The organism is Bacillus sp. FSL W8-0920 (assembly GCF_038593215.1).
GTDB lineage: Bacteria > Bacillota > Bacilli > Bacillales > Bacillaceae > Bacillus > Bacillus pumilus.
In genome coordinates this window covers 3,737,450-3,795,120 of sequence record NZ_CP151974.1, presented here as the reverse complement: position 1 = coordinate 3,795,120, position 57,671 = coordinate 3,737,450, and the positions used below count along the sequence as shown (strand labels likewise).

General features: G+C 42.7%; 51 protein-coding genes, 4 tRNA genes and 1 other annotated feature (2 of these 56 running past the window's edge). Of the genes, 36 read left to right on the top strand and 19 right to left on the bottom strand.

All coding sequences use genetic code 11. From position 1 onward, the window contains the following. The 4 genes from opuFB to wrbA all read left to right on the top strand — a co-directional run. A protein-coding gene (gene opuFB, locus NSS78_RS19455) for an osmoprotectant update ABC transporter permease/substrate-binding subunit OpuFB (protein WP_212046505.1) crosses the window boundary here: on the top strand, positions 1-678 show its 3' portion. The gene continues 840 nt to the left of window position 1, outside the view; the window shows 678 of its 1,518 coding nt (coding positions 841-1,518); its start codon lies beyond the left edge, outside the window; the stop codon is at positions 676-678. A gap of 191 nt (positions 679-869) precedes the next feature. Next, complete coding sequence (locus NSS78_RS19450) at positions 870-1,841, top strand: ring-cleaving dioxygenase (RefSeq protein WP_249118366.1); 972 nt, start codon at positions 870-872, stop codon at positions 1,839-1,841. Next, positions 1,838-2,446 carry an alpha/beta hydrolase gene (locus NSS78_RS19445; protein ID WP_034620304.1) on the top strand — a complete coding sequence of 203 codons (609 nt, stop codon included), beginning with the start codon at positions 1,838-1,840 and terminating at the stop codon, positions 2,444-2,446. The genes NSS78_RS19450 and NSS78_RS19445 overlap by 4 nt, the downstream gene beginning before the upstream one ends. Positions 2,447-2,464: 18 nt before the next feature. Continuing rightward, entirely contained in the window at positions 2,465-3,133 is a 669-nt protein-coding gene (wrbA, locus tag NSS78_RS19440; RefSeq protein WP_212046507.1) for an NAD(P)H:quinone oxidoreductase, read from the top strand. A 48-nt stretch (positions 3,134-3,181) separates the two neighbouring features. Here the strand turns inward: wrbA and katX are convergent, their stop codons facing one another. Further along, on the bottom strand, positions 3,182-4,771 hold the full coding sequence (gene katX / locus NSS78_RS19435) for a catalase KatX (RefSeq protein ID WP_268459977.1): 1,590 nt from the start codon (positions 4,769-4,771) through the stop codon (positions 3,182-3,184). Positions 4,772-4,875: 104 nt separating this feature from the next. Between katX and NSS78_RS19430 the strand changes: the two genes are divergently transcribed. From NSS78_RS19430 to NSS78_RS19420, 3 genes are all read left to right on the top strand, one after another. After that, a complete protein-coding gene (locus NSS78_RS19430; protein ID WP_342468255.1) occupies positions 4,876-5,532 on the top strand; it encodes a hypothetical protein in 657 nt (218 codons plus the stop codon). A gap of 148 nt (positions 5,533-5,680) precedes the next feature. Next, a complete protein-coding gene (locus tag NSS78_RS19425; protein ID WP_050944666.1) occupies positions 5,681-6,175 on the top strand; it encodes an RNA polymerase sigma factor in 495 nt (164 codons plus the stop codon). Continuing rightward, entirely contained in the window at positions 6,176-7,033 is an 858-nt protein-coding gene (locus NSS78_RS19420) for a DUF3298 domain-containing protein (protein WP_327840794.1), read from the top strand. It abuts the gene before it with no gap. Positions 7,034-7,077: 44 nt separating this feature from the next. Here the strand turns inward: NSS78_RS19420 and NSS78_RS19415 are convergent, their stop codons facing one another. Beyond that, complete coding sequence (locus tag NSS78_RS19415) at positions 7,078-8,007, bottom strand: manganese-dependent inorganic pyrophosphatase (protein ID WP_327840796.1); 930 nt, start codon at positions 8,005-8,007, stop codon at positions 7,078-7,080. A gap of 302 nt (positions 8,008-8,309) precedes the next feature. Here NSS78_RS19415 and NSS78_RS19410 point away from each other — a divergent pair, with 302 nt between their 5' ends. From NSS78_RS19410 to rplI, 3 genes are read left to right on the top strand one after another with little or no spacing between them, the layout of a single operon-like run. Beyond that, positions 8,310-9,248, top strand: a complete 939-nt coding sequence (locus NSS78_RS19410) for a YybS family protein (RefSeq protein WP_327840798.1) — start codon at positions 8,310-8,312, stop codon at positions 9,246-9,248. A 30-nt stretch (positions 9,249-9,278) separates the two neighbouring features. Continuing rightward, positions 9,279-11,258 (top strand): DHH family phosphoesterase, encoded by a 1,980-nt coding sequence (locus NSS78_RS19405; protein ID WP_003214961.1) that lies wholly within the window; start codon positions 9,279-9,281, stop codon positions 11,256-11,258. Next, positions 11,255-11,704 (top strand): 50S ribosomal protein L9, encoded by a 450-nt coding sequence (rplI, locus tag NSS78_RS19400; RefSeq protein WP_044139055.1) that lies wholly within the window; start codon positions 11,255-11,257, stop codon positions 11,702-11,704. The genes NSS78_RS19405 and rplI overlap by 4 nt, the downstream gene beginning before the upstream one ends. Positions 11,705-11,744: 40 nt before the next feature. Here the strand turns inward: rplI and NSS78_RS19395 are convergent, their stop codons facing one another. The 13 genes from NSS78_RS19395 to NSS78_RS19335 all read right to left on the bottom strand — a co-directional run bounded on the left by NSS78_RS19395 (position 11,745) and on the right by NSS78_RS19335 (position 31,113). Beyond that, positions 11,745-12,959 carry an MFS transporter gene (locus NSS78_RS19395; RefSeq protein WP_309217788.1) on the bottom strand — a complete coding sequence of 405 codons (1,215 nt, stop codon included), beginning with the start codon at positions 12,957-12,959 and terminating at the stop codon, positions 11,745-11,747. A 22-nt stretch (positions 12,960-12,981) separates the two neighbouring features. Continuing rightward, positions 12,982-13,128 carry a YycC family protein gene (locus NSS78_RS19390; protein ID WP_003214589.1) on the bottom strand — a complete coding sequence of 49 codons (147 nt, stop codon included), beginning with the start codon at positions 13,126-13,128 and terminating at the stop codon, positions 12,982-12,984. Positions 13,129-13,200: 72 nt separating this feature from the next. Further along, positions 13,201-13,935 (bottom strand): alpha/beta hydrolase-fold protein, encoded by a 735-nt coding sequence (locus tag NSS78_RS19385; RefSeq protein WP_309217786.1) that lies wholly within the window; start codon positions 13,933-13,935, stop codon positions 13,201-13,203. A gap of 78 nt (positions 13,936-14,013) precedes the next feature. Beyond that, a complete protein-coding gene (locus tag NSS78_RS19380; RefSeq protein ID WP_309217784.1) occupies positions 14,014-14,979 on the bottom strand; it encodes an ABC transporter substrate-binding protein in 966 nt (321 codons plus the stop codon). A gap of 98 nt (positions 14,980-15,077) precedes the next feature. Then, positions 15,078-16,700: a helix-turn-helix domain-containing protein gene (locus NSS78_RS19375; RefSeq protein WP_212046512.1), complete on the bottom strand. Its 1,623-nt coding sequence runs from the start codon at positions 16,698-16,700 to the stop codon at positions 15,078-15,080. Between the two features lie 124 nt (positions 16,701-16,824). Continuing rightward, positions 16,825-17,052 (bottom strand): MbtH family protein, encoded by a 228-nt coding sequence (locus NSS78_RS19370; RefSeq protein WP_003215360.1) that lies wholly within the window; start codon positions 17,050-17,052, stop codon positions 16,825-16,827. A 20-nt stretch (positions 17,053-17,072) separates the two neighbouring features. Beyond that, on the bottom strand, positions 17,073-24,221 hold the full coding sequence (locus NSS78_RS19365) for a non-ribosomal peptide synthetase (RefSeq protein ID WP_327840805.1): 7,149 nt from the start codon (positions 24,219-24,221) through the stop codon (positions 17,073-17,075). Between the two features lie 15 nt (positions 24,222-24,236). After that, positions 24,237-25,145, bottom strand: coding sequence for an isochorismatase family protein (locus NSS78_RS19360; RefSeq protein WP_212046514.1), 909 nt, complete (start codon positions 25,143-25,145; stop codon positions 24,237-24,239). A 19-nt stretch (positions 25,146-25,164) separates the two neighbouring features. Further along, positions 25,165-26,784, bottom strand: a complete 1,620-nt coding sequence (locus NSS78_RS19355; RefSeq protein ID WP_212046515.1) for a (2,3-dihydroxybenzoyl)adenylate synthase — start codon at positions 26,782-26,784, stop codon at positions 25,165-25,167. A 24-nt stretch (positions 26,785-26,808) separates the two neighbouring features. Next, entirely contained in the window at positions 26,809-27,990 is a 1,182-nt protein-coding gene (gene dhbC, locus NSS78_RS19350; protein WP_212046516.1) for an isochorismate synthase DhbC, read from the bottom strand. A 26-nt stretch (positions 27,991-28,016) separates the two neighbouring features. Continuing rightward, positions 28,017-28,802, bottom strand: a complete 786-nt coding sequence (locus NSS78_RS19345) for a 2,3-dihydro-2,3-dihydroxybenzoate dehydrogenase (protein WP_212046517.1) — start codon at positions 28,800-28,802, stop codon at positions 28,017-28,019. A 7-nt stretch (positions 28,803-28,809) separates the two neighbouring features. After that, positions 28,810-29,688, bottom strand: a complete 879-nt coding sequence (locus NSS78_RS19340; protein ID WP_106030145.1) for an alpha/beta hydrolase-fold protein — start codon at positions 29,686-29,688, stop codon at positions 28,810-28,812. 567 nt (positions 29,689-30,255) lie between these two features. Further along, complete coding sequence (locus NSS78_RS19335) at positions 30,256-31,113, bottom strand: hypothetical protein (RefSeq protein WP_137054103.1); 858 nt, start codon at positions 31,111-31,113, stop codon at positions 30,256-30,258. A gap of 108 nt (positions 31,114-31,221) precedes the next feature. Here NSS78_RS19335 and NSS78_RS19330 point away from each other — a divergent pair, with 108 nt between their 5' ends. The 3 genes from NSS78_RS19330 to NSS78_RS19320 all read left to right on the top strand — a co-directional run bounded on the left by NSS78_RS19330 (position 31,222) and on the right by NSS78_RS19320 (position 34,307). Further along, the gene (locus NSS78_RS19330; RefSeq protein WP_058013213.1) at positions 31,222-32,178 is read left to right on the top strand and encodes a DUF4885 family protein; all 957 of its coding nucleotides are present in this window, start codon (positions 31,222-31,224) and stop codon (positions 32,176-32,178) included. A 221-nt stretch (positions 32,179-32,399) separates the two neighbouring features. Continuing rightward, complete coding sequence (dnaB, locus tag NSS78_RS19325) at positions 32,400-33,764, top strand: replicative DNA helicase (RefSeq protein ID WP_003214779.1); 1,365 nt, start codon at positions 32,400-32,402, stop codon at positions 33,762-33,764. Positions 33,765-33,893: 129 nt separating this feature from the next. After that, positions 33,894-34,307 carry a VOC family protein gene (locus tag NSS78_RS19320; protein WP_003214623.1) on the top strand — a complete coding sequence of 138 codons (414 nt, stop codon included), beginning with the start codon at positions 33,894-33,896 and terminating at the stop codon, positions 34,305-34,307. Between the two features lie 32 nt (positions 34,308-34,339). On the opposite strand, the gene NSS78_RS19315 is transcribed toward NSS78_RS19320, so the two are convergent. After that, entirely contained in the window at positions 34,340-35,545 is a 1,206-nt protein-coding gene (locus NSS78_RS19315) for a cytochrome P450 (protein ID WP_212046519.1), read from the bottom strand. A 136-nt stretch (positions 35,546-35,681) separates the two neighbouring features. Here NSS78_RS19315 and NSS78_RS19310 point away from each other — a divergent pair, with 136 nt between their 5' ends. From NSS78_RS19310 to NSS78_RS19295, 4 genes are all read left to right on the top strand, one after another. Continuing rightward, positions 35,682-36,263, top strand: a complete 582-nt coding sequence (locus NSS78_RS19310; protein ID WP_212046522.1) for a TetR/AcrR family transcriptional regulator — start codon at positions 35,682-35,684, stop codon at positions 36,261-36,263. A 216-nt stretch (positions 36,264-36,479) separates the two neighbouring features. Further along, positions 36,480-37,769, top strand: a complete 1,290-nt coding sequence (locus NSS78_RS19305) for an adenylosuccinate synthase (protein ID WP_212046520.1) — start codon at positions 36,480-36,482, stop codon at positions 37,767-37,769. A 136-nt stretch (positions 37,770-37,905) separates the two neighbouring features. Then, a complete protein-coding gene (locus NSS78_RS19300; protein WP_212046521.1) occupies positions 37,906-39,039 on the top strand; it encodes a DUF418 domain-containing protein in 1,134 nt (377 codons plus the stop codon). A gap of 15 nt (positions 39,040-39,054) precedes the next feature. Beyond that, positions 39,055-39,264, top strand: a complete 210-nt coding sequence (locus tag NSS78_RS19295) for a hypothetical protein (RefSeq protein WP_050944649.1) — start codon at positions 39,055-39,057, stop codon at positions 39,262-39,264. Positions 39,265-39,293: 29 nt separating this feature from the next. On the opposite strand, the gene NSS78_RS19290 is transcribed toward NSS78_RS19295, so the two are convergent. Next, on the bottom strand, positions 39,294-39,818 hold the full coding sequence (locus tag NSS78_RS19290) for a peroxiredoxin family protein (protein WP_012011881.1): 525 nt from the start codon (positions 39,816-39,818) through the stop codon (positions 39,294-39,296). A gap of 341 nt (positions 39,819-40,159) precedes the next feature. On the opposite strand from NSS78_RS19290, the gene NSS78_RS19285 reads away from it, so the two are divergent. The 11 genes from NSS78_RS19285 (at position 40,160) to NSS78_RS19235 (ending at position 48,300) form a co-directional block, all read left to right on the top strand. Beyond that, positions 40,160-40,235, top strand: a tRNA-Lys gene (locus NSS78_RS19285). Between the two features lie 6 nt (positions 40,236-40,241). After that, positions 40,242-40,313 (top strand) — tRNA-Glu (locus NSS78_RS19280). Between the two features lie 81 nt (positions 40,314-40,394). After that, positions 40,395-40,471: transfer RNA gene (locus NSS78_RS19275), tRNA-Asp, on the top strand. Positions 40,472-40,498: 27 nt separating this feature from the next. Then, a tRNA-Phe gene (locus NSS78_RS19270) sits at positions 40,499-40,571 on the top strand. Between the two features lie 350 nt (positions 40,572-40,921). Then, complete coding sequence (gene yycF, locus NSS78_RS19265; protein WP_003215017.1) at positions 40,922-41,629, top strand: response regulator YycF; 708 nt, start codon at positions 40,922-40,924, stop codon at positions 41,627-41,629. A 7-nt stretch (positions 41,630-41,636) separates the two neighbouring features. Continuing rightward, the gene (gene walK, locus NSS78_RS19260; protein WP_137054106.1) at positions 41,637-43,475 is read left to right on the top strand and encodes a cell wall metabolism sensor histidine kinase WalK; all 1,839 of its coding nucleotides are present in this window, start codon (positions 41,637-41,639) and stop codon (positions 43,473-43,475) included. Then, positions 43,465-44,844 (top strand): two-component system activity regulator YycH, encoded by a 1,380-nt coding sequence (yycH, locus tag NSS78_RS19255; protein ID WP_212046683.1) that lies wholly within the window; start codon positions 43,465-43,467, stop codon positions 44,842-44,844. Before walK ends, yycH begins: the two co-directional genes overlap by 11 nt. Further along, positions 44,831-45,694, top strand: a complete 864-nt coding sequence (gene yycI, locus NSS78_RS19250) for a two-component system regulatory protein YycI (protein ID WP_137054108.1) — start codon at positions 44,831-44,833, stop codon at positions 45,692-45,694. Before yycH ends, yycI begins: the two co-directional genes overlap by 14 nt. 6 nt (positions 45,695-45,700) lie before the next feature. Next, positions 45,701-46,495 (top strand): MBL fold metallo-hydrolase, encoded by a 795-nt coding sequence (locus NSS78_RS19245; RefSeq protein WP_044139071.1) that lies wholly within the window; start codon positions 45,701-45,703, stop codon positions 46,493-46,495. A gap of 81 nt (positions 46,496-46,576) precedes the next feature. Then, complete coding sequence (locus tag NSS78_RS19240; RefSeq protein ID WP_212046684.1) at positions 46,577-47,764, top strand: S1C family serine protease; 1,188 nt, start codon at positions 46,577-46,579, stop codon at positions 47,762-47,764. A 68-nt stretch (positions 47,765-47,832) separates the two neighbouring features. Continuing rightward, the gene (locus NSS78_RS19235) at positions 47,833-48,300 is read left to right on the top strand and encodes a GNAT family N-acetyltransferase (protein ID WP_137054110.1); all 468 of its coding nucleotides are present in this window, start codon (positions 47,833-47,835) and stop codon (positions 48,298-48,300) included. 36 nt (positions 48,301-48,336) lie between these two features. Here the strand turns inward: NSS78_RS19235 and NSS78_RS19230 are convergent, their stop codons facing one another. Together NSS78_RS19230 and NSS78_RS19225 are read right to left on the bottom strand one after the other, a co-directional pair. Further along, on the bottom strand, positions 48,337-49,218 hold the full coding sequence (locus NSS78_RS19230; RefSeq protein WP_212046685.1) for an ABC transporter ATP-binding protein: 882 nt from the start codon (positions 49,216-49,218) through the stop codon (positions 48,337-48,339). Beyond that, positions 49,219-49,905 (bottom strand): ABC transporter permease subunit, encoded by a 687-nt coding sequence (locus tag NSS78_RS19225; RefSeq protein WP_003215033.1) that lies wholly within the window; start codon positions 49,903-49,905, stop codon positions 49,219-49,221. Positions 49,906-50,097: 192 nt separating this feature from the next. Continuing rightward, positions 50,098-50,368 (top strand) — a binding site (T-box leader). Between the two features lie 110 nt (positions 50,369-50,478). On the opposite strand from NSS78_RS19225, the gene NSS78_RS19220 reads away from it, so the two are divergent. From NSS78_RS19220 to NSS78_RS19185, 8 genes are all read left to right on the top strand, one after another. Continuing rightward, on the top strand, positions 50,479-51,339 hold the full coding sequence (locus NSS78_RS19220; protein ID WP_044139077.1) for an S-adenosyl-l-methionine hydroxide adenosyltransferase family protein: 861 nt from the start codon (positions 50,479-50,481) through the stop codon (positions 51,337-51,339). A 14-nt stretch (positions 51,340-51,353) separates the two neighbouring features. Continuing rightward, positions 51,354-51,911: an ECF-type riboflavin transporter substrate-binding protein gene (locus NSS78_RS19215; RefSeq protein ID WP_342468254.1), complete on the top strand. Its 558-nt coding sequence runs from the start codon at positions 51,354-51,356 to the stop codon at positions 51,909-51,911. Between the two features lie 19 nt (positions 51,912-51,930). Further along, the gene (locus tag NSS78_RS19210) at positions 51,931-53,646 is read left to right on the top strand and encodes an ABC transporter ATP-binding protein (protein WP_212046686.1); all 1,716 of its coding nucleotides are present in this window, start codon (positions 51,931-51,933) and stop codon (positions 53,644-53,646) included. Continuing rightward, complete coding sequence (locus NSS78_RS19205; protein WP_342468253.1) at positions 53,637-54,467, top strand: energy-coupling factor transporter transmembrane component T; 831 nt, start codon at positions 53,637-53,639, stop codon at positions 54,465-54,467. Before NSS78_RS19210 ends, NSS78_RS19205 begins: the two co-directional genes overlap by 10 nt. A gap of 161 nt (positions 54,468-54,628) precedes the next feature. Then, the gene (locus tag NSS78_RS19200) at positions 54,629-54,799 is read left to right on the top strand and encodes a CxxH/CxxC protein (RefSeq protein WP_008360116.1); all 171 of its coding nucleotides are present in this window, start codon (positions 54,629-54,631) and stop codon (positions 54,797-54,799) included. 80 nt (positions 54,800-54,879) lie between these two features. Next, a complete protein-coding gene (rlmH, locus tag NSS78_RS19195; RefSeq protein ID WP_185108194.1) occupies positions 54,880-55,359 on the top strand; it encodes a 23S rRNA (pseudouridine(1915)-N(3))-methyltransferase RlmH in 480 nt (159 codons plus the stop codon). A gap of 140 nt (positions 55,360-55,499) precedes the next feature. Then, a complete protein-coding gene (locus tag NSS78_RS19190) occupies positions 55,500-56,978 on the top strand; it encodes an ATP-binding protein (RefSeq protein ID WP_212046687.1) in 1,479 nt (492 codons plus the stop codon). Then, positions 56,965-57,671, top strand: partial view of a Z1 domain-containing protein gene (locus NSS78_RS19185; RefSeq protein WP_212046688.1) — the 5' end (the start) only. It continues 1,939 nt past the right edge of the window; 707 of the gene's 2,646 nt are visible here — the first part of the coding sequence; its start codon is at positions 56,965-56,967; its stop codon lies beyond the right edge, outside the window. The genes NSS78_RS19190 and NSS78_RS19185 overlap by 14 nt, the downstream gene beginning before the upstream one ends.

Here is a 57,671-nt window from a genome sequence, read left to right as displayed (position 1 = left end):
GCTTTACGTTCTGGTGATATTGACATTTATCCTGAGTTTACGGGTACTGCAATTTCTGAGTTCCTTAAACAAACAGCGAAAAGCACAGATAAAGAAAAAGTGTATGAGCAAGCGCGGCGCGGTTTGGAATCATCCTTTCAGCTTCGCCTTCTTGAGCCGATGGCTTACAACAATACGTATGCTTTAGCCGTGCCTCAGTCGCTAGCTGATCAATATGATGTATCCAATATTTCTGATCTAGCTAAAATCAAGAATCGCATAAAGGCTGGATTCACCTTAGAATTTTCTGATCGACAGGACGGGTATCGAGGTATTCAAAAGACCTATCAATTTTCCTTTGATGATGTAGTGACGATGGAACCGAAGCTTCGGTATCGAGCGATTCAAAAAGGAGATATCAATTTAGTCGATGCGTATTCGACAGACAGTGAATTGAGGCAATACAAATTAAAGGTGCTTGATGATGATCAGCATGTTTTCCCGCCATATCAAGGAGCACCGCTGTTAAGGCAGGAGACATTAACGGAGTACCCTGAGATTGAGGCTTCTCTCAATAAGCTTGGTGGTCAAATCACAGACGATGAGATGAGAGAAATGAATTATGAAGTGAATGTGAAAGGTAAGGATGCATTTCAGGTAGCGAAAGCCTATTTAAAAAAGAAAAAATTACTGCGATAATCATGGAAGAGCAGGTCTGTTATGCAAAAGCAGACCTGCTTTTTTAAAAGGAAAAACAAAAATCGTTGACTTTTATTTAAAAACATCATATCCTTAATTCGAGATAAATATATTTTTTTGTTTTAATATCTCGAATTCGAGATAATATAAAGACGTCAGTAAAGACATAATGAATAGAGGCTTGTTACTTCATGATTAGGAGGTCATTAGAAGTGAAGAAAACAGAAGGAATTCACCATATCACTGCAATTGTAGGGCATCCTCAGGAGAACGTTGATTTTTATGCAGGTGTTTTAGGACTTCGTCTCGTGAAGAAGACCGTGAATTTTGATGATCCAGGTACTTACCATTTATATTTTGGAAATGAAGGAGGATCTCCGGGAACGATTATCACGTTTTTCCCTTGGCCAGGTGCTCAAAAGGGACAAATTGGCGCAGGTCAAGTGGGCGTGACGACATATGTCGTACCGCCAGGCGCTTTCTCTTTCTGGAAGGAACGTCTTGAGCAATTTGATATTTCTTATGAAATGGTTGAACGCTTTGGTGAAGCCTTTCTCTCACTTGAAGATCCACACGGCTTGTTGATTGAGCTTGTAGAGCGTGCGGAAGGGAAACAAAATGATTGGACATTTAACGGAGTCACACCAGATGTTGCGATCAAAGGATTTGGCGGAGCTGTTTTGTTAACATCACAGCCTGAGCAAACGATGCAGCTGCTCGAACAAACAATGGGTTTTGAACGAGTCGGAGCAGAAGAGGACTATGTGAGATTTCGTTCGTTTGGTGAGGTCGGCAATGTCATTGATGTGAACAAGACACCTGTTGCACGCGGACGTATGGGTGTTGGGGTTGTGCATCATATTGCATGGAGAGCGACAGATGATCAGGATCAATTAGATTGGCAAAGACATATTGCGCAAAGCGGGTATCAAGTGACACCTGTGCAAGATCGAAATTACTTCAATGCCATTTATTTTAGAGAGCTTGGCGGCATATTATTTGAAATTGCGACTGATCCTCCAGGGTTTGCACACGATGAATCAGTGGAAACTATGGGTGAAGCATTGAAACTGCCACCGCAATATGAAGCGCAGCGCAGTCAGATTGAACAAATTGTGCTGCCAATAGAAGTGAGAGAGTTGAAAGGGAAAGGAGATTTATGATGAAACATCTTTTTCGAAAAGGAAAGAATGAACAAAGACCTGTTTTGTTATTACTGCATGGTACTGGCGGGACGGAAGAAGATTTATTGCCGCTTGCCGATTTAGTAGATGCTGACGCATCCGTTCTTAGTGTGAGAGGGAATGTGTTGGAAAACGGTATGCCGCGCTTTTTCAGACGTTTAGCAGAGGGTGTTTTCGATGAGCAGGATTTAATTGAGCGGACAGAGGAACTGTATACATTTATCGGAGAAGCAGCAGATGAATATGGGTTCGATCGTCACAATGTCGTCGCTCTCGGATATTCCAATGGGGCGAACATTGCAGGAAGTCTTTTATTCCATTACGAGGATGCGTTAAAAGGAGCGATCCTGCATCATCCAATGGTTCCAAGACGCGGAGTTTCATTGCCTTCATTGGCGGGGAAACAAGTCTTTATCGCAGCTGGTGAAAATGACCCAATGTGCCGTCCAGAGGAATCACAGGAGCTTGAGCAATTGCTGCAAGGCGCAGGCGCTTCGGTCACACTACATTGGGAAAATCGCGGACATCAGCTAACGAGAGAAGAAGTCGATGCTGCGGCATTATGGTATCGTCGTCAATTTTAATGAAGGTAGGGAATATAGATGGGATTTTTACAGAAGCTTTTTGGGCAAACCAAACAAAAGGAGATGGAACAAATGGAAAACGTAAAATTAGCAATTATTTATTATAGTTCAACAGGTACAAACTATCAGATGGCAAAATGGGCAGAGGCTGGAGCGAAAGAAGCTGGCGCTGAAGTGAAAGTATTAAAGGTTGCTGAATTGGCACCAGAAGCAGTTGTAGCATCAAATCCAGCATGGAAAGCACATTTAGACGAAACAAAGGATGTTCCAGAGGTTCAATTAAGTGATTTAGAGTGGGCAGATGCCATCATCTTTAGCATGCCAACACGTTTTGGTAACCTACCGGCTCAAGTGAAGCAATTCTTAGACACAACTGGCGGCTTATGGTTCCAAGGGAAATTGGCAAACAAAGCAGTGAGTGCGATGACCTCTGCACAAAACCCAAATGGTGGGCAGGAGCAGACCATTCTCAGTCTTTACACAACGATGTTCCACTGGGGAGCGATTATTGCCGCTCCTGGATACACAGATGACTCATTATACGGTGCAGGGGGCAACCCTTACGGCGTGAGTGTCACTGTTGATCAAAATGGAAAGATCCAAGAGGACGCAGAAGCTGCTGCAAAACATCAAGCAAAACGTACAGTCAATGTAGCAGAATGGATCAAAAAAGGTCAAAACGCTTAATCAATGAATACAAAAAGAATGCAGCCCAGGCGCTGCATTCTTTTTTATTTAATAAGGATCTGATGGTGTACTGTTGTTGATCGCTTCGTCTACAGCTTGTGCGGCGCCTGTAGATCCTATAGGTCCGCTTGGCTGCTCTTGTTTAAAAGCTTTTAAGCCGTCAGCGACACGCTTTCCGTAATCAGGGTCAGCCTTTGTAAAGTTTTCGATCATTTGCTCTTGAATGTCTGTTTGACAGGTCGCAAGGGTGTTGACTAAGTTCTTAATCAATTCTTCACGTTCCCAATCATTGAAGCGGCGATACGTTTCTCCGGCTTGTCCGAAGTTGTTTGGGCGGTCAATGGCTTCCCGTTTGACGTTACCCTCTACAAAAGGCGTATGATCCTTTCCATCCTGCTTGGCTTCTTTTAATCCGCCGAGGATCGATGGTTCATAATTCACATGGGGATTTTGTCCTTTGCCTTGATCGACCTGGTATTCCATTTGCCCATCTCTTTGATTCGTGGCGACATGCTTTTTCGGTGCATTGATCGGCAGCTGTAAATAGTTCGGTCCCACACGATATCGCTGCGTATCAGAGTAAGAGAAGGTGCGCCCTTGAAGCAACTTATCATCTGAGAAATCCAAACCGTCTACGAGAACGCCAGTCCCAAAGGCAACCTGCTCAACTTCTGCGAAATAATTTTCTGGATTTTTATTTAATACCATCCGTCCGATCGGTTTCCATGGATAGTCATCCTTGTACCAAAGCTTTGTCGGATCAAGCGGATCAAAATCGAGGTGAGGGTGGGCATCATCTTCCATGATCTGCGCATAGACCTCCCATTCAGGATGATCTCCTTGCTCAATGGCTTCATATAAATCCTGTGTGGCATGATTAAAGTTTTCACCTTGTATCGCTTGAGCCTGTTCTTGCGTCAGGTTGCGAATCCCTTGCTTCGGTTCAAAGTGATATTTGACCAGCACTGCTTTTCCTTCATGGTTCACCCATTTGTACGCATGGACACCTGAGCCTTGCATGTGGCGATAGGTTGCTGGGATGCCCCAAGGTGAGAAGAGAAATGTCACCATATGCGTCGCTTCAGGAGATTGCGAAACGAAATCAAAAATACGCTCGCCGTCCTGCCGATTGGTGACAGGATCAGGCTTAAAGGCATGAACCAAATCTGGAAACTTCAAAGCATCTCGGATAAAGAAAATTTTCAGGTTGTTTCCAACGAGGTCCCAGTTGCCTTCTTCTGTATAAAATTTAATCGCAAACCCTCTCGGATCGCGCAACGTTTCTGGCGAATGACCGCCGTGAATGACAGAAGAAAAACGGACGAAAACAGGTGTCTTTTTCCCTTTTTCCTGAAATAACTTTGCTCTTGTATAAGTAGAAATAGGTTCATCACCGAATGTGCCATAGGCTTCAAAATAACCGTGAGCTCCGGCCCCGCGCGCATGGACGACACGTTCAGGAATACGTTCGCGATCAAAATGACTGATTTTCTCTAGGAAATCGTAGTTTTCAAGCGTAGTGGGTCCTCTATTCCCAACGGTTCTCATATTTTGATTGTCTGTTACGGGATGACCTTGACGATTTGTTAAAGTGTCTTCTGACTCTGAAGATGGTTTAGGGTGTTGATCTTCTTTCAATTAAATCCCTCCTTCAATATCTCCCTAACAATATGGTCATCTTTCTCCCTATTTCATACAAGGATTGATATAATGATTGAAAACTTTCACGAGGAGCGAACCTGATGATTCGATTACACTGCCTTCATGCCCATCCGTCTAATCAGTCCTATATAGAAGAGGTGTTTGGTGATACAGATGTTGAGCTGCATCACACGGTCGATTCATCATTTATAGAACGTGCTACACAAGATCCCGATTTTAATCCTCACAAGCAGCAAACCTATGCCATCAACAAATTGATGAAAGAAGATGAAGCCGACATCATTCTGCTCACGTGTACACAATACATTGCCGCCTTGGGTGATCAGCAGTATCTCTTTAAGCAACCGATTGTTCCGATTGATGAACCGTTATTTGAACTGATTTGTCAGAGAAAAGGGCCTCTTCAACTTGTGTTTTCAAACCCGGATACAGTGGATGGGACAATGGAGCGGCTTAAATCATATGCAAAAGAGCACGGCAAACAGATTGATGCAGAGGTTATGGTGATGGAGGATATCTTTCACCTTTGCCTAAACGGTGACATGCATGCTTATGAGGAGCAAATTAAAAAGCAGCTCAGAAGATGTATGAAAAAAAGTGGAGACATTTGCGTGATGCAGCTATCGATGGTTTATGCGGCACAGCAGATGGAAAAGGAGACAGGCATTCCGATCATTCATCCGCTTTCCCCACTTAAACAGTTTGTCCATCAAACAATATCCGCTTTGAAGGAGTGAACCTGTCTGGTTCGCTCTTTTTGTATAGAAACGGAAATGGGATGACATGTTAAAAAATAATCGAGCGCAAACTATTTTCAAAAGGTGCGCGTCTATCCATTGTAAGAAATAACCGATGCGCATTTAAGATAAAGGAGCTCTTTGTAAAATGAAGAAACGAAAAATAGAGGATCAATTTGCTGATTACGTAATGGAGCATAAACACAGTTTTTATCGATTGTCCTATAGTTATGTCAAAAACCCAGAAGATGCGATGGATGTCGTTCAAGAGGCGATTCATAAAGCACTCAAATCTGTTCACCGATTAGAGGATGCGACCAAGATGCATAGCTGGTTTTATAAAATCGTGGTGAATGCTGCCCTAGACTTTTTACGAAAGAAGAAGCGGGTGCAGGTGACAGACGATGACACGCTTGAATTCTTATCACAGGGTGAATCAGATGTATATGAAGATCAAGATGTCAGACGAGCCATAGAGGACTTGCCCGACATGTACCGGGTCATCATTATCTTGAGATTCTTTGAAGATTTAAAACTAGAGGACATCGCCCACATTCTCGAAGAAAACGAAAACACCATCAAAACAAGATTATATAAGGCGTTGCGGCTTTTAAAAGTAGAATTATCGCAGGAGGAAATATAAATGGATAAGTATTTGGAACAGTTAAAAGAGGAATATTTAGAAATCCCTATTCCGCCGGAATATGATGCTATGGTTGAACGGACATTAAAACGAAAAAACAAAAAACCTCATTTTCAGCAATGGACGATCGGACTTGTTGCTGCGGCTGCTCTATTTGTCACGACTGTGAATGTCAGTCCACAGGCGGCAAGAGCGATTTCGGAAATACCTGTCATTGGCGAGCTGGTGAAAGTCGTGACATTCACAGAATTTAAAAAGAGCGATCAAGGAACGAATATTGACCTTAAAACACCACACGTTTCAGGGCTTGGGGACGGAAAATTACAAGACAGCCTGAATCAAAAATATTTAGCTGAAAATAAAAAGCTGTATCAAGATTTTGAGAAGGAAACAAAGGGTTATAAAAATGGTCATTTAAGTGTAGAGAGCGGATATGAAGTGAGAACAAACAATGATCAAATTCTTTCACTAGGTCGATACAAGGTGACGACTCAAGCTTCTGCGGCAGAGGAAATGACGTATGATACGGTGGATAAGAAAAATCATGTACTCATTACATTACCAAGCTTGTTTAAAGATGACCATTATATTGATGTGATTAGTGAAAATATTAAAGACCAAATGAAGAAACAGATGAAAGAGGATTCAAATAAGATTTATTGGATTACCAAGCAAGATACGGTTGATCCGTTTAAGAAGATTCAGCCAGATCAAAGCTTCTATATCAATTCAAAAGGCAAACTGGTGATTTCCTTTAATGAATATGATGTGGCGCCTGGTTACATGGGTGTAGTGGAATTTACGATTCCAACAAGTGTGTTAAAGGATGTCCTTGTAAGTGATATGTACATTCATTAAAAGAAGAAACAAGACTGCTGAACATGTCAGCAGTCTTGTTGTGTTTATGAAGAAAGTGCGTCTGTCAGTGCAGGTACGACTTGTTTCTTTCTTGATACAACACCTTTTAGTAAAGCGGTGTTGTTTTCAAGTGTGACGTTAAATGCTTTTTCTACTTTTGCAGCTTCGGCACCGAGTGCAAGTGCAAGAGAGTCATTTTCTAGGATGTCTGTGATCACTAGAACGAATAGATCAAGACCTTTCGCTGCGATGACTTCATTGATTTTCGCTTCAATATCAGCCTGTCTTGCTGTAACTTCTGCGATATCTACTGTATTGACTTGCGCAATTTCCACTTTGCTATTGCCTAGTGCGAATTCTTTTGCATCAATTGTAATTAGTTCTTGAACCGTTTTTTGGCTTAGGTCAGCGCCAGCTTTTAGCATGTCTAGGCCGTAAACTTCTGGATCTACCCCTGCAATTTCAGCTAGCTCATGCGCAGCATCAATGTCTTGTTGTGTGCATGTTGGTGATTTGAATAGCAAGGAATCAGAAATGATTGCAGATAAAAGCAAACCAGCGATTTCTTTTTCAATCTTCACTTGGTTCTCTTTGTACATTTTGTTTAAGATGGTTGCTGTACAGCCAACAGGCTCAGCACGATAGTATAGAGGTTCACTTGTTTCAAAGTTGGCAATACGGTGATGGTCAATGACCTCAGTCACTTGTACTTGATCAATATCGCTTACACTTTGTTGGAATTCGTTATGATCGACAAGAATGACTTGCTTTGTTTCGTTTGCAGCCGTTTCAATGAAACGAGGTGCTTCTTGTTTAAAGAAATCTAATGCGTATTGTGTTTCTCCATTGATTTCTCCAAGTCTGACGGCTTCTGCTTCGACGCCGATTTTGTTTTTTAGATCAGCGTAAGCGATAGCAGAGCAAATCGTGTCTGTGTCAGGGTTTTTGTGTCCGAATACGAGTGTTTTTCCCATGTGAATTCTCCTTCTTACATTTATTGATGATGCTTCTATTCTAACAGCTTTTGACCTTGAATTCAGGGTTTATAGCTAAGAATAATCTAAAAAATTGTAACATGCTGTTTGAAAAGTTGCATGTACGAATCGATATCAGTGTTCCACGTGAAACGCTCCTAAGATAGCCTGCATTTTACTTGCGATTTACCGCTATGGTAAAATAAAGGTTGGGGTAAGACATGGTGTAGCTTACATCGTACGTATACATAGAAGGACACAATGAGCAAGATATAGTAAAAGGATTAGATAGAGGTGAAGGTGTGAAACAAACAAAAGCGTTAGTAGAGGGCGCTATCATGATCAGTATTTTCTCTGTCATGACGCTGTTTTATTTGTATGTGCCGCTATTATCCATTATTTTCTTTCTAGCTGCTCCGATTCCGATCATCCTCTATACAATCAGGCACGGCTTGAAAAAAGGAATTGCTGCTGGCGCTATTGGGATAGTGATCAGCTTTTTAATTGGATCTATTAATGGACTCATGACGGCGCCAATTCTGATTGCTGTCGGATTAGGCATGGGTGTTTTCTACAGCAGACGGCAGCCTGGAAATGCCATCATTGCAGGTGCGCTGACCTATTTATTCAGTTTCCTTATCTCCTTTGTTGTCAGTGTTCAGCTTTTTCAAGTCGATATTATGAGTGTCGCGAAAGAGTCGATTGAGCAAATGATTCCAATGTTAGAGAGTGCCTTAAAGCAATCCGGCGCTTCTGAGCAGGACATTGCGAAGCAGCTGAAGCAGTTCAGAGAGATGCAGGATGCTGCATTGAGTGCTTTACCTGTCGCGCTGTTGATGTTAGTTACGCTGACGGCGTTCGTGAACCACTGGTTTGTGAAGCCTCTGATCAAACGGTTTGTCAAAGACATGCCAGCCTTGAAGAAATTTAAGGATATGCGGCTGCCAAAAAGCATGGTATGGTATTATTTACTCACACTGCTTTTGATGCTGATTCAGACGGAAAAAGGCAGCTTTTTATCGCTCGTTCAAACGAGTGCGTTTCAAATTTTATTTATACTGGTGCTTATTCAGGGATTTTCTTTTATCTTCTATTATTGCCACGAAAAAAGCATCTCAAAAGCGGTGCCCATTTTCGCTATCGTGTTAGGGGTTCTCTATCCGCCAGTCAGTGTGATTGTGCGTATTATAGGGATTGCTGACATAGGCTTTGATTTAAGAGAAAAAGTAAAAAACAAATAATTCACTCTGAATGTTGAGGAGTTGATATCAGTGCCAAGCTTCTATAGAAAACCTGTCATCAAGTATCCGATCATCGCTTTGATTTTCCTTGCGGTGGTCACAGTCCTCCTCAACCTTTATTATAATTGGATCATAGGAGCGGTTGGTCTTTTAGTCCTTGCAGGTGTGCTCTACTTCTTAAAGTGGGCAGATACGCAAGTGCAAAAAGAGATTGATTCATATATTTCAACATTATCCTATCGAGTCAAAAAGGTTGGAGAAGAAGCATTAATGGAAATGCCAATTGGTATTATGCTGTTTAATGACCAGTATTATATCGAATGGACAAATCCATTTCTCGCTTCGTGTTTTCATGAAAGCACGCTTGTCGGCAGATCCTTGTATGATACATTCGAGTCCATTGTGCCTCTTATTAAACAAGAGGTCGAGACAGAAAATGTGACGCTGAATGACCGAAAATTCAAAGTCATTATTAAACGGTCAGAGCGCCTTTTATATTTCTTTGATGTCACAGAACAGGTACAAATTGAAAGACAGTACGAAAATGAACGAACGGTGTTATCTTATATCTTTTTAGACAATTACGATGATGTCACGCAGGGTCTTGACGATCAGGTGCGCAGCACCATTAATAGTGAAGTGACGTCTCTGTTAAACAATTGGGCACAGGAATATGGCATTTTCCTGAAGCGAATTTCGTCCGAACGATTTATGGCGGTTCTAAATGAAAGCATTTTAGCAGAGCTGGAAGCGTCGAAATTCTCTATTCTAGACGAGGTCCGTGAGAAAACAGGAGCGCATAGTGCGACGCTTACCTTGAGTATCGGGATCGGTGCGTCCGTACCTTCTTTAAAAGAGCTTGGGGCACTTGCGCAGTCGAGTCTTGATCTTGCCCTCGGACGAGGCGGGGATCAGGTAGCCATTAAGCAGCCGAATGGAAAAGTGAAATTCTACGGCGGAAAAACGAATCCAATGGAGAAACGGACACGTGTACGCGCACGAGTCATTTCTCATGCTTTAAAAGAAATTGTTTCTGAAAGCGGAAATGTCATGATCATGGGGCATAAGTTCCCAGACATGGACTCAATCGGTGCATCCATTGGGATTTTAAAGGTCGCCCAGGCTAATGGGAAAGAAGGCTATATTGTCATTGATGCCAACCAGATTGGGGACAGTGTTCAACGTTTGATTAGTGAAATTAAGAATTATGAAGATCTTTGGTCACGTTTTATCACCCCAGAGGAAGCCATGGAGCTTGCGAAGGATGACACGCTGCTTGTGGTCGTGGATACACATAAACCGTCTCTCGTCATGGAAGAACGACTACTCAATAAAATTGAAAATATCGTGGTCATTGACCATCATAGACGCGGCGAGGAGTTTATCCGTGACCCATTACTTGTCTATATGGAGCCGTATGCTTCATCCACAGCAGAGCTTGTGACAGAGCTTTTAGAGTATCAGCCGAAGAAATTGCGCATTAACATGATTGAAGCTACTGCGCTTCTCGCAGGGATCATCGTTGATACGAAGAGTTTCTCGCTGAGAACGGGATCAAGAACGTTTGATGCAGCATCCTATCTTCGTGCGAAGGGGGCAGATCCTGTCCTTGTGCAAAAATTCCTAAAAGAGACCGTCGATCATTACATCAAACGGGCAAAGCTCATTCAGCATACAGATCTGTATCAAAATCAGGTGGCGATTGCTTCATTACCGTCAGACAGCTCGGAGTATTATGATCAAATCACGATTGCCCAGACGGCAGATTCCCTGTTGTCAATGAGTGAGGTAGAAGCGTCCTTTGCTGTCGCTAGACGAGATGACAACACGGTGTGCATTAGTGCGAGATCATTAGGAGATATCAACGTCCAAATTATCATGGAAGCGTTAGATGGCGGCGGTCATTTAACTAACGCTGCAACCCAAATGTATGGTATAACCATTGAAGAAGCGGTAGAGCAGTTAAAAGCTGCCATTGATGAATATTTCGAAGGAGGGGTTCAAAGATGAAAGTCATCTTTCTAAAAGACGTAAAAGGCAAAGGGAAAAAAGGCGAAGTCAAGAATGTAGCTGACGGATACGCTCACAACTTTCTCATCAAACAAGGGTTAGCAGTTGAAGCAAACCCAACGAACCTAAGCGCATTGGAAGGGCAGAAGAACAAAGAGAAAAAGAATGCCATCCAAGAGCTTGAACAAGCGAAACAATTAAAAGAAACACTTGAGGCGCTAACAGTGGAACTAACAGCAAAATCAGGTGAAGGCGGCCGTCTGTTTGGATCTATTACAAGCAAACAAATTGCTGATAAATTGCAAAAAGATCATCAAATCAAAGTCGATAAGCGCAAAATCGAGCTGAATGACGCCATCCGTGCATTAGGTTACACAAATGTACCGGTGAAGCTTCATCCAGAGGTACAAGCAACATTAAAGGTACACGTGACAGAACAAGCATAAACCGAAAAGAACCCGTCTCATGAGGAGGCGGGTTCTTTTTTTATGATGGATCTGAAATATAGACGCTTCGTCCGGCTCGCATACCGGATATAAACATGAAAAATAGGATGATGATAAAGATGATAATGGATGGCGTCCATGTATGTGTGAGATCAAAAAGGATACCGATCATGAAAGGACCAACGGCGGCTAATAAATAACCGAGAGACTGCGCCATTCCGGAAAGGGCAGCGGCTTGCTCCATATTGGTCGTCCGTAATCCGATAAAAGTGAGCGCCAGACTGATGCTGGCACCTTGTCCAATGCCGATCAATAAAACAGAGATCACAAGAATAGGCGTCGATCCTCCGAGAAGAAGCCCAATCATGCCAAGTAAATACACAAGGACAAGGCCGAAGACAAGCGGTCTTTGTGTTTTTAATTTTTCCGCGAAAACAGGCGTTAAAAAGGTGGATGGCAGCCCAGCAAACTGCATAATGGACAGCATCCAGCCGGCTGTCGACAGGTTCATTCCATGTGATGTTAAAATATCAGGAAACCAGGCGATGCTGCTATAAAAAAGGAATGACTGCAAGCCCATAAAAAAGGTCACCTGCCATGCGACACGCGAACGCCATATCGGCTGCTCTGTGAGCGAAATGCTTTTGACGGCCGCTGTGTTCTGATGAAGAAGCTGCGGCGCCCAGACCATCATCGCGAGAAGTGCAAGGCCAGCCCATACGAGGAATGAAGTATTCCAGCCGCCAGGCATTGCATGGCTGAGCGGAACACTGACACCTGATGCAAGTGCCGCAAAGACGGACATCGAAGTCGTATACACGCTCGTCATCAAACCAGCATGTGCAGGAAATTTATGCTTCACAAGCCCTGGTAAAAGCACATTACATATCGCAATCCCGACACCGACAAGCGCGGTTCCCACCATTAAGAAGGTGATCGAGCCAAACGAGCGAATCACAATCCCAAATAGAAGGACAGCAAGCCCAAGCCAAAGGGTTCGTTCATTGCCAAGACGCTTTCCGATTTTAGGTGCAATTGGAGAAAGCAATGCGAATGAGAGCAGTGGTAAAGTGGTGAGAAAACCCGCAAGTCCATTTGAAAGCTGCAAATCGGAACGAATGGCGCCGATGAGAGGTCCCACGGACGTAATGGCAGGCCGCAGGTTAAATGCAATGAGTAAAATCCCAGCAATCAGCAGGATGGTTTGTCCCTTGCTGCGGGGATGTAATGTTGATTGTTCTAGTTGTTGTTCCATGAATGTAAACTCCTTTATTTCTTTAAGAAGAACGATCTTTCTTCTGTTCAAGTTCTGCTAGTTTAGCGATTAAGATATGCTGCGGCATATGCATGATTTGTTCAATGGGTACATTAAGTGATGCCGCAAGTTTTTGTGCTGTATCGGCTGAGATTTGTAAAGGTCTCATACGCAAATCCCTCCTCTTTCAATCTATAGGTTCCAATATATCATATCGGCTTTGTGCCTTGCAGATAAAAAATTAGAGTTCTCTTTGATAAAACCACTTTAGGGCTGATAAGAAATTTTTTTGAAATTGTTTCAGATGATGGCCCTCCCCTTGTTCGATGTGATAGTGCAGCTGCCATTCCTGCATCCCTTTCTGTAATAAAAGATCATGTAGTTGTTTATTGAATAAAGACATGTGCTGTTGAGCAGATGTTTTGCCTTTACCTTCTTCACTGCCCACAGACAAATAAATAAGGTGATCCACATACTGAATGCTTTGTTGTTTAGCAAACGGCAGAAAATCTTGATACCAAAATGACCCAGAGATAGATGCGATGTTTTTAAAAAGAGTAGGGTACATCAATAAAGTATAAATTGCAAATAGCCCACCTAATGAAGCACCTATGTGACTATGTTCATGACAGGTCTGTTTGACTGGATATTTTCTTTTGATATATGGGAGCAAGTCATTCGCTAAAAATGACACATACGTCTGTGCCTCGCCTTTAAAGTCAGGAAACCCAGAGTGCAGTGATGACGCCTTCCATGGTGTATACTCGTCAAGTCGATTGAAGGGGTGTATGCCGACAATGATGATTGGAGAGATGGTTTTGGCTTCGATCAGTCTTTCGATCTCTAGCAGGTGTGTTCTAAACAAAGAAGAGCCATCTTGTACAAAGACAGCTGGAACATTAATAGAGGTGTCCTGTGGAACGTAAATATCAAGCTGACGCCCGTTAAACTCGTCATATAGAAACGTTCCGTTCATATGTATTCACTCCTCAAGATTCTCAAATAAGCTGAAAAGAAGACAAAGGGCTAAACATTAACCCTTTGTCTTCTTTTTTTAGTTGTTTTTCTCTAACCATTTGACGGCCTTATCAAGGAAGGTTGTTTTGCTTAGTGCAGTTCCTCCTTGAAGCATAGGATCAACGACATTTTCATTGATGTGCCCATTTTTCACAGCTTTTAGGCTTGTCCAAATTTTATTTTCCTCTAAGTCCTTTAATGCGTTAGGTTTCGATGAGTTTTCCTCTTTAGAGAACTGAACGAAAATATAGTCAGGATTGAGTTCGCCCAGGCGCTCCAATGAAATCAATGCTTGTGCTTTGGCTTTTTTGATATCATTTGGTGCTGTAAATCCTAAGTCCCCATATAAGGTAGAGTTGAAGTATACGTCTTCAGGGTACACGTACAGGTCGCCTTGTCTAATGCGTAAAATGACAGCTGTTTTGTTGCTGCTTTTGTCTTTCAGGGTTTCTTTCGCTTGTTTGAGGTCTTTCTGATAATCAGAAATGATGTTTTTCGCTTCTTCACTTTTTCCAGTAAGTGTACCGAGCAATAAAAGATTGCTTTCCCAGTCAGAAGAGACATGGGATACTGGGATCGTTGTTTGGACTTTATCCAATTTTTTAATTGTTGCAGGTGGAAACTTTGTTGATCCGAGTATCACGTCTGGTTTTAGTTTTAAGATTTTTTCTAGATTCGGTTCCGTTTTTTCACCGATGCCTTCTGTTTTCGCTGTGATGTCTTTAAATAATTCAGGGAATGTGCCGCCTACTGTAGAAGCACCAATAGGCTCGATATTAAGTAATTTGGCATCTTCCATTGATTCTAGGCTTCCAGCAATGACAATTCGTTTCACTGGCGTTTTGAGTTTGTACGTTTGATCTAAGTAATTGATGTTTGTTTCTGCTATTTCAGCTGACTTGCTTTTGGTTGTGTTTGAAGCAGGTTTATTTTCTGCAGCACCACAGGCAGCTGTGGTGATCGTCATGATACAAAGGATAAGCAATGCTAACCATTTTTTCATTTGTTTTCTCCTTTAACTGATAATTGTTCTCAATTAAAGATTGTATTAGGCTTTTGTCCTTTTATCCATAGACAATTCTCTGTCAAATGATGGACTTTTTACGGAAAAAAAGATAAAAGGTCCTGAATGACTCGTTTATGACTGGCTGCTGTGTATTCACGCCAAGGGTCAGATGCTAGTGGATAGACTGCTTGTTGCGTCACAGCTTTGAGATTTTGCCAATCTTCCTGTTGCTTTAACTTTTGATAAAAAGCAAGGGTTTTTGGCTCCTTATGCAAGTAGAGGAAGATGGCGTCTGGATCTAGCTGTTGTATGGAGCGAATGGTGATTTTCTTTTCTATTAGCTGTCCATCATTCTGAAAAGCTGGCAGAAGACCAATATCATGAAAAATCACTTCTGACATGGTGCGATTTACAGACAAGTAGAGTTGATCTTGAAAGATACGAAGAGGCAGGACGGTTTTTGGTGGATGATCAAAAAGGCATGTCTTTTTCGCCTGAATGACGAGCTCCTCATAATGAATCAACCATTCTTCTGCTTCCTTCGCTTCGTTTAGGAACATAGCTGTTTGTCTGAATTGAGTGCGCCAATCCAAATGGGTGAATGGAACAAAGTGAACAGGACAGATGGTTTTCAACACTTGTTTTTCTTCCTCTGTCACATGATCATTGGCAATGATCAGCTCAGGTTTTGTTTCCTTTAATTGCTGTAAATTGGCTTCAGCGTGCTCATTGATCCGATGTGCACTCAGGTGAATCGGGATTTCTTCTGCATGATGCTCAAAATCATGTGCTGTCCATTTAGGGTGAAGAGGGGCAGCATACGGGATGATATGAATGGGTGTGAGCTGACCGAGTATGGAATGGCCATAGGCTGCAATTTTCCGCTGACGGCTTTTCATATAAGTAGAAGGGGTCATGCCCGTTTTTTTCTTAAAGATGCGGCTAAAGTAATAGGGATCTTGATAGCCGATTTCCAGTGCAATGTCTTTGAGCTTTGCGTTGCCTTTTGCCATTAGCTGTTTGGCTCTAGCCATCCTTTTCTTGGTGATATAATCAGTGACACTCACATTAAAATGCTTTTTAAATAGCTCACTGTAATGATTGGCGCTGATGCCAGCCATTTGAGATAGACTTGTAAGGCTGAGGGGTTCTTCGGAATGTTGATCAATATATTGTTTTGTTTTGAAAAGGGCATGTGTCGTGTCACAAATATCTTCATTATGCAGTGTGAAAAGCTGCAGGATGAGCTGTTGAAAAAGGGATTGGCTTCTAAAAAAGCTAACGGATTCATGTCTTTTCCATTCCTCTGTCATTTCGGACAGTAAAGAATGAATTTGTTCAATTGAGCTAATATCGATAAATTGCCATACATTCAGTAAAGACCGGGCATGTTCAGTTGATACTTCTTCTATGTGTTGACCTTGCGGCGTGTACATTTGAAAGCGAAGCAGATAGAGCTCGTGTTTTTGATAAGGCTTTGTTTTTAACATAAATGTCTCATTAGACAGAATTGTATAGAGCGTTAGATTTTTCAATCGCCATTTTTGATCGTTCAGCGTGAGTAAGCCGCTGCTGCTTATGCTAACGAGGAGGCAAAATGTATCTGATAACTGCTGCTCCTTATGCGGAAGCTCTGCATTCTTTATTTTTTCAGCAAATGTCAATCGATAGATGAATTGTTCGGCATTTGCCATTGTACGTAATTGATTGTTTCCCATAAAACCACCTGATCTCTTATTTGTTGATAAACATTCTCAATTAAATTGTAGCAGAAAGAGCTGGAAAGATGGTGATGTTTATTCTGTCAAAAAAGCACCCTGAGTCAGATCAGGGCGCGATGATTTAGTCTGTTTTTCCATGTGCTAGCGCAGGTTCTTTTGTTAAGCTTAATGGCCGTAAGTCCTGCCAGTGTGTCTGGATATAATCGATGCAGGCATTTCTAGTGTCTTCACCAAAGACCTTTTCCCACCCATCTGGCACTGGTGCAAATGATGGCCAAAGTGAATGCTGTCCTTGTTCATTGACAAGCACAAGAAATACACCGTCTTCACGATCAAAGGGATTTGTCATTTGTCATCTCTCCTTTATTCTTAGTGCTTTTGTTTGACCCGATGCAGAGCGTTGTCTAAGATGACACCAATTTCTGCTAGGGGTTTAGGCTGGCACATGTCTTTGTGCCGGCAATGAATGTCGTGCTGTTCAATGGTTCCGTTGATATAAGGTGCCCATGCTTCGGGATCAATTGGTGTAAACCAATCTGGGATAATGGTAGATCTAAAGAATAATATGTCCCCATGATAAGTTTTTGGCTGATATTCTCCGAGCAATCGAACTGAATTGACATAGGTTTCCTTTAGATTTCTAATGGCATCTTCACTTAAGCTTGCTAGTGCACTGCCGTCTTTCTTCAAGATGTCGACAGCACTTTTCATCGTGAGTGGTTCACCTGTTAAGGTATCTGGATCATAACCCCCGAGTGCAAGAAGAGCGATTAGTGCTTCTTCTTCATCGGGTGCTTCTTTAAGCGGTAAGAAATGGTTTGGATAGGCATCTAGCATCGCAACGAGAGCAATTTCTTCACCTTGCTGCTGGAGCTGTGTAGCCATTGCCTGTACAACGTTTCCGCCTAGTGACCAGCCAAGAAGATGATAAGGACCTTTTGGCTGAATCGTTTGGATGTGCTTGATGTAATCCGCAGCCATATCATCTAGTGTGTGCGGGTAGTCATCTTTTCTTGCGATTCCTCTTGCCTGTAATCCATAAATAGGAATGTCTTTCTCTAATGTATTCAAGAGACCTGCATAGCACCAGCTAAGACCACCAGCTGGGTGAACACAGAAGAGAGGATATCTTTCTCCATTTGTTCGTAGCGGCAGCAGGATTTCTAGTGCGTTTTCATCGCTTCCTGTTTCTAGTTTCTCTGCCAAACTTGCAACATTTGGTGCTTCAAACAACGTTCCGATGCTTAGTTTGACACCAAGTGCATCACGAATGCGGCTGATTAAACGAACCGCAAGTAATGAGTGCCCGCCAATATCAAAAAAGCGATCGTCAATGCTGATTTTTGGCAAATCAAGCACCTCTTCAAAGAGGTGGCATAGAACTTCCTCTTTCGGGTTTCTTGGGCCGCGGCCATCCGTTTGCTGTATATGCAATTGAGGTGCCGGTAGTGATTTTTGATCAAGCTTCCCGTTTGCTGTAAGTGGCATCGTATCAATCTGTACATAAGCCGCAGGCACCATGTAATCAGGAAGACTGGCTGCCGCAAAATGGCGAAGGGTCTCTGTATCGAAACGGTCTTCTTCAGTTGTGACGATGTATGCGACTAAGCGTTTGTCACCAGGCTGATCCTCTCGCATAATGACTGCAACTTGTGCAACTGCATCGTGGCGTGATAGAACGGCTTCGATTTCTCCAAGTTCAATTCTAAACCCGCGTATTTTAATTTGATGATCAGCTCTGCCAATGTAATCAAGTGCCCCTTCTTCTGTCCAGCGAGCGAGGTCGCCAGTTCGATACATCCTTGTGCCAGGTGCTCCATAAGGATCGGCAGGGAATCGATCTGATGTCAGGTCAGGCCTGCCTAGATAACCTCTAGCCAAACCAGCTCCAGCTACATACATTTCACCTGTCGTCCCAGGTGGAACAGGCTGTAGGTATTCATCAAGTACGTACACGTGTAAATCAGGAATCGGTTTGCCTATTAAGCTGCTGGATTTCTTTGCGATCATGTCTCGATTGAGTACATTGTACGTAACGTGTACGGTGGTTTCTGTAATGCCGTACATGTTAATTAGCTTTGGCTTGCAGTCTGAGTGACGGCTGTACCAATCTTCTAATCTGCTAAGCTCTAATGCTTCACCGCCAAAGATGACATAGCGGAGTGATAATGCTTGACCAAGTGTTTGTTGTTCCTTGTCTATCTGCATGAGCTGATAGAAGGCAGAAGGTGTTTGATTAAGCACAGTCACACCTTCATCGACTAGAAGCTGCAGCATCTCTTCTGGAGAACGAGAGATGGTATGAGGAACAATGACAAGCCGACCGCCATATAAAAGGGGCCCCCATATTTCCCAAACTGAAAAGTCAAAGGCATACGAATGGAACATTGTCCAAACATCCTCTTCATTGAAATGGAACCAATGTTCAGTAGATGTCAGAAGACGGATGACATTTTGGTGTGGGATGACCACTCCTTTTGGTTTCCCTGTAGATCCGGATGTATAAATAATATAGGCCGGATGCAGAGGAGATAGCGGCTCAATTCTGTCTATATCAGCCGGATTGTGATTTGGCGTAATCTGTAATTGATCATTTGTTTCTTTTTCGTCTAACAAAATCAAATCGCAATCAGCAGGGAGATGCAATGCAGCTGCTTTTGTTGTGATGCTGCAAACTGGTTTGGCATCTTCTATCATGTATGCCAGCCTGTCTGCTGGATAATCAGGATCAAGCGGAACATAGGCTGCGCCTGCTTTATGAACGGCTAATAGGCTGACGAGCATATCGATTGATCTAGGCAGGGCAAGTGCAACGAACTGTTCTGGTCCAACGCCTCTTTCTATTAATAAATGAGCAAGACGATTGGCTTTGTTGTTTAACTCTTCATAGGTAAGCTGCCACTTGCCATCCGTTACTGCCACTCGATCAGGATATTGCTGCACCGTTTTTTCAAATAAGGTCGGGAGACGAAGTGCTTGGTCTAACTGAGCGAATGTCTTTTTGTCAGGTAGAAATGTTTGCCGCTCTTTATCTGATAAAATGTTCACTTGACCAATCGGCAGATGTGGGCGCTCAGCTATCTCTGTTAAAAAGCGCTTCATTCTGGCAGCGATTGCTTGAATGGTACTTTGTTTAAATACATCTGTGCTGAATTCAAACAATCCTGTTAATCCTGCTGCTGACCCAGTTTCAGTTCTTTGTTCTGTTAATTCGATGGTCAGATCAAATTTAGCTGATCCTACTGGTTTCACGTAGAGGTCTGAGTCAAGTTGTGTCAGCTTCATTTCCGCCTTCGGTGTATTTTGGAAGGCAAGCATGACCTGGAACAATGGATTGCGTGATCTGGAGCGGTTTGGATTTAGAATTTCCACTAGCCGTTCAAATGGCAGATCCTGATGCTCATAGGCTGCTAAGTCAACGTCTCGCACTCGCTTCAATAGCTCACTAAAGGTTGGATTACCAGCTGTATTTGTACGTAATACTAGTGTATTCACAAACAATCCCACAATGTCGTCAAGTGCATCGTCATTCCGCCCAGCAATTGGACTGCCAATAGGGATATCTGTTCCCGCTCCAAGACGTGTCAGTAATGCTGCAAGTGATGCTTGAAGCACCATGAACAAGCTCACCTGATGCTGCTTTGCAAGTTCAAGGAGCAGCTGGTGTAAAGCGGGCTCAATCGTAAAGTCGATCGTAGCACCGTTGAAGCTTCCTTCCTGTGGACGCGGGTAGTCATAGGGAAGCTCCAGTTCTTCAGGCAGGTCATGTAAGGCACCTGTCCAATAGGTAAGCTGCTTGGCAAATAGACTATCCGTCTCTTCCTCACTGCCCAACAGCTTCTGCTGCCAAATAGCATAGTCAGCATATTGAACAGGTTCGGCTGGCAAGGAGATTGATTTTCCTTGTATACGGGCTTCGTAAGCAGCAGCTAAGTCTCGTGTCAATGGTGCAAGTGACCAGCCGTCACCAGCGATATGATGCAGCAATAAAAGCAGCACGGATCGATTTGCATCAAGTATGAATAATTCAGCTCGAAGTGCAGGTTCTTCTTCAATATTAAAGCTATAGCGAATGGCTTCATTTAACTGATTATCAATTTGTTGATCACTTGAAGCTGTGACGTGGAGTTCAGGCTGAACACTTTTCGGGTGTAAAATAACCTGTCTTGGCATGCCGTTCTTATTTGGAAAGATGGTTCTAAGGGTTTCATGTTTTTCAGTGATATCTGCTAAAGCACCACTGAGAGCTTTTTGATCTAATGTACCTGTCAGCTGAATGACAAGTGGAATATTATAAGTTGGACTTGGACCTTCAAGGCAATGAAGGAACCAGAGCCGTTTTTGGGCAAAGGATAATGGAATTTCATCTGGCTTTTTTTCTACCTGCAGCGGCGGCCGAATGTCCTTTGCTTTGTCTAAGTGCTGTGCAAGTTCAGCGACTCGAGGTGATTCAAAAATGGTGCTCATGCTTAGGTCTGCACCGAATGTATCGCGTATACGTCTAAGCAGACGAGCGGCAAGTAAAGAATGTCCGCCTAAATCAAAGAAACTATCATCTATGCCAATTTGAGATAGACCAAGGGTTTCTGCAAATAAACTACATAACATGTCTTCTTGGGGTGTTCTAGGTGTACGCTCAGAACTAACTAAAGACATATTTGGCACTGGCAATGCTTTGCGATCGATTTTGCCGTTTGGTGTAAGTGGAAGTTCCGGCAAAAAGACAACAGCAGAAGGCACCATGTAGTCTGGAAGTAACGCAGCCACAAACTGCCTAAGCTCTGAAGGGTGAAGAGAAGAGTCGTCTGTCAGTACAACATACGCACAAAGGAGCTGTTGTCCAGGTTGATCCTCCCGAACGATAACAGATGTATGCTTTATGGCTGGGTGCTGCATAATAACTGTTTCAATTTCACCTAGTTCAATACGGAAGCCGCGAATTTTAATTTGATGATCAGCACGGCTAATATAATCAATCGAGCCATTCTCACGCCATCTGGCTAAATCACCAGTGCGATACATTCTCGTGCCTTTTGTGCCGAATGGATCAGCGACAAATCGTTCAGCCGTTAAGTCATATCGTCCAAGATATCCTCTGGATACTCCTTCACCTGCAATATAAAGTTCACCGATTGATCCTGCTGGGACTGGGTTTAGTCCTTCATCTAAAATGTAAATGCTCGTATTCCAAATGGGTTTGCCAATCGCCGGTCCACTATTCTCTCGATGTGCTGTGACATTTTCCATGGTAGACCAGATCGTCGTTTCTGTAGGTCCGTACAAATTGGTAATGTCGCATTGAAGAGATTGTAATGTGTGCAAAAGGGAGGCAGGGAGTGCTTCTCCTCCAACAAGAACACGCATACCTGTTATCACGTCAGGGTAATCATCTGCTAACGCATGCCACAACGTTGGTGTTGCCTGCATGATTGTGACATGATGAGAACGAATCATGTCTGAAAGCTTTGCTGGTTCTTGTATCGTTTCTTTTTTTGCTAATAATATAGCGGCACCATGTAAAAGCGGGAGGAACATTTCTAGCCCGGAAATATCAAAGGCAATGGTCGTTACCGCTAAAAGCTGGTCCCCTTGATCTAATAAAAATGAATCTTGCATAGACAATATAAAGTTGATCACATTTCGTTTTGTTACAACAACACCCTTTGGTTTGCCTGTCGATCCTGACGTGTAGAGGATGTAAGCCGGGTGATGCGGGGAGCCTTCGCTCCAAGTCGGATTAAGGCGCGGACTGCCAGCTATCTCCTGATGAGTAGTTGCATCATCCAGTTGAATGATGTGTGAATGGTCAAAACGATCTGCTGTCTCTTTGACTGTGAGCAAGCACGCCGGTTTGGCATCTTCTAGCATATAGGCGACACGATCGTTAGGGTAATCAGGGTCTAGTGGCAGATATGCGGCTCCTGTCTTGATAACGGCTAATAGACTTACGACCATATCGATGGAACGAGGCAGAGCAATTGCGACAAATTGTTCTGGTCCAATGCCGCGCTTTTTCAAATAATGAGCCAATTGATTTGCCCGCTGATTCAACTCTTCGTAGGTCAAAGTGATTTCTTCAAACTGTAATGCTTTTGCTTGTGGTGTTTTGCTGACTTGTTTTTCAAATAGTTCCCGTAAAGATTCTTTTGGTAATTCTCGTTTTGTATCATTCCAGTGCTTGAGAATGTTCTCTTTTTCTTCAGACAAAAGAAGGTTGAATTGACTGATCGTCTGATCTTGCTCTAGTCCGGTTATTTCCTCCAGCAATTGAAGAAAACGCTGCTGATGAGCGTCAATTGTTTGCTCTTTGTAAACGGCAGGGTTTGCATCAAAGTCGATTTGAAATCCGTTCCCATCTGCGCGGTCGTATATGTTGATCGATAAATCATCTACCGGGCCTGCTGAAAGATTATGTGCTTGACCAATGCTCTGATCGAACTTGAGATCGTAATCAAATGGCATGATATTGATCTGCGGGCCGAATAATCGTTGATTTCTTCCGATGAGTTTAAAGTCTCTCCGCATGTCTTCATGACGATATCTTTGATGAGGACGAATGGCTTTCAGTTCATCAGATACTTGGCGAACAAGTGCTGAGAGCGTCATTTCTGGTTTGCATGTTAAACGAAGCGGTACCAGGTTCATGACCATTCCGGGTGTTTGCAAGGCGCACGATCCAAGGCGCATCATAACAGGTAATCCTAAAACAATATCATGTGCACCAGTCATACGATGCATATATAGAGCGGATGCCGCAAGAATCATTTCATGCCACGTACCACCGAAAAATTGAGCATTTTTTTTCATTTTGCTTACCTTTTCGGCATCGAAGCTAGCCGTTTTGCGGATAAAATGATCCGACGTTCTTGGGGCAAGCTCAGCAAGGCTGACAATTTCAGGTTGATCAGCAAAGCGATTTTTCCAAAAAACTCGATCATCTTCATACCGATTGGACTGTTGATAGGTGATCTCCTCTTGGACTACGTCAAGTAAGGCTCCAAATGTTTGAGGAGGCACAGGTGTCCCTTTCGATAGGGCTGAATAGACCTCAGCAACACGGCGTGCAATGAGCGAAAAGGCGAATCCATCAATGGCAATGTGATGAATGCGCTGATACCAGATAAAACGGTCGTCAGCAAGTTGAAAAAGTACTTCACGGAATAATACATCTTTCTCTAAAGAGACTGGCGTTGCAAGGTCTGTCTTCATCCATGCTTTAGCCGCATCAAGCGGCTGTTTTTCATTTTGTAAATTGATAGATTGAAATGGAATCTCTTTCTTAGATATCAACCATTGCTTTGGACCGTCAGTATCCTCAACGAAGCGCATATACAAGGAATCTGCTTCTAAGACAGTCTTTCTAATGGCTGCTTCAAAGTGTACGGGATCAATAGGACCTTTAATATCTATATACTCAGCTGTATTGAAAATAGGATTAGATGGATCAAGCTGCTGCGCATACCAAATGCCTGATTGGGCACCGGTTAGTGGGAATGAATCGACTGACTGGATCGACAAGGGTCTATACCTCCTTTACAAGTAATCGATATTTGGGATAGATGGCTGTTTTTCTGGGAAGAGAAGAGTCCGCCAAGACGTGAGCGTTGGATTAGCTGCAAGCTCAACGAAATTGACTGTCGCTCCTTGCTGTCTCCATTTTTCCGCTAGACTCATCATTCGAATAGAATCAAGTCCAAGATAGACGAGATTCTCGTCAAACGGTATTTCATTCGGCTCGATTTGGAGATACTCAGCTACTTGGTGAACGATAGCATCAAAGGATAGATCATCACCGTCTGCTTCCTGTCCTGTTAAACGACGAATGATTTGGCTTGTCGTTGTGGTTACTGCACAGCGTTCAGCTGCATAGGTCATTGCCATTTTGTGATGCTTAAGTGAAAAGTCAGCGACGGCATCGGCGACAAAAAAGGTTTCAATATCGAGCATGAATGCTTCTGCGGCTGTCAGCATACAGCCAATATGTGCATATACGCCAGTAATGATCAGTTGATCACGCCCGCCTTCGTGAAGAATATCTAAAAAATTGGATTTTTTGAATGCGCTATAACGCCATTTTGTCAGCATTGTATCTGCTTCAGATGGAGCAAGCTGATCAATGATTTTTGTCAATGCTTCATCATCACCAAGTCCAGGCCCCCAAAAATCTGTTAATAAGGCACGATCCTTCGGGTCTTGGTCACCAGGTTGAGCTGTATAGACGACAGGAATGCCAAGTTCTTTGCATGTATCACGTAATTGTTCAATATGCTGCACTAACTCTGTGATCGGTGAAGTATCTTGTTGAAATGCATTTAAAAAATATTGCTGCATGTCATGTATTAGCAGGACAGCGCGTTTCGGATCAGGGATCCAGTTCACTTTATTTTCGGGTAAATCTTGTATGCTTGGCATTGGATACGCAGGAATAGTAGGGATTGCCATGGTTTTCACTCCTCTTTTTTTATACGTTGGCAGTATGGATTGAAGCTAATTCTCTTAATGCTTTTTTACTGACTTTGCCTACACCTGTTTGTGGGAACGCCTCGATCCATTCAATGCGGTCGGGAATTTTATAGGCAGCGAGCCCGCGTTCTCTTAGAAATGACTTTAAGGCGTGTGGTGCTGGCTTGTTGTTTCCTTTCGCAATAACAAAGGCACATGAGCGTTCGCCAAGAAACGGATCTGGCATGGACACCATGGCGGCATCATGAATGTCAGGATGCGCAAGTAAATGATTTTCAACTTCTTCAGCGGCAACCTTTTCGCCGCCACGATTGATTTGATCCTTGTCTCTGCCTTCTACTACCACATTTCCTTCTTTTGTTAATCGCACGATGTCACCTGTTCTGTAAAAGCCATCGGCTGTAAATGCTTTCTTGTTTTGTTCATCGGCTTTATAGTAGCCGCGAATCGTATAAGGTCCTCTTGTTAAAAGGTGTCCAGCCACTTCATTCGGGACGGGCTTGTCCTCATCATCTACCACTAGTACCTCATCATATTCAGACATCGGGCGTCCTTGTGTGTGGATAATGACATGTTCAGGATCATTCAATCTGGTATAGTTGACCAGACCTTCTGCCATGCCAAAAACTTGCTGTAACTTACACCCAAGGGCAGGCATCACTCGTTTTGCTGCCTCGGCGCTTAATTTAGCACCACCGACTTGTAAAACCTCAAGACTCGATAAGTCATCTGATCGATGTGGAGCGGCTTCTAGCCAGATCAATGCAATAGGCGGAACGACTGCGGTAATTGTTGCCCGTTCTTTTTCAATGAGTGGAAAGACGACATCAGGACTTGATCCAGGTGCAAGAACGACTCTTCCACCTGCGTATAACGTCCCAAGGACTCCAGGCGAGCTTAATGGATAGTTGTGCGCAACTGGAAGTGTAGCTAAATACACACTATCTTTTGTGAGCTCGCACACCTCATTGCTTTTCCAAAGACTATACATATAGTCATCATGTGTACGAGGTATGAGCTTAGAAAGGCCTGTGCTACCTCCTGATAACTGAAGAAATGCAATATCACTTGCCTCTACATGAATTTGAGGATCAAGTGCTGGGTCCTTGCGCAGATCATCCAAGTCAAGGAATTCCTCAGCCTTCCCTGCAACAATGACATGAGGTAATGAGGGAAGCTTTTCTTTCACTTGACGTGCGAGTGATCGATAATCAAAGCCATCATGGATATCTGGTATGACATATGCATCTGCTTCGGCAAACTCAATAAAATAAGTGATTTCGCTGCTTCTATGAGATGGCAGTGAGAAGACGGGTAAAGCACCGATTCGAAATAAAGCGAAAATGACTTCAAAAAAAGCAGGAATGTTAGGAAGCTGCACGACAACTCGACTGCCCTTTTGAATTCCAAGCTGATGGAAACCGGCGGCAAGACTGCTGACGCGCTCATCAAGTTCTTGGTAGCTCATGTGCGTATCAGCGTATGTAATCGCAGTTTTATTCCTTAACGATACGGCGCGTTCACGAAGCATACCGCCAAAGGTTTCTCCACGCCAACAGCCGTTTTCACGGTAGCGTTTTGCAAATTCTTCTGGCCATGTAGGTGGTTGAACAAACATGTTTTTGTCATCTCCTATGTATTTTTATAGCTGGTGGATGCCCATCGCACGAAGCATCGTGTTAAATTTTGCAGATGTTTCGGCTAGCTCTTCTTCTGCCTTAGATCCTTTGACCACTCCTGCACCAGCAAAGAGGCGAAGGGATTGACCCTCAGCTTCTGCACAACGAATGGTGACAATCCAATCACCATCACCATTTGCATCTGCCCAGCCGATCATTCCTGTGAAAAATCCTCGATCGAAGGGTTCAATTGCTTGGATTGCTTCACGTGCATCTGCTGTAGGTGTTCCGCATACTGCGGGTGTTGGATGAAGGCTCAGCGCTAAATCAATTGAGGATACACTGGAATCTGCTAATTCACCTTTTACGACAGTAGATAAATGCCACATCGTTTCTGTTTGTATGACGGATGGTGATACAGGCACTTCTAACTTACGACAGTAAGGAGCAAGCGCTTTAGTGACAGCGTCGACAACCACTGCATGCTCGTGTAAATCCTTCGCTGAAGTAAGGAGTTCATCGTGACGGCGCTGGTCTTCTACTGGATCTGAACTACGCGGCCGAGAACCAGCGAGCGGATTGGAAATCACAGATGAACCCGTTTTTGAAAGAAGCAGCTCAGGACTTGCCCCAAGAAGTGTGCGCTTTTGGGGAGACTTCGGATCAGCTACATTTGCAGCAAACGTATAGCCAGTCGTATTGTGACGAGCCAGCCGCTCGAGTATTGCTTTCGTATGAATGTCTTGATTTGATTTGAGATGGAGAGATCGAGAAATGACGATTTTGCTAAGCTCTCCTTTTTCAATTTTAGCTAACCCTTCGTTCACACCATTCATGTAGACTTCAGGAGAAGGGACAGGTGTCACCTCATAGGATGGCGATGTCACTTCCGATTCCTCATCACCTTGATGAAATTCGAGTGGATCACTAAACTGTACATGGATTGGCACATTTAAACGAACGGGTTGCGCCGGATCAAACGGAACAGCACCAGCAATAATTGGTGATTGAATACCAGCTTGTTTGGCAGTGTCAAATACGTGCGCTACCCTTGTGGAGAGTTCATTGAGCTGATTGGTTTCAATATGCTGGAAAATCCCTTCTGCAAGTATTGTACGTTTAGGGGAAGCAAGGAAAAAAGCGCCTGGCTGATAGTCTTGAATCAACTGTACTTTTTCTTCTGACGGCAATAATGAATGTTTCATGAAAAGGCCTCCTTTTTGATGAAATGCTAGATTCCGAGTGTTGCGCCACCATCAATCGTGAGATTCTGCATCGTAATATGACTGGATTGTTCAGATGCAAAGAAGATGACTGCATCAGCGATGTTTTGAGGATCAGCGATTTTTTGTAAAGGAATACCGGTTTTATACGTCTCTAATGACCCTTTGATCACATGGTCTGCGCCTTGTTCATCAGACCATAAAGCCCATTGCATAGGTGTTGCGGTAGAGCCAGGAGAGACAACATTGCATCTGATTCCATAGTCTGCTAGCTCTAATCCAAGCGTTTTTGTAAAGGAAGTAGCTGCTGCCTTTGAAGCGGCATAGGCAGCCATATTCATTCTAGGAATGGCACCTGCGTTAGAGCTGACGGTCACAATGACCCCTGCTGATCTTTTCATCATGTATTTGGAGACAGCTTGTGATACATAAAAGACACCATGTGTGTTGACTGCGAAGGTTTGTTGCCAGTCATCTGCACTAAGCTGGTCAATAGAACTGATTCGAAGAATGCCTGCTACATTGACTAGTAAATAAATGGGTCCAAGCTGTTTTTCAATTTGATTGATCATGTGCTGAACAGATGCTTGATCGGTAATGTCACCTGGATAGGCAAAGGCACGTAAGCCTTCATCATTCATTTGATGGACGGTGCTTTGAAGCTGATCCTCATTTGCGTCAACTGCTGCAATGATCGCACCTTCGTCGGCTAGTCTTTTTGCGACTGCTTGCCCGATACCTTGCCCTGCGCCTGTGACAAGGGCAATCTTTTGAGATAGACCACTATGTTTCATACGTTCACTACCTTTCTTTCATGTCTGTGGTTGTAAGATCATCATGATAGAGCGCAAAACGAAAAGCGTAATTCATCAGCACCGGTAAAACGGACGTATGTCCTTCTTCAGGGAACTCGTGATAGGCCGTATGTAAGCCATATGAGGATAAAGGCAGCATACGATTTGCTAGTGACTTTGCATGAGCATTCATTTGACATGGATGATGTTTTTCTAACTCACCTACACCTACAAGCAGCCTGACATTCATAGGCACCTGACGTATGCGGTTGGTGAATTGGTGTTCTTTTTCTAGAAATAAATTTTTGTTCCAGTGGATAGAAGGACTGCCTGCAATATATGTCTGATAAGCATCAGGGTGCTCAAATAGTGTGTGTAATACAAAAAGACCGCCAAGAGAATGCCCAAACAGTGTTTGACGACTTAAATTGATCGGAAAGCGTTGCTCGATATAAGGCTTCACAGTCTTTTCTAAAAAAGAAAAGAAAGCAGAGGCCCCACCATATGTATGGATGGAGAAGTCTTTTCTTTTGCCCCCGATGGAAGCGTCAGGGCTGGTAAGAGTGAGATCATAATGCCTGAGCGGATGATAGGGCGCTTCTGTCTGATAGCCAATTCCAACAATGATGGCAGGTACAACACCTGTTTTTTCAGGTCTTCTTGACTGTAAACGAATGGCTTCGACCATTGTGCCAAAAAGTGAATTCCCATCAAGCACGTACATGACTGGAAAACCAGCCGCTGGAGGAGTAGTATTCGGTTTAAATATAAAAAGTCTGTATGGGTGTGCTGTGATATCTAGTTGCTCCGTCCCGGGTATAAAAAAAGGACGGCTTTCTCCGAAAAAAGAATCCTCAGTACCCATTCCTTCAGGGCGTTTGGACATATGTGACAAATCTCCTTCCTCAAATTCGACTCTCATAAGATGATAAAAGCAGGCTTGTAGCTATTGGATGAGTGTAGTACTTGAAGAATGGCTTCTCCAAATGAAAATGATTCTCAACTATCCGCAAGCAAAACAAATGATAATGGTTATCAATTATGAAGTCAAATGTTCATCAAGTTGTGTACTTGATTTTTTTATTATAATATTCAGAAAATAAAGGACTAACTCACTAACAAATGATTTGAAATAGGGAATATCGGACCTTGTCATTTAAAAATAGGAGAAATGTCAAAAGACCTTGACTGCCTCGGAATTTTTACCATTTTCTTCTGTTTGATACAGGAATAAATATGGGCTTTTCTTCTTGAAATGATTTTGAGGAAAAATAAGTCTATAGACTCATTTGTATTTTTAGGGACATTGAGGAGGATTTTGCGAAAAGTAGGTGATCTCATATCTCAAAACTGATTCAATAGTATGCACAGCTTTTTTAAGAGTGGCGAATGATAACAATTAAAAAAAGTAAGGGATGTACCCTTACTTTTTAATTCTGTAAACACCATTCAATTAGAATCCATCTGTGACATCATATTCGTAACGGATATCGGCTTTGACATTGCTCATAGTAGATCTCGCTGTAGCCTTTGCGTTGTACTTAAAGCTCCATTTTTGCGCGACTTTTAATTGATCTTCAAGAGAAATACGGTAAGAACCACTTGTTGCAGATGAAAAAATGGATTCGTTCCAAATCTTGTTTTCATCAGCCATCAGCTTGTGAGTAACATTTCCTTGGTTAGGCGATTGTGTACTCGTTGTTGAAATTGATTTAACGATTGCACTTCGGGGAATAGCCGTATGATTAGTTAAATCCATTGTAATGACTGAAGAATCAACTCCTAAAAAATTCAAAGAAGTATTCCCCAAGTTGGTAGCGGCCCCCGTAAAGTTGAATGTCCCATTTCCAGATTTAATTCGATCTTGAATGGAGACAGTAAAATACATATTCCCTGTATATGTACCACGGGTCACTTTCACAAAATAGGTTTCTGAAGTTGAAGTAACGTCACCAGTATTAGCAAAAATAAATGGTGTAATTGAATCAGGATTTATAACCTCGGACCCTGTCATAGATTGTTTTGAATTATACACTTCTATTTTCATACCTGTATAATTCTTATCATATGAGCTTCGCACATAAACCCTTTCACCCTTATTGATCGTGAACTGATAATAAGCTTCATTTTCACCTTCAGGTAAGATTGTCGTATCTGGACGACTATATTTCCAATATCCCATTGAGCTTGCTGTGTTAGGACTGTTATTTCCTGTAATCGCTGCTTCTGCTGAATTAGGTGCAAAAAAACTAGTAACAAGCACTAATAATAATGCAGGTAATAAAAAACGTTTGAAGATAGTATTTGTCATATTTTAACCCTCCTTGTAATAATTACTATATCGGATCAAAACTAACAAATTTTAACTGAATTGCCGATATATTTAATAATCACTAATTTTTCAAAAAGGAGAATCAAAATGAATATTAATACGTCATACAGGGCAGCTACTTCAAACACTCATAAAGAAACAGATTCTAAAAACCAATCGACTATTAAAAGCACAAACGAGACGATGACCGAAGCAGATAAACGAATGAAGATACTTGATGAGAAATATCAAAAAATTAATGAACAAAATAAAAGATTCAATGATCCTCAAGACCACATATATAATAAGTATAGAAATCCATACTCCTCTTATTTCAGAAGTGATCTAACCAAGTCTGAAAGAGAAGCTGCGTACACTATGGAAATGAGTTGGGCAAGGAATAATAAGGGTGGGCAATATGACTTTAATGACGCCATCTTCCGTAACGAAAAACGGTACGATCCCACCCAAGAAAGCGTAGAAAAGAAAATATTCAATCGACAAAAGGTCAACGAACAATTGCAAGATTTATTCTCTAAAAACGGTATAACCATTCCTAAAAACACAAATTTAACTTTTACCATTGACCCAAATCATTTCAAATTAGTGGTGAGTGGATCAACAGATGAATCGCTGACCAAACAAATAGAAGACCTATTAAATACAAGCAACAATACAAGAGAATTGTTTTTCCATATTATGAAAAGTAGAAATGATGATTCTACTCAATTCACGCCTGATTCTCTTGCAAAGTTCCATCTTGTGAATCAAATCAAAACGGTCACAGGCTACAATTTAAAGGATTTAAGCATTGTAAATGGTCAATTTGTAACGGATAAAGGGACGAATATTTTTGATATATACAAAGAAGATCTCCTGAAAAACCCATACACAGCAGAACATGCACGAATTGCCGCTTCACATTACGGAGCACAGCTGTTTGATCTAGCGAAAAACGGGTTTGATTCTATTCCCGATTTGGTGTTATCAATTGGTTATCAAAACGGGTCTTTACATGACATTGGGCAAAAAGAAAATTATGGAGTGAAGAAAACGATCGATTAACAACATGTGAACGGTAACAGATACAAATCCCATTAGCGGCAATGAAGGACTCTATAACAATTGATGTTACAGGGTCTTTTCTATTGAGATGCGTTGGTTGGCTGTTCAGCGAAACATCCTCATGGTAATTTTGACTATAGTCGATGTTTTTCACTTTTTTATTGATGAAAATGTTAAAATGATGAGTAGCGTATTTTTTTTATGAAAGGACGGTGCTTGGCATGACGGAACTTCTCGATGACCGGCTGCCGCCGCAAAATATAGAAGCCGAGCAGGCCGTATTAGGTGCTGTTTTTTTAGAACCATCTGCGCTCACGCTCGCTTCTGAGGTATTAATTCCAGAGGATTTCTATAGAATGTCGCATCAAAAGATTTACAATGCGATGCTTGTACTTGGTGATAGAGGGGAACCGGTCGATCTTGTTACGGTGACTTCTGAACTGGCCAATACAGATTTACTAGAAGAGGTAGGCGGGATTTCGTATTTAACCGATATTGCGAATTCTGTCCCAACTGCCGCAAACATTGAATACTATGCAAAAATTGTAGAAGAGAAATCAATTTTAAGACGTCTGATCCGCACGGCGACAACCATTGCACAGGATGGGTACACGCGTGAGGATGAAGTAGAGGATCTGTTGAGTGATGCTGAAAAGACCATTATGGAAGTGGCGCAGCGTAAAAACTCAGGAGCCTTCCAAAACATTAAGGACGTGCTTGTTCAGACATATGATAATATTGAACAGCTTCATAACCGAAAAGGCGATATCACAGGGATTCCAACAGGTTTCTCCGAGCTTGACCGGATGACAGCTGGATTCCAGCGAAATGACTTAATTATTGTAGCGGCTCGTCCATCAGTAGGGAAAACAGCCTTCGCATTGAACATCGCACAAAATGTTGCGACCAAAACGGACGAAAGTGTCGCCATCTTTAGTTTAGAGATGGGGGCTGAGCAGCTCGTCATGCGTATGCTTTGTGCAGAGGGGAATATCAATGCACAGAACCTAAGAACCGGTAATCTGACAGAAGAGGACTGGGGCAAGCTGACAATGGCGATGGGCTCGCTATCAAATAGTGGGATTTTCATAGATGATACGCCTGGAATCAGAGTAAGTGAAATTCGTTCGAAATGCCGCCGCTTGAAGCAAGAAAACGGTCTTGGCATGATCCTGATTGACTACTTACAGCTCATTCAAGGGAGCGGACGATCAAGCGATAACCGTCAGCAAGAGGTTTCTGAAATCTCTAGGGCATTAAAATCACTGGCAAGGGAGCTTGAAGTTCCAGTTATTGCTTTGTCTCAGCTTTCACGTGGAGTAGAGCAGCGTCAGGACAAACGTCCGATGATGTCTGATATTCGTGAATCAGGAAGTATTGAGCAGGATGCCGATATCGTGGCATTCCTTTATCGTGATGATTACTACGACAAAGAATCAGAGAATAAGAACATTATTGAAATCATTATTGCCAAACAACGTAACGGTCCAGTTGGTACAGTATCACTGGCGTTCGTCAAAGAATATAACAAATTCGTCAACCTGGAAAGAAGATTTGACGATGCGGGTGTTCCGCCCGGTGCTTAAAGCCCAGCTCAAGAAGCTGGGCTTTTTTTGATGGATCTACATCGAAAGAATGATTGAAAAACGGTCGAAATGAGGAGGAGAGAAAGACAGAGAAATCGTATACTAAAAGGAGAAAAGGAGTGATGACTGATGAAATTTCAACAGTTCGAAGCCGCTCAATTACGCATCGCACGCCCAACCGTCAACATGGAAGAGGTTGTGTCCTTTTATGAAGAAGGCTTAGGGCTCAAACGAATAGGCTCGTTTGATCAGCATGAAGGATATGACGGCGTCATGCTGGGACTTCCTCATCAGCATGTTCATTTAGAAATCACGAAGCATGAAGAAGAAGAAAGTCTGCCCTCCCCGCATCCAGAACAGCTTCTTGTGTTCTATATTCCAAATGCTGAGGAATTTCAGCAAATGAAAGAGAGGTTGATCTCATTTGGCGGACGGCAAGTCACCTCTACAAATCCATATTGGGAACGGGGAGGAGCAACCATTGAAGACCCAGATGGGTATCGCATTGTGCTCATGAACACAGATGGAATCACCCCCGTTTAAAAAAAGACTCCCATGCCCGGGAGTCTTTTCTGTTATGAACGAGGCGTGACGCGCAGTTTCAGCTCTTTCAGTCCATACATGCTGCTGCTTGTCATCGGAACGTAAGAAAGGAGCTCTAACGCCTCATATCGTTCGATTAAAGTCTTTATAGCTGTACATGCTTCAAGGCGTGCGAGTGGTGCGCCAAGACAGAAATGGATGCCGTGCCCGAAACCAATATGAGGATTAGGGTGGCGGTGTATATCGTATTCGTGTGCGTTTGAAAAATGACGCTCATCTCGGTTGGCGGAAGCAAGAAACACAATCACATTGTCTCCCTTTTTCAACACTTTGCCTCCAAGCTCTGTATCTTTTGTGACATAACGGACGATCGTAGGAGCTGGTGCACGAAAACGGACGGCCTCCTCCACCGCGCGTGGGATGAGTTCAGGTGATTGGGCGAGCGCTTCATAGGCACCCGGCTGTTCTAACAAGCTGAAAATCATATTGGAGATCAAGTTGGTGGTTGTTTCGTTGCCGGCTAAAAGGAGAAGATTACAGAATGGTATTAGTTCATCCGCTGACAGTTTTTCTCCATTCTCCTCCGCTTGAATGATGAGGGAAATCAAATCATCACCGAGATTGTGACGTTTCTTTTCAATGGTGTCTGCAAAAAACGCCATCATGTCAGCTTCTCCTTTGTCACGTGTTTTCTGCCATTCAGCTACATCCTCCTCATTTTCACTTTTAGGCATGCTGACGAGAATATCTGACCATTCTTTAAAAGATTGTTTATGCTCTGATGGCACACCTAAAAGCTCTGCAATGACAATGACAGGAAGCGGATAAGAAATGTCTTGCACTAGGTCAATCTCTTTTTTTTCTTCAAGTTGTGCCATGAGTTCATCCATTAATTCATGAATACGAGGCTCCCACAATTTCATGACTCGAGGGGTAAAGGCTTTGCTGACAATGGAGCGGATACGAGTGTGATTGGGAGGGTCCATCATCACCATTGTTTTCATCAGTGAATGCTTCCGCTGGTTTTTAGGAGGCTGACTCGAAAAGGTATCTTTATCGATTGTCACACGCTTTGCTTCCTCGTAGGTGAATACACTCCACGTTCGGCTAGTTTCGTCAAAATGAACAGGTGATGTCTGGCGCATGTTGGCATACCAATCAAATGGGTGATACGGGTCCTGCTTGTTTTTTCCTCTTAATAACGTTTTTTGCACGGCACTTGGGGTTGTTGTTTCCATGATCATCACTCCTTATAGGTTGTCAGATGCTTCCTTTTTTTCATTGTGTTAGATTAAAGTTAATTCATCAGCCTGGAGGATTCAACCAACAGAAAAGCGAAATCTGTTGAAGAAAATAGGAAGGGGAGAGCGGCTTGTGGCGGACTGCTACAGAGGGGATAAGCGCGCAACGGAATCAAAGCAGCAATTAAGAAAAGCATTATTTCAGTTATTAAGCGAGAAAGAATGGGGGAAGATTTCTGTACAGGATTTGACGAAACTGGCGGGCATCCACCGCACGACCTTTTATCAGCATTATGAGGATAAATTTGATCTTGCCCAGCAGGTGATGGATGAGATGTTTGATGTGATGAAATGTGCCATTTTTGGGCCTGTACAAGAAGGTAATTTGGAAAAAGAGCATGCGGCATATGTGTATATTTTTCGATTTTATCAGCATTTGCAAGAACACGAAGAGGAGTATCAAATTCTCTTGAAGCGAGGACGAGAGCTCAATATTCATGGAACGGTTCGTGCTTTTTTTGAAGAAAGCTTTTCTTTGGGGGTAAAGGGGGTTGCGGGCTCAAAGCCTGATCCGCATCTCGTTCCTATCGACATGCAGAAGCAATTCGTCATTTCGGCTTACGTTGGAACAGCTGAATGGTGGCTGAGGACAGGGAGACCGTACTCACCTGATTTTATGGCAAGCTCTATGATTCATTTAATTGAAAATCAATAGAAAGTAAGAATAATCAAAATTGTTGTTTTTACTCAAAATCTCCCTTTTTAAGCGCTGAAGAAGTGATTAAAGCGCTTTTTCTCATATTTAAAACGAACAAAATTTGATTTCGAGATATTAATGTTCGGATTTCGCGTTGACTTTTTCGTTTTGCATTGATAAAATAAATGTGTTTGAAAGAGATAACGTTTTGAAAGGTTAACGGAGGTGCACGATATGTCTTCAGTAGTCGTAGTAGGTACGCAGTGGGGTGACGAAGGGAAAGGGAAAATTACCGATTTCCTTTCAGAAAATGCAGAGGTGATTGCCCGTTATCAAGGGGGAAACAATGCAGGTCACACGATCAAATTTGATGGAGTGACTTACAAGCTACACCTCATTCCGTCCGGTATTTTTTATAAAGAAAAAACTTGTGTCATCGGTAATGGAATGGTGGTTGATCCTAAAGCGTTGGTCACTGAGCTTGCGTATCTTCACGAACGGAATGTGAGTACAGATAACCTCAGAATCAGCAATAGAGCCCATGTGATTTTGCCTTACCATTTAAAATTGGACGAGGTAGAAGAAGAGCGGAAAGGGGCTAACAAGATCGGTACGACGAAAAAAGGAATCGGACCAGCTTATATGGACAAAGCAGCTCGTATCGGTATCCGTGTCGCAGATCTATTAGATCGTGAAGTATTTGAAGAGAAGCTTGCACGTAATTTAGAAGAGAAAAATCGTCTTTTAGAGAAAATGTACGACGCAGAAGGCTTCAAGATTGAAGATATTTTAGACGAGTATTATGAATATGGTCAGCAAGTGAAAAAATATGTCGTGGACACATCTGTTGTCTTGAATGACGCACTAGATGAAGGCCGCCGCGTGCTATTTGAAGGAGCACAAGGTGTGATGCTTGATATCGATCAAGGGACATATCCATTTGTTACGTCATCTAATCCAGTGGCTGGAGGAGTGACGATTGGTTCTGGTGTAGGACCAACGAAAATTCAACATGTGGTCGGCGTGTCAAAAGCGTACACAACACGTGTTGGAGATGGCCCATTCCCGACAGAACTCCATGATGACATTGGTGATCAAATCCGTGAGGTTGGCCGTGAATACGGTACAACAACTGGACGCCCGCGCCGTGTTGGCTGGTTTGACAGTGTGGTTGTCCGACATGCTCGCCGTGTGAGCGGGATTACAGATCTATCTCTTAACTCAATTGATGTATTGACAGGGATTGAAACATTGAAAATCTGTGTCGCTTATAAATTGAACGGAGAAATCACAGAAGAATTCCCAGCAAGTCTAAAAGAATTAGCGAAATGTGAGCCTGTCTACGAAGAAATGCCAGGATGGACAGAGGATATTACAGGCGTGAAGAATTTAAGCGAACTGCCTGAAAATGCCCGTCATTATTTAGAGCGTATTTCACAATTAACAGGTATTCCACTTTCCATTTTCTCAGTCGGACCAGATCGTTCACAAACGAACGTTGTCCGCAGCGTGTACCGTCCATAATCATAGACTGATCAGACACCAGTAAAATTGCACATTTTACTGGTGTCTTTTTGTTTAAATATTTCTTAATTTCAGTAGAACAAGCTTCCGATCATTACCAAAATATGATAACTGTATAGGGGGAAGGAGCGTTCTAGTGAAAGAAAGAATAAGATTATTAGATATTTTAAGAGGTTTCGCCATATTAGGAACATTGGGAACGAACGTCTGGTTTTTTGCCTATGCAGGGGATACCTTTGCGACAGATCAGATTGCAGATGAATATGAGAATGGCAGTTTTCTAGAAAGCCTTGTTTCCATGTTCGTCTATGGGAAAATGCTCTCGCTGCTTACTATCATGTTCGGTGTAGGGCTAGAACTCAAATACCAGCAGGCCAAAAGAAAAAACACGCCTTGGCCGGGTACATATTTATGGATTCTTTTATTTTTATTTATCGAAGGCTTTGTCCATTTTGCACTTGTGATGGAATATGATGTGCTCATGAGTTACGCTGTCACCGGTTTGCTTGTGGCATTTATTGTGCGAGGAGGGAGCAAGCGTATCAAAAGAGGCATGATCTTCTCTGGAGTCATTCATCTGCTTGTTCTGTCCTGTCTGATGGTGTTCGCCCTCTCTGAAATGGAAACAGAATCGTATGATCAAAGCAGTGAATCGGCGCTGGAAGAGCAGCTGCCAGAGACATGGATCTCGCAGGTTCAAGAACGATTACAACACTTTTTCATGTACCGGGGGGAAGCGATCTTTATCATTCCAATGAACACATTTCTGTTTTTATTAGGTGTGCGGATGATGAGAGCCGGTGTTTTTTATGCAAACGAGCGCGGGCAATCTCTACGGAAAAGATTATTCCGAATCGGTCTGTGGGTGGGTTTGCCGCTGAATGCACTTGTCTTCGTTCCGAACGAACTAGTGGAATTCGTTGTGCGCTATGCGTTTTCGCCATTCCTCTCTCTTTTCTATATCGCTGTCATTGCGAAGCTCCTAGCTCACACGGAGTCATGGTTCATGTGGAATTGGTTTGAATATGTAGGGAAAATGGCACTCAGCTGTTACATCCTGCAAAATGTCATCTGCTCGGTTCTTTTTTATAGCTGGGGATTGGGTCTTGGCGGGCAAATCAACGCCCCTCTTATCGTATTGGCATGGCTGCTCATTTCTCTTCTGCAAATCGCCATATCAGCATGTTGTCTAAAGGTTTGGAGAATTGGTCCGATGGAATTTATTCGTTCGCGGGCACTTCGCCGGGTGACGAAGAAGAAAGCAGCATAAAGGGGAATCGTTACAATGTTTTTCAAAAAAAGTACGAAAAAAGAACAAGCGAATGCACATAAAGCAGCAGGGCCGGCATTTATCTTTTATCTTCTCGCATTAGGAGGACATTCGCTATACTCTTATTTCCAGGGTGATAAACCACCCGTCACTTTTGTGATTCTCATGTCGGGTCTTCTTGTGTTTTTCGTCGCAGACTGGATATATCATAAAAGGAATTCATAAAAGAAGCCCTCGTCATGAGGGCTTCTTTCTTATTTCACGCTTTTATATTGGCCTTTTAAGTTTTTGCGGATGTACTGAATGATTTTGCGCAGTTCGTTGGCATGCGGTCTGCCAAACGGACTTGTTTGTCTTTGCTGATAGAGGACTTGGCCCTTTTCGTTTAATAAGAAATAGGCAGGTTCCCCGTGCACTCCGTGATCTTCATAAGGAGCATCTTCTCCGTGATAGTGGACTTCATATGCTTTTAATGAAGTGAGGTCCTTGTCAGACATGATTGGGAAGGATAGTCCTTCTTTATCGGCAAATTCCTTCAAGTCATCAGAATGATCCGTTGAAATCGCCATTAAGTGGATATCCTTGTCTTGAAAGTATGACTGCTGCTGTTCGAGCTCTTTCAATTCTTCTACACATACTGGGCACCATGAGCCTCTAAAGAAGACGATGAGGTGCCAGCTTTGATGCTCCTCTAAATGTTTGTGAAAATCAATATGTTCGCCCTGAATGGTTGGAAGTGAAAAATTGGGCATTTTATCTCCTAATTTGAATGAACTCATACTGCTTCCTCCTTTTTCAATCACAATGTCACTTGTTTCATGTATAACCAATTCCAGGAGGTCTAAAACGTTTCTATGTGCTTGAATAGGTAGTGATCATGAAAAGAGGCAGCAAAAATGAAGGCGGTTGCAAGTAGAAGGGATTTGGCAGGAGATTTCAAATCCGACACTTTTTTTAAAAAAATGTCGAAAAACGTATTGCCATATGTAATTACTCTATGATATTATAAATCTCGTTGTTGCAAAGGTCTCTGAAACTTGTTAGGATGCGATGTTCCAGCTTTTTAAAGCGATTGGTTTGACGCAATACAACTTCTTCAGAATTACTTTTCACAAACCGAGAGCCATTAGCTCAGTTGGTAGAGCATCTGACTTTTAATCAGAGGGTCGAAGGTTCGAGTCCTTCATGGCTCACCATGTATTGGCCCGTTGGTCAAGCGGTTAAGACACCGCCCTTTCACGGCGGTAACACGGGTTCGAATCCCGTACGGGTCATTGATTTACTTTAGCGTTAAGCTAATTTTTCCTCACTTGCTTGGAAGAGCACCACGATTGCTTTTTCGGGCAAGTTACTGAGGTCCGGTAGTTCAGTTGGTTAGAATGCCTGCCTGTCACGCAGGAGGTCGCGGGTTCGAGTCCCGTCCGGACCGCCATTTATACTTATTCATCTTTTTGATGATGGCTCGGTAGCTCAGTTGGTAGAGCAACGGACTGAAAATCCGTGTGTCGGCGGTTCGATTCCGTCCCGAGCCACTTCCAAACGCATCTGCAATCGCAGGTGCGTTTTTATTTTATGAAAAGAAGGCATAAAAAGGGAGAAGCCGGACCTAGGTAGGGCCCGGCTCCATAAGAAGAAGACGTTACATCTATATAGACGATCAGTGACTGGAAAAGTTTCAATAAAAAAGGAAAAAAACCATCATTTTTTTGAGTATCGTCTTCCTATCCAACGATTGCTAGAAAAGAAAGCCGTTATTATTTTTATCTTTGCCACGTAAAACGTTATAATAGACAGTGAACCTTTTTTGCTCAAATGAAAAAGGTCTGATGAGACATGCAAAAATGGAATGACATAGATGCTAAAAATGCAGGAGGAAATCACAATGGAAAAAAAGATTCTTGTCGTAGATGATGAAAAACCGATTGCTGATATATTGGAGTTTAACTTAAGAAAAGAGGGCTATGAGGTTCATTGTGCATATGACGGCAATGAAGCCCTTGAAATGGTAGAAGAAATCAAACCGGACATTATTCTGCTCGACATTATGCTACCGAACAAAGATGGCGTTGAGGTATGCCGTGAAGTGAGAAAGAAATATGACATGCCGATTATCATGCTGACAGCAAAAGACTCTGAAATTGATAAAGTCATCGGTCTTGAGCTTGGCGCAGATGATTATGTGACGAAGCCATTTAGCACGCGCGAACTGCTTGCCCGTGTGAAAGCGAATTTGAGAAGACAAATTGCTACGCCGCAGACAGAGGAAGAATCTGAATCAAATGATATTGAAATTGGATCACTTGTCATTTATCCAGATGCGTATGTGGTGTCTAAGCGCGAGGAAACGATTGAATTGACGCACCGTGAGTTCGAATTGCTTCATTACTTAGCGAAACATATCGGACAGGTTATGACACGTGAGCACTTGCTGCAAACCGTATGGGGCTACGATTACTTCGGGGATGTCCGTACAGTAGACGTCACCGTCCGCCGTCTTCGTGAGAAAATTGAAGACAACCCTAGCCACCCGAGCTGGATCGTGACAAGACGAGGCGTCGGCTACTATTTAAGAAACCCAGAGCAGGACTAAGATTCTTATGAATAAAGTAGGTTTTTTTCGCTCGATTCACTTTAAATTGACCTTAATTTACGTGCTGCTGATCATCGTCGCCATGCAGATCATTGGCGTGTACTTTGTGAAGCAGCTAGAGCAGTCCTTAATTAATTCATATGATAATTCCTTGAATCAGCGAATCTACTCGTTATCGTATTACCTAGAACAAGATTCATCGAAAAGCAAGGCAGAATTAAAAGAGGATGCTCAAAAGATATTAAACGACTTTAACAACAAAGATGAGTCTAATGAAATTTCTGAAGTCAGCTATATTGATGAAAGCAGAGAGGTGATTGCCTCTGTGAATAACGGCAGTCAGGAGATTGCCGGCAAGAAAATCACAGATCAAATCATTAGCCGGATTTTCGCAGTAGGCAAAGACTATGAAAAGAAATTCTATGACCCAGAATCCAATAAACGGGTGCGTATTTCTGCGACAGCCGTGAAAAATGAAAACCAAGAAACTGTCGGTGTGATTTATGTTGTGTCTTCGATGGAGAGCGTGTTTAACCAAATGCGAACCATTAACACCATTTTGGCAACGGGCACACTAATCGCACTTGGGACGACCGCACTACTTGGGATCTTCATCTTTAGAACAATCACTCATCCTATTTCGGATATGAGGAAGCAAGCGATCGAGCTCGCCAAAGGGAACTTTTCCAGAAAGGTTCGAAAGTATGGACATGATGAGATTGGCCAGCTTGCGACGACCTTTAACCATCTGACGAGAGAGCTTGAGGAAGCGCAGCTCATGACAGAGGGTGAGCGTAAGAAGCTTTCTTCTGTTATTGCCTATATGACGGATGGTGTCATCGCCACGAATCAAAACGGTGCGATTATTCTATTAAACAGCCCAGCATTAGAGCTGTTAAATGTTTCACGTGAAACAGCACTAGAGATGCCGATTACGTCCTTACTGGGCCTCGAGGACACGCATACCTTTGAAGATTTAGTCGAAAATCAAGATTCCATGCTGATAGAAATCGAACGCGAAGATCAGCTGTCTGTTTTGCGTGTAAATTTCTCAGTGATTCAGAAAGAGCACGGGAAGATTGATGGTTTAATTGCGGTCATTTACGACGTCACAGAGCAGGAGAAAATTGATGCAGAACGCCGTGAATTCGTCGCAAACGTATCACATGAGCTGCGCACACCGCTGACGACGATGCGAAGCTATCTTGAGGCACTGGCTGAAGGGGCAATTGGTGATAAAGAGCTTGCGCCAAGGTTCCTCAGTGTCACGCAAAATGAAACAGAGCGTATGATCCGTCTTGTTAATGACCTGCTGCAGCTGTCTAAGTTCGATAGCAAGGATTATCAATTCAACCGTGAGTGGACGAATTTTATCAGGTTTATCTCATTGGTCATTGATCGTTTTGAAATGACGAAAGAGCAGCATGTCGATTTTATCCGCAATCTTCCGCAGCGTGAAATATATGTGGAAATCGATCAAGATAAAATCACACAGGTGCTCGATAATATCATTTCCAATGCCATGAAATACTCGCCAGAGGGTGGACATATCATGTTTACCGTTGATTTGGATGAGGAGAATGGTCTTGTATTATTCAGCGTCAAAGATGAAGGGATCGGTATTCCGAAGAAGGATATGGATAAAATCTTTGAACGTTTTTATCGAGTGGATAAGGCGAGAACAAGAAAACTTGGCGGAACCGGCCTAGGCCTTGCGATTGCAAAAGAAATGGTTCAGGCTCATGGCGGAGATATTTGGGCTGACAGCATTGAAGGAAAAGGAACAACGGTGACCTTTACCCTTCCGTACAATGAAGAACAAGAGGATGATTGGGATGAAGCGTGAGACCTTTAAAACCATAATATTGACAATCCTAATTGCGATCAGTCTTGTATTTACGTGGAATATTTGGATGTTCCAGCCCGTCATGCAGGACCAGGCAGATGCAGGCACTCAGGTCGTGGAAACGAAGAAGATTTCAAGCGACGAGCCTAGAAGCCTCATTGATGTCGTAAAGCCGCGCGAGATGTTCATCCATTCAAATGGGGAGCATTTGAAAGTGGATCAAAAGGAACTCTTTCAAAACTTCTGGAATGACGTGAGCCTTTGGGATGTGAAAGAGATTTCGGATGTGTCAGATCAATATTCGGAGCAGAAATTTAAGAATTTCTTCTATGGAAGCGGAGGACAGGGGAAGACATTGGATCTTGTGTTCAATGACCCAATTCCGATTGATATTTTCCAAGCGTTGTTTAAATGGCCGAACAAGTCCATTGAATACAACTCGTTTGACCGGATGATTGTGCCGTTCTCCCAGCAGGACAAGGCCAATAAGAAAGTCTATTTGGTTTCATACAGCAAGGAAACGGTGCTTGAGCTGACAATAGAATCCGCTAACTATCGAAATCTCATGGACAGTATCGCAGCCGCTCAAAACGAGATGCCGCACTATGATCTCTATACATTCTCAGCGAATTCGAAACGAGATTTCCTCCTTCCGAGAAAGCAAAAGCAGCTTGAAGCGAAAATGTTCTTTATCGAAACGATTAAGACAAGCAAATTCAAGGACGCTTTGTTTACGGATCCAAGTCTAGTCGGCGAGGAGTCTAATTTAAACCGGACGGTGTACACAGATGGCACAAGTCGTCTTGAAGCCAATCAAAAAGACCACCGCATCCAATATCAGCATCGCAATATCAACAGCAGCACCGTTTTCCAAACGGGAGATTTGATCAAGCGAAGTGTGAAGTATTTCAATGATACGGGAAGCTTTACCGATGACTATCAATACTTTGGCATCAATAGCAACCAACAGCTTTCCTTTAATATGTTTATGGATGGCCTGCCGATCGTCAACAGTACAAAGCATCCATTTGGGATGACCTCTCTTGAAGTACAGTGGGCGAATGACGACATCTTGAATTACAAGCGTCCAAACTATATTCTAGGCAACAAAGCGAGTCAGAGTGAACAAGTCAAGCTGATGAACGGGACAGAGCTGAAGGACTTAATCGTCAAGCAGACGAAATATGATGACCTTGAGAAAATTGAACAAATTTTCCCGGCCTATCAAGCTACTTCCACCGCATCAGATCAAGATCAAGCGATGTTTGTCTGGCTGGAGCCAGTATGGTGCATGAAATACAACGGCAAAACCGTGATTCTATCGCATGATTTGTTGACAGAGAGGAGCGAGAATCATGGAGTGGAATAAGACCAAAACGATCTTTATCCTAGCCTTTCTCGTTCTCGATATCTTTCTAGGTTTTCAATACTTTGAAAAACGATCAACCGATCATTTTGCGATTATCGAAAAAACGGATACGCTGGAAGAAATGAAGGCAGATGGGATCAAATATGGCAATCTATCAGATGAAGCGAAGATTGGCTACCGCATTACAGCTGAAAAGAAGCAATATACGAAAAAGGATGTCGACGAATTAGCTGATCAAAAGGCGAAAAGCACATTCCCGAAAACAGACAAAGATGATCCGGTCACGCTGCTTGAAATGACCTTCACTAAACCAGTGGCCTTGCCGAAAAAAGATATGAAAACAGCGGCGGCAAACCTTGTGAACCAGCGTTTGCTGGATGGGAAGAACTATAAGCTGTGGAGTATTGATGAAGAGACAGGGAAGATCGTCTTTTTCCAAACGTATAAAGGGAAATACATCTTCCAAGAGGGCCTTGATGACTCCGAAACCATCGGAAAAATCACCCTAGATCTAAATGATAAAAACGAGGTCGTATCGTATCAGCAGTCGATGGTGACATCGATTAATGAAGTGAGAAAAGAAACCCTTGTGCCAGCGCTTGAAACTGTGAAGGACTTATATACGCAAAACATGCTGAGCCAAAACACGACCGTGAAAAAGGTAGAGCTGGGCTACTATACGCAATACCCAGGTGCAAGCACGCAGGTCATGGTGCCTGTATGGCGAGTCGAGCTTGAAGGCGTATCAACTGGTTCAAAGAAAAAGACAGAGGAAGAATATTTGATCAATGCCATTGATGGCTCAACACTTGATCATATAGAGAAAGATGACAAATCTTCAATGGAGTGAGAGAACATGAGCTTGCAGTTCAGTGTACTAGCGAGCGGAAGTACGGGGAACGCTTTTTATTTAGAAACAGACGAGCATGCCTTTTTAGTGGATGCTGGGTTAAGCGGCAAACAGATGGTCGAGCTGCTTGGTCAAATCGACCGCAAGCCTGAAGACTTGGACGGCATTTTTGTGACACACGAGCACTCAGATCATATTAAAGGACTAGGTGTTATGGCAAGAAAGTACAAGCTCCCTGTCTATGCAAATGCGAAAACATGGAAGGCGATGGAGACTCATATCGGGAAGATTGACACAGAGCAAAAATTCCATTTTGATATGGAAACCGTCCAATCCTTTGGCGGTCTTGATGTTGAGTCCTTTGGTGTGTCACATGATGCAGCTGAGCCCATGTTTTACGTGTTCCATTATGGCGGGCGCAAACTTGCCCTAATGACGGATACAGGCTATGTCAGTGATCGTATGAAAGGCATCATTCAGTCAGCCAATACATTTGTATTTGAGAGCAATCATGATGTTGGTATGCTGCAAATGGGCCGATACCCGTGGAGCATTAAGCGTAGAATTCTGAGCGATGTCGGACATGTTTCAAATGAAGATGCGGCTCTTGCGATGACAGATGTCATTGGAGATGCCACCTCACGCATTTACTTGGCTCATTTGAGTCAGGACAACAACATGAAGGATTTAGCCCGTATGGCAGTCCAGCAGACGCTTGAAATGAAAGGCTTTGTTGTCGGGGATGGCTTTGATTTATATGATACGGACCCGAAAAAAGCAACCCCGCTTTGCGCCGTATGATTTTTACAATCGTATGATTAAGATAAGAGCTTCTTACCAACACTATATACATCATCTATTCACTGAAAGGAAGGAAACATAGTGGATTATCGCGATGTAGAGTGGAAGCCGAGACGAAGCAGAAAAGGATATTTCCTATCTGGTCTGATCGGTGTATTGGTAGGAGCTTTTTTAATGGGATTCTTTTTCCCCTATGTAACAGGACAGAGCGGCAGTCCCTTTGGGTGGCAGCAGAACGGAGATGGGCAAGCAGCACAGGGCCCTTTAAAGACCGTCAATGTGAACGTCAATGATGCCGTCACAAAAGTCGTATCTAATATGTCGGATACGGTTGTAGGCGTCATTAATATCCAAAAGTCGAGCTTTTGGGAAGAAGGCGGAGAGGCAGGCAGCGGGTCAGGTGTGATTTATAAGAAAAAGGGTGACACCTTTTATATCGTGACCAATCACCACGTCATCAAAGGTGCCAACCAGCTTGAAGTGAGTCTTCAGGATGGGACAAGAATTGGCGCCAATCTTGTTGGCAGTGATCAGCTTATGGATTTAGCGGTTCTCACCGTCAAAAGTGATAAGATCAAGCAAACCGCTGCCTTTGGCAATTCAGATCATGTGAAACCCGGTGAGCCAGTGATCGCCATTGGAAATCCATTAGGGCTTGAATTCGCAGGCTCTGTCACACAAGGTGTCATTTCTGGAACGGAACGTGCGATTCCTGTGGACTCGAATGGAGACGGACAGGCGGATTGGAATGCGGAAGTACTGCAAACAGATGCCGCCATCAATCCAGGTAACAGCGGTGGAGCCTTGATCAATATGGACGGAAAAGTGATCGGCATCAACTCAATGAAGATTGCTGAATCAGAGGTAGAAGGCATCGGGCTTTCTATCCCGGCGAATCTCGTCATCCCTGTCATAGAGGATTTAGAACGTTACGGAGAAGTGAAGCGTCCGTATCTAGGTGTTGGCATGAAATCTTTAGCAGATATTGCGAGCTATCACTGGGAGGAAACGTTGAAGCTGCCATCTAACGTCACATCAGGAGTTGTCGTGATGAGTGTCGAGTCTTTGTCTCCAGCAGGAAAAGCGGGGCTCAAAGAGCTGGATGTTGTCACCTCCTTTGATGGCAAGAGTGTACAGAATATCGTAGACCTTCGTAAGTATTTATATCAAAAGAAAGTCGGCGACAAAGTAAAGGTGCAGTTTTACCGAAGTGGAAAGAAAAAATCAGTAGAAATCAAACTTTCTCAAACCGACCGATTCGGCGGATAACCAGTTCCTTGATGGGACTGGTTTTTTTTGCATGCTCATCATATGATGGAGGAAAGGGGGCGGTATGATTGGTTACACTACAACCAATGACACAAGCGGATTACGATGCATTGATGGAGAAGTCCATTCAGCGGTACGCAGAAGAAAAGGTACTCGCAGGGACATGGGAAAAGGAAGAATCACTTGCGAACGCAGAAGAACAATTTGGTCGGCTCCTTCCTGAAGGTCTACAGACAGAGCATCATGAGCTATGGAATCTCTTGAATGGGGAAGAAGCGATTGGCTGGGTTTGGCTTTGTTATGACCCCAATCACCCGCAGCATGAAGGTTTTATTTACAACTTTATTTTATTCGAAGCTTATCGAGGAAAAGGCTTTGCAAAACAGGCCATTGCTGCATTAGAGGAGCAGGCAAAGTCATTAGGCGTGCAGAAACTCTCGCTTCATGTCTTTGCTCATAATCAAATTGCCCGTTCACTGTATGAGAAGACGGGATTTGAAGAAACCGGAATCTATATGAGTAAACCTTTATCATAAAGAAGAAGCACCGTGCGGATCGCATGCGGTGCTTTTTTATGAGGAACTCATGGCATCTTGAGCCGTAACTCTGTATAAATCAACTTTGCATTTCACGAAAGCGCGGATGATCGATGGGACTTGGGCTTCTGAACGAATCAACAATGAGGTCTCGTCATCACTGATCACAAGATCTGTTCCAACAGTTTGTAAGTACTGCGTGAGAACAGGCTTCACCTCATCATCAATCCACGCATGCTTGAAGGTTGCACGTATGTTTGAGGATGTGATGGTTTTCTCTTGAGGATGTGTATGGGGGGACACTAATTTTCCTTCAGAAATAAAAGCAGTTTTTGTACAAATACTATTTGTGAACCTTGGGTGGTCAGCCGTTAATAAGACGGTTTTCCCTTCATATTTTAACGTGTCAATGACCTGCTGGATGTGCAAGATCGAATCTGCGTCAATATCAGCAAAAGGCTCGTCGAGTAAAATAAATTCGGGGCGATGGGCGATAGCCTGCGCCATGCCGAGCCGTTTCTTCATACCAGGTGTGAACGAACCAACCTTTTCCTGATGATAGCGATCTAAACCGACAAATTCGAGCAGTTCTTCATAATCACTCGTTTTCTGGCGCGTCCCGGTGATTTTTGATAAGTAGGCAATATGTTCAAGTGCCGTAAGCCCTTCATATAAATCCGTATATTCAGGCAGAACACCGATATGCTGCCTCACCTTTTTTAATGAAGGCATATCCATCATCGTGAACGTCCCAGAGGTTTGCCGGGAAATTCCCGTAATGATATTGAAAAACGTCGTCTTACCAGAACCCTTCGGTCCAATGAGCCCGAAAATATCACCTTGATTGACATCAAGGGTAATGTGATCTATCGCGACTTTTGTCCGATATTTTTTTGTGAGTTCTTTTGTATGTAGCATTTAGACATCCCTCCTTTGAAATAGGAGTGCTGTTCCAATGAGTAAGATAACGGTCAATGCTGTATTCAAGAGTATATAGGTCAGCGGCTCACTCAAGCGCACATAATAATAAGGCGTCATATATTGGAACCAATGAATCAATCGTTCTGAAGAAAGAACAGATATCATACTGACGATTGGGAAAAGAAAGGAAAACAACATCCCAACAAACATTGATTTCTGTGGGGTTGGAAAGAGCATGGACAAAAATAAAGCACATGAGATACCGACACTGATAAAGGTTAAGATTTTTAACGCATCAGAGAACAGGAAACGATGTGAAATCACCATATTCAGTACGTATGTCGTCATAATACAGCTAAGCCAAAACAGCATCAGTCCAAGATATTTCCCGATAATAATGTTCAAACGAGTGGTTTTACTGACGAGAAAACGAATGGTTTTCAAATGAATTTCTCGGCTTAAAATATCGTGAGACAATAAGAAAATAAGGAAGAAACCAAATAACGACATCACCAGTTCATTCCCAATGGAATAAGGATCCTTTGCCTCCCATTTGTCCTGATGAGCAGCAATAAACGGTAGAGTTGAAACAAAAGTAGATAAAATGAAAATAATAACAATTGTTAAAATGGATTTTGTGCTTTTGAAGAGCTGCTTAAACTCATTCATACAGATGGTCCACACACGCTGTACCTCCCTTCATCTTTATTATACCGCTAGAAAGGAAAGACACCATATCTTGCTCTTTAACATTTGTTTAAATTTTATAAAAAGAAGACTCTTTCAACACCAGTTGACTCACTTTTGAAAATGTTCAGAAAAATATCTTGATTTATCAAAAAACATCATGTATGATAGCTTTAATTCAAGATAGTTAAACAGGCAATGACGAGAGAAAGTACAATCATCAATTTTTCCACAGAGAGCTTCGGCAGCTGAAAAGAAGCAAAAATAATGATTCGAAAAATGGTCTCTGAGCCTCGTGCTGAACATATCTATGATATCAGTAGGACACGACGAGAGTTGGTACTCGTTATCAAAACCACAGTATATGAGCCAGATTGGAGCTTTGTACTTGTAGAGGCTGTTTAGCGCGAGCAAACAGTAAATAAAGGTGGTACCACGAGACAAATACCTCGTCCTTATGATTCAAAGATAAGGATGGGGTATTTTTTATTGTCCACTTTTTTCATACAAATGTTCAAATGTTCCACGTGAAACACCACATCCATTTTTTCAAATGAAAGGGAGATTGACATGAGTGAACATGCATTGGTTTTACAATCAGATTTCGGTATTGATGATGGAGCAGTCAGCGCTATGTACGGAGTGGCAAATACGGTCAGCAGCAGCATCCGCCTTTTTGATCTAACACACAATATTCCGCAGTATGACATTTGGGAGGCATCTTACCGCCTGCTCCAAACCGTCACATACTGGCCGGAAGAGACAGTTTTCGTTTCCGTTGTTGATCCAGGCGTAGGATCAGAAAGAAAGAGTCTTGTCGTCAAAACCACAAGCTCGCACTACATCATTACCCCAGATAACGGGACACTCACGCACGTCGCGCAGGATATTGGCATAGTAGAAGCCCGTTATTTAGATGAAACCATTAACCGGCTGCCGAAGTCGGGAAAATCACATACATTCCACGGGAGAGATATTTACGCGTATACAGGGGCGAGAATCGCTTCAGGTGTGATTTCTTTTGAAGAGGTTGGGCCAAAGGCGGATATTGATGATATTATTCACCTTCCAGTCGTACAGGCTTATGCGAAAGAAGAGGTCATCACAGGAACGATTGATATTTTAGATGTGAGGTTCGGAAACCTTTGGACAAACATTCATCATACGCTATTTGAGCAGCTTTCAATCAATTATGGGGATGCAATAGAAGTTACCATTGCCAACGGGCCAAAAAATGTGTATAAAAATATCATGACCTATGGACGATCTTTTGCCGATTTAAAGGTAGGCGAACCACTCGTATATGTCAATTCACTCGATCATTTAGGCGTGGCGATCAATCAAGGGTCATTTGCAAAGGCTTATAACATCGGAACAGGCACAGGCTGGCGCCTTTCGATTCGCAAAGCTCCGCGCATTATATACGAATAAGAGGAGGATACATCATGGCAGGTAAACAACTTTCAACGAAAACTGTCGTTGCCATCGGAATTGGTGCAGCCGTCTTTGTCATTTTAGGACGATTCGTCTCCATTCCAACTGGGATTCCGAATACACAAATTGAAACCGCGTACGCATTTCTTGCATTAATGGCCGTGCTATTTGGTCCTGTTGCAGGCGCACTGATTGGGTTTATTGGTCATCTTATTAAAGATGCCACCACATTTGGCCCTTGGTGGAGCTGGATTATCGTTTCAGGTGTTGTTGGGTTATTGATTGGCTTGATTTCGAACCGTTTAAAAGTAGAAGAGGGCGATTTTGGCTGGAAAAAAATCACGCTCTTCAATGCCGTACAAGCAGGCGCACAGGCATTGGGCTGGTTTGTCATTGCCCCGGTACTCGACATTGTGATCTATGCAGAACCTGCGAACAAAGTATTTGTTCAAGGCATCGTGGCGGGAATCTCAAACATCATCACAGTCGGTGTACTAGGAACCATCATCATTGCGGCTTATGCGAAAACGAGAAGCAAAAGCGGCAGTCTATCGAAAGAAACATCATGAAGCAAGGTGGAACACATAAATGAAGAAACCGATGATTCAATTCGAACATTTCGGATTCCAATATCGCAGTCAGGCAGAACCGACATTGAAAGATATCAACCTGACCATCTATGAAGGCGAAAAAGTCCTCATCGCAGGCCCGTCTGGATCGGGAAAAAGCACACTAGCCCATTGCATCAATGGGCTAGTTCCTGCGTCTTATAAAGGTTCTATGGAAGGAAGTCTTCACATCGGCGGGAAAAATGCAGAAAAAGAAAACATTTTCTCTCTTTCACAGCTCGTCGGAACGGTGCTGCAGGACCCTGATGGACAATTTATCGGGCTGACCGTTGGAGAAGACATCGCATTTACACTTGAAAATGATCAAGTCACACGCGAAGAAATGAAAGCACGTGTCGAAGAAGCGGCAAAATTAACAGAGGTAGACGGCAAGCTGGCATCGTCCGTGCATGAGCTGTCAGGCGGTCAAAAACAACGTGTCGCCATCGCAGGCGTACTTGTCAACGATGTCGACATTTTGCTGTTTGACGAACCACTTGCAAGCCTTGACCCCGCAACAGGTAAAGAAGTGATCGACCTTATTGACCGACTACAAAAACAAACGAAAAAAACCGTCGTGATGGTCGAGCACCGATTAGAGGACGTTCTTTTCCGCAAAGTCGACCGCATCATCGTCGTTAATGACGGCACGATTGCAGCAGACATGACACCAGATGAATTGCTCGCCTCAAATGTATTAGAAGCGGCGTATTTACGTGAGCCTTTATATGTAAAGGCTATGAAATATGCAGGCATTCCGGTTGCACCGGGAGATCAGATCGCTGATTTACAGCGTCTCAACTTAGACGACGAGGCAAAAGAGAAAATCGAGCAATGGATGGAAGCATCTGAGCCGTCAGTAGAGCAGATTGCAGCACAGGATTTACTAGAAGTGCGCGAGCTGAGCTTTGACTATCCAACAAGACCAAATACGCTGAGCAACATCTCTTTTATCGTCAAAAAAGGAGAAATGATCAGCATCGCAGGAGCCAATGGCGCAGGCAAGACAACACTATCCAAGGTGCTCTGCGCGTTTGAAAAGCCAACAAAAGGGACCATTCATCTAAATGGCGATGACATCACAGGAGATACGATCAAACAGCGCTCCGAACGAATCGGCGTCGTCATGCAAAACCCAAATCAAATGATTTCAAAACAAATGATTTTTGATGAAGTCGCATTTGGTCTCGTTTTAAGAGGCGTAAAGGAAGAAGACATCAAGGAACGGGTGGAGCGAGTCTTAAAAGTATGCGGTTTATACCCATTTCGGAACTGGCCGATTTCTGCTCTCAGCTTTGGACAGAAAAAGCGCGTCACGATCGCATCAATTCTTGTATTAGAACCAGAAATCATTATTTTAGATGAGCCAACCGCCGGACAGGATTTTAGACATTACACAGAGATGATGACGTTTTTAGAGCAATTAAATCAGCAGGGCGTCACGATTTTGATGATCACCCATGATATGCACTTGATGCTTGAATACACAACACGAACCATTGTCATTTCAGATGGAGAAAAAATCGCAGATGATACACCAGCCAAAGTGCTGACAGATCAGCTGCTTGTTCAAAGGGCGAGCTTAAAGGAAACGTCGCTGTATGAACTAGCGCTGAAAGCAGACTGGCCGAATCCAAATGAACTCGTGGATCGCTTCATTGAGGTGGACAGAAAGGAGCGAATGACATGGCTGTAGACATGCTGTCTTATATCGACCGCCCGTCGCCGATTCATCGGCTGACAGGGGCAACCAAACTCATTTGCTTTATCCTCTGGTCATCCGCAGCGATGCTCACGTATGATACAGGTGTATTAGTGTTTATGCTAGTTGCCAGTATCGTGTTCTTTCAGCTATCAAACGTGCGATTTCGTGATATCTCCTTCGTGGTGATTGTCCTGGCGATTTTCCTTGTCATCAACAACATCGCCATTTATATCTTTGCGCCGCAGCAAGGTGTCGCCATCTACGGAGCAAAGCAGGAGCTATTTCACATTGCAGGCTGGTACAACGTCACACTTGAACAGCTTTTCTATCAGTTGAATATTACACTCAAATATGTGACCGTGATGCCAGCAGCACTTTTATTTATCGTCACAACAAATCCAAGTGAATTCGCCTCATCGCTCAGCCGAATCGGGGTTAGCTACCGAATTTCATATGCGGTTGCAATTGCCCTGCGCTATATTCCAGACATTCAACGGGATTTTCGAACGATCGCCATTTCTCAGCAAGCAAGAGGCATTGATCTATCGAAGAATGAAAAACTGGGAAAACGGATCAAAAATGCGTTGTCGATTGTGATGCCGTTGATATTTTCTAGCCTAGAGCGAATTGAAACGATCAGCAATGCGATGGAGCTGCGTGGGTTTGGAAAGCATAAAAAACGCACATGGTTTACGGCGAAAGATTTTCAAAAAGCAGATTATGTGGCGTTATTGTTTGTTGGCGTGGTGCTTATCGTGTCGCTTGTGATTACATTTGTTAGAGGAACGAGATTTTATAATCCGTTTTTATAGAAGGAAGCCTTCACAGGAGTGGAGGCTTTTTTATTTGGTTTGTGGATAAAAGGTGTGGAAAATGGTAAAAGACTATTAACATGTGAATAAATCGGTTATATTGAACATTGAGCGAAATACTTGTGAATAACCAGACAATATATTGGAGGAATTAGAAACTTATGAACAAATCACTTTATGCTTGTGCAGAACATATAGAAACCGTACTAGACATGTACATAGATGATCACGAAACACCGCCAGAATTCAGAAAAATCGAACATACACACAGCTTATCCACAACCTGTGAATTGTGCGATGAACCTGCAATATATATAGTGGGGAACGAATGATCGGACACAAAATACACAAATTTTATCCACAATTGTTGATAACTTATATGAATAACTTGTTCTTAAGGTGGGGATGACCTGTGAATATATCAATTATCACAGTAGGAAAATTAAAAGAGAAATATTTAAAGCAAGGCATAGCCGAATACACAAAACGATTACAGGCCTATGCGAAACTCGAGATCATTGAGCTCGCAGACGAAAAAGCACCCGAACACCTCAGCGAGCAAGACATGAAAATCATCAAAGACAAAGAAGGCGAACGCATCCTAAGCAAAATCAACCCAGACGCCCACGTCATCGCCCTCGCCATCGAAGGAAAAATGAAAACTTCCGAAGAATTAGCCGATACAATAGATAAGCTGGCAACATACGGAAAAAGCAAAGTATGTTTCGTCATAGGCGGATCCCTTGGGTTGAGTGATGCTGTGATGCAGCGTGCGAATGAGAAGTTGTCGTTTTCGAAGATGACGTTTCCGCATCAGTTGATGAGGCTGGTGCTGGTGGAGCAGATTTATCGGGCGTTTCGGATTGTGCGGGGGGAGCCTTATCATAAGTAGATTGGGATTTTTATAGATAAAATCTATTAATAACTTTTTATCTATTTGCAAACTTAAGTAAAAACTATTATCTACAATTTATTCTACTAAATTATTTGCTATAATTAGGATGAATATTGCTGCGAAACGGGGTTTAATAGATGAATATAGTTCTGACAAGACCATCAGCAGCGCCAGTGATTCAGGCGCTTCGTTCTATTGGATATAACGCTAGCACAGCTATTGCTGACCTTGTAGATAACAGTCTTGATGCTAAGGCATCAACTATTAAAATAAATTTTACCTATAATGATACAGATGGAATGATTACCATAAATGATAATGGTTTCGGTATGACTGAAGATATGCTTCAAATTGCCATGAGTATTGGGTCTAAAGACCCAAGAGAGCATAGAAGAGCAAACGAGCTCGGTCGTTTTGGAATGGGGTTAAAAACGGCTTCTTTTTCACTGGGAAAGCGGTTGAGTGTTTTGACAAAAAAAGATGGCGCATATTATGAGAGATGCTGGGATCTTGATCATGTATCAGAATGCAATGAATGGCAACTTTTTACCAGAATTCCTGAAGAAATCAAACTGAAAATGGGTGAAATAAAGGAAGAAAACGGCACAGTCGTCTGTATTGATAAGCTTGACCGTTTTATGGGTGTTGGACGAAAGCGCAGATTAAAAGAAACAAGCTTCTACAATAAAGTTTCCCGTATTAATAGACACCTGGAATTTGTCTTTCACTCTATACTGGAGAAAAAAGAAGTAAGCCTGCTTATCAACGGTAAGGAGATAGAACCGTGGGATCCATTTATGAAATACCATCCGAATACAATGGAAGGGGAAATGCAGATCCTTAGAATAAATGATAATAGAATCAAAGTACAGTATTTTATTTTGCCTCATGCCTCCCATTTAACAGAGTCTGAATATAAGAAGGCGGGCGGTTACAAAGGCTGGCGTGATCATCAGGGATTATATATCTATAGAGAAAATCGTCTTCTATATTTTGGTGATTGGATGGGGCTGTTCCCAAAGGATGCAGCTTCACAGTTGGCCAGGGTGCGCATCGATCTTCCGAATGCAGCTGACTCAGACTGGCAGGTTGATATAAAAAAATCGGGCATTAATTTGCCTGAAGACGCTAAAAGAAGACTAGAAACCATTTCATCCATTGCACGAAAAGTTTCAAGGGATATGTTTTATTTCCGGACACAGTCTGGTCCTAGAAATCCTTCTATTAAGGGAAGTTTAAATACATGGGAGCAGTCAGGAAACGAGGATGGTCCTCAATTTATTTTAAATCGGAATCATCCGATTCTTTCTGAGTTGCTTAAAAATTTGGATGATGAACATGTAAAACTCTTAAACTTATATTTGAAATTTGTACAGCTTGGCTCGCCAAGCAATATTATAGATGCTCCTAAGGTTCCAGAAGAAGAAGTGCAAAAGGTTTCAGACAGCAAGAAAGAATTGGTAGTCCAATTTGCTTCTTCTATGATGCAGTTGAATGTGGCTGAAAACGAAGAACAGCTTTTGAATATTTTGTTAACGCAGCCTGCATTTGATGAATTAAACCGTGCAACTTTAAAAGTAATTTTATTGGAGGCGAATTTGAATGTCAGCAATTGATTTGAAAGATTTTTTTGAACAGAACTTTTCAAATACCTATTATTACCTAAAAACAGTTTATAAAAATCAGGAAGAGGCAGCAGAAAAAGCCTTGGAATCAGCAAGAGGATTAGCGTCGGCGGAGAGCCCTATTGACGATCCAACATTTCAAAGGTGGTCACTTGAAATGTACATGAAGTACAAAATTGGTTTGGAAGTTCCAAAGGATTATGTAATGAGAGAGTCCAAAGAAAAAAGCTGGTTTGAGCCTAAGATGGTGGCTAGCGGATTTTTCTGGTCCAGGTACCGTAGATATCTCTCCAGTTCGAAAAACTGGCCTCTTGAGGCAGTTACTGCAATAGATGAAACAACGAATCAGATAATGGCATCTATAGGAAATCCAAGCTCGATGGACCCATTCGATAAACGTGGGCTTGTATTAGGTTACGTTCAGTCAGGTAAAACAGCTAATTTCACTGGCTTAATCAATAAAGCTTTTGATGTTGGCTATATGCTAATAATTGTGTTGTCAGGTATTCATAATGATTTAAGAACTCAGACACAAATCCGTCTGAATGAAGAGGTAATCGGGAACCGAACAGACAAAGATGGAAATCCAATAGGGGTTGCCCAAATAAGCGCAAATACAGCTGATCATATCATTTCTTCTTGGACAACAGAAGACCATGATATCAAATCAAGCCAAAGGGGTAC

Coding starts and splice junctions, on each gene's coding strand:
- NSS78_RS19190 (WP_212046687.1), top strand. CDS start 55,500: ATGAATATAGTTCTGACAAGACCATCAGCAGCGCCAGTGATTCAGGCG.
- NSS78_RS19315 (WP_212046519.1), bottom strand. CDS start 35,545: ATGGAAACAACAACCCCAAGTGCCGTGCAAAAAACGTTATTAAGAGGA.
- NSS78_RS19215 (WP_342468254.1), top strand. CDS start 51,354: ATGGCAGGTAAACAACTTTCAACGAAAACTGTCGTTGCCATCGGAATT.
- NSS78_RS19345 (WP_212046517.1), bottom strand. CDS start 28,802: ATGAAACATAGTGGTCTATCTCAAAAGATTGCCCTTGTCACAGGCGCA.
- yycI (WP_137054108.1), top strand. CDS start 44,831: ATGGAGTGGAATAAGACCAAAACGATCTTTATCCTAGCCTTTCTCGTT.
- yycH (WP_212046683.1), top strand. CDS start 43,465: ATGAAGCGTGAGACCTTTAAAACCATAATATTGACAATCCTAATTGCG.
- NSS78_RS19205 (WP_342468253.1), top strand. CDS start 53,637: ATGGCTGTAGACATGCTGTCTTATATCGACCGCCCGTCGCCGATTCAT.
- NSS78_RS19375 (WP_212046512.1), bottom strand. CDS start 16,700: ATGGGAAACAATCAATTACGTACAATGGCAAATGCCGAACAATTCATC.
- NSS78_RS19390 (WP_003214589.1), bottom strand. CDS start 13,128: ATGAGACCTTTACAAATCTCAGCCGATACAGCACAAAAACTTGCGGCA.
- NSS78_RS19415 (WP_327840796.1), bottom strand. CDS start 8,007: ATGGGAAAAACACTCGTATTCGGACACAAAAACCCTGACACAGACACG.
- NSS78_RS19330 (WP_058013213.1), top strand. CDS start 31,222: ATGAATATTAATACGTCATACAGGGCAGCTACTTCAAACACTCATAAA.
- rplI (WP_044139055.1), top strand. CDS start 11,255: ATGAAAGTCATCTTTCTAAAAGACGTAAAAGGCAAAGGGAAAAAAGGC.
- yycF (WP_003215017.1), top strand. CDS start 40,922: ATGGAAAAAAAGATTCTTGTCGTAGATGATGAAAAACCGATTGCTGAT.
- walK (WP_137054106.1), top strand. CDS start 41,637: ATGAATAAAGTAGGTTTTTTTCGCTCGATTCACTTTAAATTGACCTTA.
- NSS78_RS19445 (WP_034620304.1), top strand. CDS start 1,838: ATGATGAAACATCTTTTTCGAAAAGGAAAGAATGAACAAAGACCTGTT.
- NSS78_RS19290 (WP_012011881.1), bottom strand. CDS start 39,818: ATGAGTTCATTCAAATTAGGAGATAAAATGCCCAATTTTTCACTTCCA.
- NSS78_RS19380 (WP_309217784.1), bottom strand. CDS start 14,979: ATGAAAAAATGGTTAGCATTGCTTATCCTTTGTATCATGACGATCACC.
- NSS78_RS19420 (WP_327840794.1), top strand. CDS start 6,176: ATGGATAAGTATTTGGAACAGTTAAAAGAGGAATATTTAGAAATCCCT.
- NSS78_RS19295 (WP_050944649.1), top strand. CDS start 39,055: ATGTTTTTCAAAAAAAGTACGAAAAAAGAACAAGCGAATGCACATAAA.
- NSS78_RS19385 (WP_309217786.1), bottom strand. CDS start 13,935: ATGAACGGAACGTTTCTATATGACGAGTTTAACGGGCGTCAGCTTGAT.
- NSS78_RS19200 (WP_008360116.1), top strand. CDS start 54,629: ATGAACAAATCACTTTATGCTTGTGCAGAACATATAGAAACCGTACTA.
- dhbC (WP_212046516.1), bottom strand. CDS start 27,990: ATGAAACATTCATTATTGCCGTCAGAAGAAAAAGTACAGTTGATTCAA.
- NSS78_RS19245 (WP_044139071.1), top strand. CDS start 45,701: ATGAGCTTGCAGTTCAGTGTACTAGCGAGCGGAAGTACGGGGAACGCT.
- NSS78_RS19320 (WP_003214623.1), top strand. CDS start 33,894: ATGAAATTTCAACAGTTCGAAGCCGCTCAATTACGCATCGCACGCCCA.
- NSS78_RS19230 (WP_212046685.1), bottom strand. CDS start 49,218: ATGCTACATACAAAAGAACTCACAAAAAAATATCGGACAAAAGTCGCG.
- dnaB (WP_003214779.1), top strand. CDS start 32,400: ATGACGGAACTTCTCGATGACCGGCTGCCGCCGCAAAATATAGAAGCC.
- NSS78_RS19305 (WP_212046520.1), top strand. CDS start 36,480: ATGTCTTCAGTAGTCGTAGTAGGTACGCAGTGGGGTGACGAAGGGAAA.
- NSS78_RS19430 (WP_342468255.1), top strand. CDS start 4,876: ATGATTCGATTACACTGCCTTCATGCCCATCCGTCTAATCAGTCCTAT.
- NSS78_RS19210 (WP_212046686.1), top strand. CDS start 51,931: ATGAAGAAACCGATGATTCAATTCGAACATTTCGGATTCCAATATCGC.
- NSS78_RS19355 (WP_212046515.1), bottom strand. CDS start 26,784: ATGTTTGTTCAACCACCTACATGGCCAGAAGAATTTGCAAAACGCTAC.
- NSS78_RS19450 (WP_249118366.1), top strand. CDS start 870: ATGATTAGGAGGTCATTAGAAGTGAAGAAAACAGAAGGAATTCACCAT.
- NSS78_RS19370 (WP_003215360.1), bottom strand. CDS start 17,052: ATGACAAATCCCTTTGATCGTGAAGACGGTGTATTTCTTGTGCTTGTC.
- NSS78_RS19340 (WP_106030145.1), bottom strand. CDS start 29,688: ATGTCCAAACGCCCTGAAGGAATGGGTACTGAGGATTCTTTTTTCGGA.
- NSS78_RS19360 (WP_212046514.1), bottom strand. CDS start 25,145: ATGGCAATCCCTACTATTCCTGCGTATCCAATGCCAAGCATACAAGAT.
- NSS78_RS19335 (WP_137054103.1), bottom strand. CDS start 31,113: ATGACAAATACTATCTTCAAACGTTTTTTATTACCTGCATTATTATTA.
- NSS78_RS19395 (WP_309217788.1), bottom strand. CDS start 12,959: ATGGAACAACAACTAGAACAATCAACATTACATCCCCGCAGCAAGGGA.
- wrbA (WP_212046507.1), top strand. CDS start 2,465: ATGGGATTTTTACAGAAGCTTTTTGGGCAAACCAAACAAAAGGAGATG.
- NSS78_RS19425 (WP_050944666.1), top strand. CDS start 5,681: ATGAAGAAACGAAAAATAGAGGATCAATTTGCTGATTACGTAATGGAG.
- NSS78_RS19220 (WP_044139077.1), top strand. CDS start 50,479: ATGAGTGAACATGCATTGGTTTTACAATCAGATTTCGGTATTGATGAT.